At 71.5% G+C, this 57,671-nt stretch carries 31 protein-coding genes and 1 pseudogene (1 of these 32 running past the window's edge); 19 read left to right on the top strand and 13 right to left on the bottom strand.

Annotation, left to right across the window (positions count from 1 at the left end):
* Positions 1-533 carry the 5' portion of a SigB/SigF/SigG family RNA polymerase sigma factor gene (locus ACT2CW_RS45055; protein WP_445519674.1) on the bottom strand. Its footprint begins 304 nt before the window's first position, so only the first 533 of its 837 coding nucleotides appear in the window; its start codon is at positions 531-533; its stop codon lies beyond the left edge, outside the window.
* A 422-nt stretch (positions 534-955) separates the two neighbouring features.
* On the opposite strand from ACT2CW_RS45055, the gene ACT2CW_RS45050 reads away from it, so the two are divergent.
* From ACT2CW_RS45050 to gndA, 4 genes are all read left to right on the top strand, one after another.
* On the top strand, positions 956-1,879 hold the full coding sequence (locus tag ACT2CW_RS45050) for an SDR family oxidoreductase (RefSeq protein WP_445519675.1): 924 nt from the start codon (positions 956-958) through the stop codon (positions 1,877-1,879).
* 140 nt (positions 1,880-2,019) lie between these two features.
* Positions 2,020-3,429 (top strand): amidase, encoded by a 1,410-nt coding sequence (locus ACT2CW_RS45045; protein ID WP_445519676.1) that lies wholly within the window; start codon positions 2,020-2,022, stop codon positions 3,427-3,429.
* 182 nt (positions 3,430-3,611) lie between these two features.
* Positions 3,612-4,163 (top strand): cupin domain-containing protein, encoded by a 552-nt coding sequence (locus ACT2CW_RS45040; RefSeq protein WP_445519677.1) that lies wholly within the window; start codon positions 3,612-3,614, stop codon positions 4,161-4,163.
* A 358-nt stretch (positions 4,164-4,521) separates the two neighbouring features.
* The gene (gndA, locus tag ACT2CW_RS45035; protein WP_445519678.1) at positions 4,522-5,976 is read left to right on the top strand and encodes an NADP-dependent phosphogluconate dehydrogenase; all 1,455 of its coding nucleotides are present in this window, start codon (positions 4,522-4,524) and stop codon (positions 5,974-5,976) included.
* A gap of 84 nt (positions 5,977-6,060) precedes the next feature.
* On the opposite strand, the gene ACT2CW_RS45030 is transcribed toward gndA, so the two are convergent.
* A complete protein-coding gene (locus ACT2CW_RS45030) occupies positions 6,061-7,413 on the bottom strand; it encodes an MFS transporter (protein ID WP_445519679.1) in 1,353 nt (450 codons plus the stop codon).
* 77 nt (positions 7,414-7,490) lie between these two features.
* A complete protein-coding gene (locus ACT2CW_RS45025; RefSeq protein ID WP_445519680.1) occupies positions 7,491-8,642 on the bottom strand; it encodes an XdhC family protein in 1,152 nt (383 codons plus the stop codon).
* A 50-nt stretch (positions 8,643-8,692) separates the two neighbouring features.
* Between ACT2CW_RS45025 and ACT2CW_RS45020 the strand changes: the two genes are divergently transcribed.
* The 5 genes from ACT2CW_RS45020 (at position 8,693) to ACT2CW_RS45000 (ending at position 14,074) form a co-directional block, all read left to right on the top strand.
* The gene (locus ACT2CW_RS45020) at positions 8,693-9,280 is read left to right on the top strand and encodes a (2Fe-2S)-binding protein (RefSeq protein WP_445519681.1); all 588 of its coding nucleotides are present in this window, start codon (positions 8,693-8,695) and stop codon (positions 9,278-9,280) included.
* Positions 9,277-10,278, top strand: coding sequence for an FAD binding domain-containing protein (locus ACT2CW_RS45015; RefSeq protein ID WP_445519682.1), 1,002 nt, complete (start codon positions 9,277-9,279; stop codon positions 10,276-10,278). Before ACT2CW_RS45020 ends, ACT2CW_RS45015 begins: the two co-directional genes overlap by 4 nt.
* Positions 10,275-12,437 (top strand): xanthine dehydrogenase family protein molybdopterin-binding subunit, encoded by a 2,163-nt coding sequence (locus ACT2CW_RS45010; protein ID WP_445519683.1) that lies wholly within the window; start codon positions 10,275-10,277, stop codon positions 12,435-12,437. Before ACT2CW_RS45015 ends, ACT2CW_RS45010 begins: the two co-directional genes overlap by 4 nt.
* A 10-nt stretch (positions 12,438-12,447) precedes the next feature.
* A complete protein-coding gene (locus tag ACT2CW_RS45005) occupies positions 12,448-13,095 on the top strand; it encodes a TetR/AcrR family transcriptional regulator (protein ID WP_164426620.1) in 648 nt (215 codons plus the stop codon).
* 82 nt (positions 13,096-13,177) lie between these two features.
* The gene (locus ACT2CW_RS45000; protein ID WP_164426618.1) at positions 13,178-14,074 is read left to right on the top strand and encodes a lysozyme; all 897 of its coding nucleotides are present in this window, start codon (positions 13,178-13,180) and stop codon (positions 14,072-14,074) included.
* Positions 14,075-14,085: 11 nt separating this feature from the next.
* Here ACT2CW_RS45000 and ACT2CW_RS44995 read toward each other — a convergent pair whose 3' ends face one another.
* The 3 genes from ACT2CW_RS44995 to ACT2CW_RS44985 form a co-directional block, all read right to left on the bottom strand.
* On the bottom strand, positions 14,086-14,694 hold the full coding sequence (locus tag ACT2CW_RS44995; protein ID WP_164426616.1) for an extensin: 609 nt from the start codon (positions 14,692-14,694) through the stop codon (positions 14,086-14,088).
* Between the two features lie 170 nt (positions 14,695-14,864).
* Positions 14,865-16,115, bottom strand: a complete 1,251-nt coding sequence (locus ACT2CW_RS44990) for an acyltransferase family protein (protein WP_445519684.1) — start codon at positions 16,113-16,115, stop codon at positions 14,865-14,867.
* Positions 16,112-18,106 (bottom strand): glycosyltransferase, encoded by a 1,995-nt coding sequence (locus ACT2CW_RS44985; protein ID WP_445519702.1) that lies wholly within the window; start codon positions 18,104-18,106, stop codon positions 16,112-16,114. Before ACT2CW_RS44985 ends, ACT2CW_RS44990 begins: the two co-directional genes overlap by 4 nt.
* A gap of 1,086 nt (positions 18,107-19,192) precedes the next feature.
* Here ACT2CW_RS44985 and ACT2CW_RS44980 point away from each other — a divergent pair.
* Entirely contained in the window at positions 19,193-20,374 is a 1,182-nt protein-coding gene (locus ACT2CW_RS44980) for an FAD-dependent monooxygenase (protein WP_445519685.1), read from the top strand.
* A gap of 77 nt (positions 20,375-20,451) precedes the next feature.
* Here the strand turns inward: ACT2CW_RS44980 and ACT2CW_RS44975 are convergent, their stop codons facing one another.
* Together ACT2CW_RS44975 and ACT2CW_RS44970 are read right to left on the bottom strand one after the other, a co-directional pair.
* Positions 20,452-21,306 carry an ABC transporter permease gene (locus ACT2CW_RS44975; RefSeq protein WP_445519703.1) on the bottom strand — a complete coding sequence of 285 codons (855 nt, stop codon included), beginning with the start codon at positions 21,304-21,306 and terminating at the stop codon, positions 20,452-20,454.
* A 5-nt stretch (positions 21,307-21,311) separates the two neighbouring features.
* The gene (locus ACT2CW_RS44970) at positions 21,312-24,110 is read right to left on the bottom strand and encodes an alpha/beta fold hydrolase (RefSeq protein ID WP_445519686.1); all 2,799 of its coding nucleotides are present in this window, start codon (positions 24,108-24,110) and stop codon (positions 21,312-21,314) included.
* Between the two features lie 167 nt (positions 24,111-24,277).
* On the opposite strand from ACT2CW_RS44970, the gene ACT2CW_RS44965 reads away from it, so the two are divergent.
* Together ACT2CW_RS44965 and ACT2CW_RS44960 are read left to right on the top strand one after the other, a co-directional pair.
* A complete protein-coding gene (locus tag ACT2CW_RS44965) occupies positions 24,278-25,546 on the top strand; it encodes a VWA domain-containing protein (protein ID WP_164426606.1) in 1,269 nt (422 codons plus the stop codon).
* Positions 25,546-26,418: a hypothetical protein gene (locus tag ACT2CW_RS44960; protein ID WP_445519687.1), complete on the top strand. Its 873-nt coding sequence runs from the start codon at positions 25,546-25,548 to the stop codon at positions 26,416-26,418. The genes ACT2CW_RS44965 and ACT2CW_RS44960 overlap by 1 nt, the downstream gene beginning before the upstream one ends.
* Positions 26,419-26,544: 126 nt before the next feature.
* Here ACT2CW_RS44960 and ACT2CW_RS44955 read toward each other — a convergent pair whose 3' ends face one another.
* Positions 26,545-27,126: a TerD family protein gene (locus tag ACT2CW_RS44955; protein WP_277815353.1), complete on the bottom strand. Its 582-nt coding sequence runs from the start codon at positions 27,124-27,126 to the stop codon at positions 26,545-26,547.
* Positions 27,127-27,233: 107 nt separating this feature from the next.
* Between ACT2CW_RS44955 and ACT2CW_RS44950 the strand changes: the two genes are divergently transcribed.
* Positions 27,234-27,602 carry a BlaI/MecI/CopY family transcriptional regulator gene (locus ACT2CW_RS44950; protein ID WP_037956606.1) on the top strand — a complete coding sequence of 123 codons (369 nt, stop codon included), beginning with the start codon at positions 27,234-27,236 and terminating at the stop codon, positions 27,600-27,602.
* A 197-nt stretch (positions 27,603-27,799) separates the two neighbouring features.
* Complete coding sequence (locus ACT2CW_RS44945) at positions 27,800-28,516, top strand: M56 family metallopeptidase (RefSeq protein ID WP_311766739.1); 717 nt, start codon at positions 27,800-27,802, stop codon at positions 28,514-28,516.
* Positions 28,517-28,836: 320 nt separating this feature from the next.
* Here the strand turns inward: ACT2CW_RS44945 and ACT2CW_RS44940 are convergent, their stop codons facing one another.
* Both ACT2CW_RS44940 and ACT2CW_RS44935 read right to left on the bottom strand, forming a co-directional pair.
* Positions 28,837-29,316, bottom strand: coding sequence for a general stress protein (locus tag ACT2CW_RS44940; protein ID WP_138910649.1), 480 nt, complete (start codon positions 29,314-29,316; stop codon positions 28,837-28,839).
* A gap of 286 nt (positions 29,317-29,602) precedes the next feature.
* On the bottom strand, positions 29,603-29,899 hold the full coding sequence (locus ACT2CW_RS44935) for a hypothetical protein (RefSeq protein WP_445519688.1): 297 nt from the start codon (positions 29,897-29,899) through the stop codon (positions 29,603-29,605).
* A gap of 120 nt (positions 29,900-30,019) precedes the next feature.
* On the opposite strand from ACT2CW_RS44935, the gene ACT2CW_RS44930 reads away from it, so the two are divergent.
* A complete protein-coding gene (locus ACT2CW_RS44930) occupies positions 30,020-30,388 on the top strand; it encodes an arsenate reductase family protein (protein ID WP_020866139.1) in 369 nt (122 codons plus the stop codon).
* Between the two features lie 127 nt (positions 30,389-30,515).
* Here ACT2CW_RS44930 and ACT2CW_RS44925 read toward each other — a convergent pair whose 3' ends face one another.
* The gene (locus ACT2CW_RS44925) at positions 30,516-32,150 is read right to left on the bottom strand and encodes an AMP-binding protein (protein ID WP_445519689.1); all 1,635 of its coding nucleotides are present in this window, start codon (positions 32,148-32,150) and stop codon (positions 30,516-30,518) included.
* Positions 32,151-32,520: 370 nt separating this feature from the next.
* On the opposite strand from ACT2CW_RS44925, the gene ACT2CW_RS44920 reads away from it, so the two are divergent.
* Positions 32,521-34,554: a M6 family metalloprotease domain-containing protein gene (locus ACT2CW_RS44920; protein ID WP_445519690.1), complete on the top strand. Its 2,034-nt coding sequence runs from the start codon at positions 32,521-32,523 to the stop codon at positions 34,552-34,554.
* 87 nt (positions 34,555-34,641) lie between these two features.
* Here ACT2CW_RS44920 and ACT2CW_RS44915 read toward each other — a convergent pair whose 3' ends face one another.
* Positions 34,642-36,039: a M28 family peptidase gene (locus ACT2CW_RS44915; protein WP_445519691.1), complete on the bottom strand. Its 1,398-nt coding sequence runs from the start codon at positions 36,037-36,039 to the stop codon at positions 34,642-34,644.
* 249 nt (positions 36,040-36,288) lie between these two features.
* Here ACT2CW_RS44915 and ACT2CW_RS44910 point away from each other — a divergent pair, with 249 nt between their 5' ends.
* The 3 genes and pseudogenes from ACT2CW_RS44910 to ACT2CW_RS44900 all read left to right on the top strand — a co-directional run.
* Positions 36,289-36,936 (top strand): hypothetical protein, encoded by a 648-nt coding sequence (locus ACT2CW_RS44910; protein ID WP_445519692.1) that lies wholly within the window; start codon positions 36,289-36,291, stop codon positions 36,934-36,936.
* Positions 36,918-51,293 (top strand): annotated as a pseudogene (locus ACT2CW_RS44905) (type I polyketide synthase); the annotation flags it as partial. The gene ACT2CW_RS44910 and the pseudogene ACT2CW_RS44905, both read left to right, overlap by 19 nt.
* Positions 51,294-51,340: 47 nt before the next feature.
* The coding region (locus tag ACT2CW_RS44900) for an SDR family NAD(P)-dependent oxidoreductase (RefSeq protein ID WP_445520755.1) at positions 51,341-57,671 on the top strand (6,331 nt) is incomplete at its 3' end.

Here is a 57,671-nt window from a genome sequence, read left to right as displayed (position 1 = left end):
AGGGAAAGGGAGCGGTAACTGCCGAGGGCCTCCATGCCGGTGAGCACGTCCTCCTCGTTCATACCGGCGGCCTCGGCGACCTGCGCCACGGTCGGGGAGCGGCCGGCGCCTTCGGTGGCGGCCATCTCCTGGACGGTGGCGCGGACCTTGTTGCGCAGCTCCTGCACCCGCCGGGGAACGTGCAGGGCCCAACTGTGGTCGCGGAAGTACCGCTTGAGCTCCCCGACGATCGTGGGGATGGCATACGGCTCGAACGCGCCGCCGCGCCGCGCGTCGTAGCGGTCGACGGCCTTGACCAGGCCCATCGCCGCGACCTGTTCCAGGTCCTCCAGGTTCTCTCCGCGGTTGCGGTAGCGGTGGGCGAGGCGGTGGGCCATCGGCAGCCAGGCCGCCACCAGCTCCTCCACCAGCACCTCGCGCTCGGGCCCATCGGAGGCCGCGGCCAGCCGCTCGAAGTCGGCCTGGGTGTCAGGGGCGTCGTCGTGAGAGTGGCGGGCACGTGCGGGTGCGGGTGCGGTGATCATCGGTGTCATCTCTGCTCCCTGCTCGTTGCTGTCCAGCAGCGCGGAAGCCCAGCGCGGCACATCTGGGGTTCACAGCGCGTTACGCGCGGCTCCCGCGGGGTGTGCCTGCTTTCCGAAGCACCTCGGTTGCTGACTCTTCTAGCCCCGCGCACTGATGTCAAACCGTTGTGTTCCAGTGCTTGGCAACTTCACTCGCATCCCGCAGACGCTTCGGAACGAGCTGAGGGGCGAGCTGGATGAGCGGCCGTGCGGCCAGGGTTCCGTGCCGTCTGGGCCGGTTTCGCCGTCCCCGCCTGCTGAGATACCTCCCCCGGCCGTTTCGTACGCGCCGCCCCGGGCACCCGCCCACCCTGCTTCGGCAACACCGCGTGGTCGCGTGGCAGCCCGGCTGCCACGGCCGCCGAAACCGCCCCGTCAGAGGAGGGATGGCCGTGCAAGAACGAGACGCCACGAAGACCGCCGCGTACGAGACCGCGCCTCAGGTCGTGTCGGAGCCCACACCTCGGTTCCGCGCGCTGAAACAGGAGCCCCCCGGCCTCGAGCGGGACATGGACCCCCGCCCTCGCTACCGGGCCGAAAACTACAGGGCATCCGGCAAGCTGACCGGCAAGGTGGCCCTGATCACCGGTGGTGACTCCGGGATCGGCCGCGCCGTCGCCCTGCTCTACGCACGCGAAGGCGCCGACGTCGCCATCGTCTACCTCCCCTACGAACAGCCGGACGCCGAGGAAACGCAACGCGTCGTGGAAGAACAGGGCCGCACATGCCTGCTCCTCCCCGGAGACCTGTGCGACCCCGACTTCTGCCGCGAGGTCGTCGAACAGACGGTGCGGAGGTTCGGCCGCCTGAACATCCTGGTCAACAACGCGGCCTACCTGAACAGCAAGCTGGAGCTGGAACAACTGACCGCGGAGGACTGGGACCGCACCTTCAAGACCAATGTGTACGCCTACTTCCACCTGGTCATGGCGGCCCTGCCGCACCTCGAGCCGGGCGATGCGGTCATCGCCACCGCCACCGAGGAAGCTCTCAAGGGCAGCACCACGATGATCGACTACGCGGCGTCCAAGGCGGCTCTGGTCGCCTTCACCAAATCCATCGCCCCCCACCTGGCCGAGCGGGGAGTCCGCGCCAACATCGTCGCACCGGGGCCCACTTGGACCGCCCTCAACAACTCCGACGATCACATGCCACGCGAAGGCCTCGCCGATCTCGGCAGCGAGGCGCCCCTTGGCCGCCCGGCCCAGCCGGAGGAAATCGCGCCGGCGTACGTCTACCTCGCCTCGGACGCGGATTCGAGCTATACGGTGGGCGAAGTGATCGCCGTGACGGGCGGAATCGTGGACACCCGCTGAGACCCGCCACATGTCCGGATGATCTGGGCGCTGCCGCCCTGCTTGACCGGATGGGAATCGGCGCCCACGGCGGTTACATCTTCGCGCTCGCCGACGTCATAGTGTGGACATCCCGTGCGGCAGACGAAGGGTGGAGGAGTGTGGACGGGCTTCATCACCGGGACGCGACCGAACTGGCTGAGCTGATCCGGACACGGCAGGTGTCGGCGGTCGAGGTGGTGCAGGCGCATCTGGACCGGATGGCCGAGGTCAACCCACGGCTGAACGCGGTGGTGACGGTGCTCGCCGAACAGGCACTCGCCGCGGCGCGGGCCGCCGATGAATCGGTCAAGGCCGGTGCCTCCCTCGGGCCCCTGCACGGTGTGCCCTTCACGGTCAAGGACGCGCTGGACGTCGCGGGCGTCGTGACCACGCGCGGCTCCGTGTTGTTCCGCGATCACCTCGCGGCTGCGGACGCGACCTCGGTAGCGCGGCTTCGGGCAGCCGGTGCCATTCCGCTGGCCAAGACGAACCTGCCCGAGTTCTCCTACTGGACCGAAACCGACAACCTGCTCGTCGGCCGGGCCCGCAACCCCTGGGATGCCGAGCGCACACCCGGCGGTTCCAGCAGCGGAGAGTCGGCCGCGATCGCCGCCGGGATGTCACCGCTCGGGCTCGGCAGCGATGTCGCCATCTCGGTGCGGGGCCCAGCACACGACACGGGGATCGTCGCCCTGAAGGCGACCCGGGGAAGAATCCCGATCACCGGACACTGGCCCGAAGTCCCCCGTCGGTACTGGCACGTCGGCCCGATGGCGCGCAGCGTGCGGGACATCGTGACCGCGTTGCGCATTCTTTCCGGGCCTGACGGCGTGGATGGCGACGTGCGGCACTCACCACCCCACACCGACGCCCCGAAGGAGGTGGCCGGGCTGCGCGTCGGCTGGATGGCCGAGCCCGGATTCGGTCCGGTGGACCGGGAGGTGGCGGCCACGGTGGCGGCCGCTGCCGAGGCGCTGCGCGGCATCGGCTGCACCGTCGAACCCGCTCCCCTGGGAACGTTGGAGACGATCGACGGCACCGCGCTGAGCGCCGTCCTGTATACCGCGGAGACGGTGCCGTACTTCCGGCGGGCCGCCGCCGGCCGCGAGTCCGAGCTGCACACCGTCATCCAACGCACGCTCTCGGATCCGGAGGTGACGTCGGCCGACTACATCGCCGCGCAACAACGAGTCGAGGCGCTCAGTTCGCTGTTCGCCGGATACTTCGAGCGCTACGACGCGCTGCTGTGCCCCGTGTGCCCGGTGCCGGCCCCGCTCCATGCGCAGCCGACGTTGCTCGTCGGGGACCGGACGGTACCGGCGCGCGGCATCATGCGCGCCACCGTGCCGTTCAACCTCACCGGCTTGCCCGCGCTGTCGTTGCCGTTCGGGGCCACCGGCGACAAGCTGCCGATCGGTGTCCAGCTCGTCTCACGCTGGTACGACGAGTCGACCGTCCTGCGTCTGGGCGCGGCACTCGAGTCGGTCAGTCCCGTCCGCCACCGCTCCCCCGACCTCGCCCGCCCCTGACCCCCGGTTCGCGCCGCTCCTCCGGCCGTTCGCCCCGGGTTCGGGCCGACGTCGCTCAGTGGCCGGTCAGCGCCCGCGCGCCGAGTTGGCGGCTGGCTCATGTGTGGAACGATACCCATCCGGTATCGACACCACGGAAGGGGTCTTGGACACTCACGGCCCCCCGGCAGTGGAATGACGGCGTGACCGATGAACCGAAGATCAGTGAGCCGAATGCCGACCCCGCCGTATCGGTGGTCGGCCCGGGCGACGGTGAGACGATCGTCCTGGGCACCACGCGACTGCGCATCCTCGAGGACGGCAGCAACACCGGGCACCGCCTCGGGCTCGCCGAATCCGTCCTCGCACCGCACACGCCCGGACCGCCGCAGCACCGCCACGCCCAGCACGACGAGGGTTTCTACGTCATCTCCGGCACGGTGCGATTCACGGTCGGAGAGCAGGACTACGACGCGACGGCGGGCACGCTCGTGATGGTCCCTCCCGGCGCCCCGCACACCTTCGCCAACGTGACCGACCAACCAGCCGTCATGCTCAGCACATTCACACCGGACCTGTATGTGCAGTACTTCCGGGACCTTCAGGACATGATCACCGGCGGCCAGGCGCTGACCCCGCAGGCGAACCTCCAGGTGATGAGCCGTTACGCCACCGAGCCGGCCACCGACTTCGCCCAGAGGGCGGAAGGGACGACGTGGTCGCCCGCGACTGGTGACTCCGGACGGGAATCATGATCATCACCTATTGGATCGTCGCCGGCCTGCGGCTCGGCCAGGGTGCCGCGCGGGATGCCCGCCCGGTGGCGTCCGAGGGTCCGACGACGAGTGAGCGCCGGGAGCCGGCAGCCCATGGGACTTCGCTCTGGACAACGCCAGAGGGCCCCTTGTGGAGATCTCACAATCCGGGCTCCCGCCTGGGCGAGAGAAAAATGAGACACCTTGGCCGCTTTCCTCGGACACTCGTCCGCCGTCGCGCACATCGTGCAACTATGGCCGGGCGATATCCGGCTGATCGACGGGGAAGATCCTCGCTCCCCTCGGCGTTGCTGCCTCGCATAAGGATTCGATGCGCGTGACAGGAGTGGAACACCGTATGCCCAGCCCTTCCACCGTCCAGCCCACCGCCCAGATCGGCGTCACAGGGCTCGCCGTCATGGGTAGCAACCTCGCCCGCAACTTCGCCCGGCACGGGCACACCGTCGCTCTCCACAACCGCACGTTCGCCAAGACCAAGGCGTTGATGGAGGAGCACGGCCACGAGGGGAACTTCGTGCCGGCGGAGAGCGCCGAGGAGTTCGTCGCCTCGCTCCAGCGGCCCCGGCGGCTGATCATCATGGTCAAGGCGGGTGCGCCCACCGATGCCGTCATCGAGGAGTTCGCACCCCTCCTCGAAGAGGGCGACGTGATCATCGACGGGGGCAACGCCCACTTCGAGGACACCCGGCGCCGGGAGAAGTCCCTGCGCGAGCGCGGGCTGCACTTCGTGGGCACCGGCATCTCCGGCGGCGAGGAGGGCGCGCTCAACGGGCCCAGCATCATGCCCGGCGGATCGGTGGAATCCTACAAGTCCCTCGGTCCGCTGCTGGAGTCCATCTCCGCCAAGGTGGACGGCACGCCGTGCTGCACCCACATCGGCCCGGACGGCGCCGGCCACTTCGTGAAGATGGTGCACAACGGCATCGAGTACGCGGACATGCAGCTCATCGCCGAGTCGTACGACCTGCTGCGGCGGGCGCTCGGCATGTCGCCCGGTGAGATCGCAGAGGTGTTCCGCACCTGGAACGGCGGCCGCCTGGAGTCGTATCTGATCGAGATCACCGCCGAGGTGCTCGGGCACACCGACGCCGCCACCGGCAAGCCGTTCGTGGACGTGGTGCAGGACCAGGCGGAGCAGAAGGGCACCGGCCGCTGGACCGTGCAGACCGCGCTGGACCTGGGCGTGCCGGTGAGTGGGATCGCCGAGGCGGTGTTCGCCCGCTCGCTGTCCGGCCACGCGGAGCTGCGGGACGCCTCGCAGGGGCTGCCGGGGCCGTCCGGCAAGGGGCTCACGGGGGCCGCCGCGGAGCGGTTCGCCGACGATGTCGAGCAGGCGCTGTACGCCTCGAAGATCGTGGCGTACGCGCAGGGCATCCACCAGATCGAGGCGGGCAGCCAGGAGTACGGCTGGGACATCGACCCCGGGGCGGTCGCGCGGATCTGGCGCGGTGGCTGCATCATCCGGGCGCGGTTCCTGAACCGGATCACCGAGGCGTACGCCAAGGACCGCAAGCCCGTCACGCTGCTGACCGACGACCACTTCGCCGAGGCGCTGGGCGCGGCGCAGGACGCCTGGCGGCGGGTGGTGGCCACCTCGGTCGAGTTGGGCGTACCGGCCCCGGGCTTCTCGGCGGCGCTGGCGTACTACGACGCGCTGCGCTCGGAGCGGCTGCCCGCCGCGCTGGTCCAGGGGCAGCGGGACTTCTTCGGTGCGCACACCTACCGGCGGGTGGACCGCGAGGGTTCGTTCCACACGCTGTGGGGCGGCGACCGCGACGAGCGTACGGCCTGAGGGCCGCGACGGCCGTGCCCCCGCCCAGGATTCCGGCGGGGGCACGGCCGTCGTGCGTTCGCCTGCCCGAGCGCGGCCGCGTCGTCAGGGCGTGTAGCGGCGGAACGCGGGCACCGCGACGGCGAGCCCGAGTGTGCTGACGGCCACCAGCAGCCCGCCCGCGGCGACCGCCGCGCGGGTCCCGAGGAGCGAGCCCGCGGTGCCGTGCAGCAGATCGGCGATGCGCGGGCCGCCCGCCACCACCACGGTGAACACACCCTGCATCCGGCCGCGCATGTCGTCGGTGGCTGCGGCCTGGAGGATCGTCCCGCGGAAGACCATCGAGACCATGTCGGCCACGCCCGCGAGGGCGAGGAAGGCCACCGCCCACCACAGGTTGAGGCTGAGCCCGAATCCGGTGATGGCCACGCCCCAGGCCACCACGGCGGCGATGACCATCAAGCCGTGGCGGCGGGCGCGGGAGAAGGTGCCGGAGAGCAGACCGCCGGCCACCGCGCCGAGCGGGATCGCCGCGAAGAGCAGGCCGAGCGCGAACCCCTCGCCCCAGGGCGCGTAGGTGTGCGCGGCGAGTTGGGGGAAGAGCGCGCGGGGCATGCCGAAGACCATGGCGATGATGTCGGCGAGGAACGACATCAGCAGGATGCGGTGGGCGGCGATGTACCGGAAGCCGTCGACCACATCGCGCCATCCGCCCCGCCGCGCGCCGCCCTCGGCGCCCGTGGCGCCCTCGGTGAGGGGCGGCAGCGCGGGCAGCCGCCAGACGGCCCACAGGGTGACGCACAGCGCCACGGCGTCGATGAGGTAGAGCGCGGGCAGGCCGAGGACGGGGATCAGGGCGCCCGCGAGCAGCGGGCCGAGGATCATGCCGGTCTGGGCGACGGTGGACTGGAGGGCGCCCGCGGCGGGCAGTTCGTCGGCGGGGACGAGACGGGCGACGGAGGCGCTGCGGGCCGGGGAGTTCATGCCGAAGAAGCCCTGCTGGACGGCGAGCAGCACCATGAGCAGCGCCACCGAGTCCAGACCGGCGAAGGACTGCGCCCAGAACAGCACCGAGGTGACGGCGATGCCCACGTTGGTGACAAGCATCAGGGTGCGCCGGTCCATCCGGTCGGCCACCACCCCGCCCCACAGCGCGAAGACCACCAGCGGGAGGAGTCCGGCGAAGCTGGCGTAGCCGACCCACGCCGACGAGCCGGTGATGTCGTAGATCTGCTTGGGCACGGCGACGGCGGTGAGCTGGCTGCCGATGGCGGTGACGGTGGTGGAACTCCACAGCCGGCGGAAGGGGCGGTGGCGCAGCGGCCGGATGTCCATCACCCAGCGGCGCCAGCCGGGTCTCGGCGGCGGGGCGGCGTCGGTGTCCCCGGCGCCGAGGGGCGCGTCATCGTCGGCGGCGGTGGGTTCTATGTCGTCGTCGCTGCTTCGAGCGGTCTCCACGGCTGGTTCGATTCCTCCTACATCCATTCGGGCCGGGAACCATTGTGACGATCCCCGGCCCGGGCCGTGGCCCCGTCTCAGCCTCCGGCCGCGGGCCGCATCGGCTCCTGACTGTGGATGCTGCCGCTGAGGGAGGTCAGCCGGGTGCCGCTGCCGCCCCAGCGGTCGGCGATGATCTCGGCCGCGATGCTGACGGCGGTCTCCTCCGGGGTACGGGCGCCGAGGTCCAGGCCGATCGGCGAGGCGAGTTTGGCCACCGCCTCCTCGCCGAGACCGGTGGCGCGCAGCCGGCGGAGCCGGTCGTCGTGGGTGCGGCGGGAGCCCATGGCGCCCACGTAGGCCAGCGGCAGGCGCAGGGCGACGTCCAGCAGCGGCACATCGAACTTGGGGTCGTGGGTGAGCACACAGACCACCGTGCGTTCGTCGATCCGGCCCGCCTCCGCCTCGGTGCGCAGATAGCGGTGCGGCCAGTCGGTCACCACCTCGTGTGCCTCGGGGAAGCGGCGCGGGGTGGCGAAGACGGGCCGGGCGTCGCACACGGTGACGTGGTAGCCGAGGTAGGCGCCGATCCGGGCCATGGCCGCCGCGAAGTCCACGGCGCCGAAGACCAGCATCCGCGGCGGGGTGGCGTGGACCGAGACGAACAGGGTGAGTTCCTCGTCCATGCGGACGCCGTCGTAGCCGAAGCGCAGGGTCTCGGTGCGCCCGCCGGCCAGCAGTCCGCGCGCGTCCTCGGCGACGGCCGCGTCCAGCCGTCCGGAGCCGAGGGATCCGGAGGTGCCGTCGGGCCGTACGACCAGCCGGCGGCCCAGCCGTCCCTCCGGGTCGGGCCCGTCGACGGCCACGCAGATCACCTCGGCCACCGGCTCCCCGGCGGCCACCGCCTCGGCCACCTCGCCCAGTTCGGGGAAGCCCGCGGGGTCGATCCGCTCCACATAGACGTCGATGATCCCGCCGCAGGTCAGCCCGACCGCGAAGGCGTCGTCGTCGCTGACGCCATAGCGCTCCAGCACGGGCCTGCCGCTGTCGGTCACCTCCTGGGCCAGTTCATAGACGGCGCCTTCGACACAGCCGCCGGAGACGCTGCCGATCGCCGCGCCATCGGGGCCGACCAGCATGGACGTCCCGGGCGGCAGCGGAGAGGAATGCCAGGTCGCCACCACCGTGGCCCGGGCGAACGGTTCGCCCTCGCCCCACCATCGGTGCATCTGCGCTACGACGTCCCGCATGGAATTCATATCTCCTCGCCACGGATGTAAGAGGTTGATACATTCAATGTATGAGCCTCTCACATCACTCACCGAGTAGCGACATCACCTTGCGGATCAACGGCACGTCCCACTCCCTGACGATCGACAACCGGACCACCCTGCTCGATGTGCTGCGCGAGCGGATCGGGCTCACCGGCACCAAGAAGGGCTGTGACCACGGTCAGTGCGGGGCCTGCACGGTGCTGGTGGACGGTGAGCGGGTGAACAGCTGCCTGATGTTCGCGGTGACCGCCGAGGAGCGCGAGATCGTCTCCATCGAGGGCGTGGCGGCGCTGTCGGACGGCGGGGAGCTGCACCCGGTGCAGCGTGCCTTCCTCGACCACGACGGGCTCCAGTGCGGCTATTGCACCCCGGGCCAGATCTGCTCCGCCATCGGGGCGCTGGGCGAGGCCGGGCGCGGCTGGCCCAGCCATGTCACCGAGGACACCGCCACCGGGGTGGCCGATGTCTCCGCGCTGGACGCGCGGGAGGTGCGCGAGCGGATGAGCGGCAACCTGTGCCGCTGCGGCGCGTACAACGGGATCGTCGAGGCCGTGCTGGAGGCCGCGGGCGCCCAAGCCGCCCAGGACACGGCCACCGTCGGGGGCGCCCGATGAAGGAGTTCGCCTACGCCCGCGCGGGCGACGCCGCCGAGGCGGCCGCGCTGATCGCCCAGCGCCCCGATGCCACCTATCTCGGCGGCGGCACCAATCTGGTGGACCTGATGAAGCTCGGCGTCACCGACCCGGGTCTGCTCATCGACGTCTCCCGGCTGCCGTACGACCGGATCGAGCACCGCGCGGACGGCTCCGTGCTCATCGGCGCCACCGTGCGCAACGGCGCGCTGGCGGGCGATCCGGGCGTCCGTGAGCGCTTCCCGCTGCTGTCCCAGGCGCTGCTGGCGGGGGCCTCCGGGCAGCTGCGCACGGTCGCCACGGTGGGCGGCAATCTGCTCCAGCGCACCCGCTGCGGGTACTTCCAGGACGTGACCAAGCCGTGCAACAAGCGCGAGCCGGGCACCGGGTGCCCGGCGATCCAGGGCGCGCACCGCGATCTGGCCGTGCTGGGCACCTCCGACCACTGCGTGGCCTCCCACCCCTCCGACATGGCGGTGGCGCTGGTGGCGCTCGACGCGGTGGCGCACGTGCGGTCGGTGGACGGCGGCTCGCGCGCCGTTCCGGTGGCGGAGCTGTATCTGCCGCCCGGCGACACACCGCACCGGGAGACCGTCCTGGACCACGGCGACCTCATCACCGCCGTGGAGCTGCCCCCGCCGCCGCACGGTGCCCGGATGCGCTACCGCAAGGTGCGCGACCGCTGGTCGTACGCCTTCGCGCTGGTGAGCGTCGCCACCTCGGTGTCCGTGGCCGAGGACGGCTCGCTGCGGGACGTGCGGATCGCGCTCGGCGGAGTGGCGCCACGGCCGTGGCGCGCCCGGACCGCCGAGGAGCGGCTGCGCGGCGCCCGGCCGGACGAGGAGACGCTGCGCGAGGCGGCGCAAGCCGAGCTGGCCGAGGCGCGGCCACTGCCCGACAACGCCTTCAAGGTCGACCTGGCCACTGATCTGATCGTCGCGGGCGTCCGCGACCTCGTCGCGAGGAGGGATCGCGCATGACCACCGTCGAACAGAGCGTCGGCGCCCCGGTGACCCGGGTCGACGGCCTGGACAAGGTGACCGGCGCGGCGCGCTACGCCTATGAGTTCCCCACCCGGGACGTCAGTTACGTATGGCCGGTGCAGGCCACCATCGCCCGCGGCCGGGTGACGGAGGTGGACCCCGCCCCGGCGCTGGCCCTGCCCGGTGTGCTGGCGGTGCTCGACCACACAAGCGCCCCGCGGCTGAACGCCGAGGCGCAGGCGAGCGCGGACCTCTTCGTGCTTCAGTCCCCTCAGGTGGCGTACCACGGCCAGATCGTGGCCGCCGTGGTGGCCACCTCGCTGGAGGCGGCGCGCGAGGGCGCGGCGGCGGTCCGGGTGGGCTATGAGCGGGAGCCGCACGATGTGGTGCTGCGCGCCGACGACGAGCGGCTGGAGATCGCCGAGACGGTGACCGACGGCAGCCCGGGCCTGGTGGAGCGCGGTGACGCCGATGGCGCCTGGGCCACCGCCCCGGTGCGGGTGGACGCCACGTACACCACTCCGGTGGAGCATCCGAGTCCGATGGAGCCGCATGCCACCATCGCGGTGTGGGACGAGGACCGGCTGACGCTGTTCAACTCCGACCAGGGTCCCTATATGAGCGCGCAGCTGATGTCCGCGCTGTTCGGGATCGAGCTGAGCGCGGTGGAGATCGTGGCCGAGTACATCGGCGGGGGCTTCGGCTCCAAGGGCATTCCGCGCTCGCCGACGGTGCTGGCGGCGCTCGCCGCGCGGGCCGTCGAACGGCCGGTGAAGATCGCCCTGACCCGGCAGCAGATGTTCCAGCTGATCCCCTACCGCTCCCCCACGATCCAGCGGGTGCGGCTGGGCGCCGAGCGCGACGGCCGGCTGACGGTGATCCAGCACGAGTCGGTACAGCAGCGCTCGGCCCAGGTGCCGTTCGCCGATCAGACGGTGTCCTCGACACGGATGATGTACGCGGCGCCCCACGTCCGTACGACGGTGAAGGTGGCGCCGCTCGATGTGATGACGCCCGCCTGGTTCCGCGCCCCCGGCCACACCCCGGGGATGTTCGCGCTGGAGTCGGCCGTCGACGAGCTGGCCGGGGCGCTGGGCATGGACCCGGTCGAGCTGCGCATCCGCAATGAGCCGGAGACCGACCCGGAGAGCGGCAAGCCGTTCAGCAGCCGCAACCTGGTGGCCTGTCTGCGCGAGGGCGCGGCGCGGTTCGGCTGGGAGCGCCGTGATCCGGCCCCGGGGATCCGGCGTGAGGGGCGCTGGCTGCTGGGCACCGGTGTGGCCGCCTCGCACCACCCGGACTACACCTTCCCCTCCTCCGCGGTGGCGCGCGCCGAGGAGGACGGGACGTACCGGGTGCGCATCGGCGCGGCCGACCTGGGCACGGGCGCCCGTACCGCCCTCACCCAGGTGGCGGCGGACGCGCTCGGCATTCCGCTGTCGCGGCTGCGGCTGGAGATCGGGCGTGCCTCGCTGGGCATGGCGCCGTTCGCGGGCGGTTCGCTCGGCACCGCATCGTGGGGCTGGGCGGTGGACAAGGCGTGCCGTGCGCTGCTCAAGGAGCTGGACACCTACGGGGGTGTGGTCCCGGACGGCGGTCTGGAGGTGGTGGCGAACACCGTCGAGGATCTGGAGCGGCGGGCGGATCTGTCGCGGCACACCTTCGGGGCGCAGTTCGCCCAGGTGCGGGTGGACGGCGACACCGGTGAGATCCGGGTGGACCGGATGCTGGGCGTGTTCGCCGCCGGGCGGATCGTCAATCCGCACACCGCGCGCTCCCAGTTCCTCGGGGCCATGACGATGGGTCTGTCGATGGCGCTGCTGGAGATCGGCGAGGTCGATCCGGTCTTCGGCGACTTCGCCAACCATGACTTCGCGGGCTATCACATCGCCGCCCACGCCGATGTTCCGCGACTGGACGTGGTGCTGCTGGAGGAGGACGACAACACCACCAACCCGGTGGGCGCCAAGGGCATCGGCGAACTGGGCATCGTGGGCGCGGCGGCGGCCATCGGCAACGCCTTCCACCATGCCACCGGAGAGCGGGTGCGGGATCTGCCGATCCGCGTCGAGCGCTCGCGGGACGCCCTGCGGGCCGCCCGGGCCGCCGAAAGGCGCAGGCCAGGGGCGGGTGAGCCGGAATCGCGGGTCGGGTAGGGTCACCCGAATGGCACCCACCCCGAAGGGACGCGCCACCTACCACCACGGCGACCTGGCCGCCGCGCTGGTGCAGACGACCCTGGAGATCATCGACGAGGTCGGAGTGCGCGGCTTCTCCGTGGCGGAGGCCGCGCGCCGCACCTGTGTGAGCCCGGGCGCGCCGTACCGCCACTTCGCCGACCGTGACGCGCTGCTCGCGGCCGCCGCCCTGGAGGTCTCGCGGCGGCTGCGGGCCATCTACCTGGAAACGGTGGCCGACGTCGGGTCCGCCCAGGAGCGGCTGGCGACGGTGGCGGGCACCTTCGTGCGCACGGCGGCCCGCTACCGCGGCGGTCTTGACATCCTCTTCGCTACGGGGCTGCGGGCCACCCATCCGGAGCTACGGGACAGCAGCAGGGAGTTCGTGGACCTGCTGCTGCCCAGCGCCTTCGAGGTGGTCGCCCCGGGCGATGCCGCAGTGACGGCGGTGGCGTTGCTCGACGCCCTGCACGCGCTCGCCCGCGGCTATGTCGCCCAATTGCTGGAAGGGAAGTTCGGCGATCCGGATGACGTGGTCGAGGAGGTCGCCATCCGGGCGACCCGGGCCGCGAGGGCGCTGGTGGCGGGCTACGGCCTGCCGTCCGGGCCGTTCGGCGAGGAGGGCCGGGACCGCTGACGGAGGGACAGAATTTCCCGTTCCGCTTCACGTTCTTCGTTCGGCGCGCATACCGTCGATGCGGAACGGATCGGAGGAACAGATGTCCCTGAAATCCGGTAAGGGCGCCCACCGGCGCCCCTCGCGTCTGCGCTCGCCCTACGCCATCGGCGGACTGGGAGTGGCGATCACCGCCGCCGTCCTCGCCACCCTCGTACCGGCCACGGCCTCGACGACCGACCCCGACCACGACGCCGGCAACGGCCCGGCCCCCGCGGCGTCCGTCCCGCACCCCGAGCGGGACTGGATGGGCTCGACCATCGCCCGTCACGAGAAGACCGACCCCGGCGCCACGCCCCGGGCCGCCAGAGCGGCCTCGGTGGAGGGCGTGGACGTCAGCGACCACCAGGGTTCGGTCGACTGGGCGGCCCTGTGGGACGACGACGTCCGATTCGCCTATGTGAAGGCCACCGAGAGCACGACCTACAAGAACCCCTCGTTCGCCGCGCAGTACAACGGCTCCTTCCAGCAGGGCATGATCCGCGGCGCCTACCACTTCGCCCTGCCGGACCGTTCCAGCGGCACCCGTCAGGCGGACTTCTTCGTCGCCAATGGCGGCGACTGGTCGGACGACGGCAGGACACTGCCGCCCGTCCTGGACCTCGAGTACAACCCGTACGGAGCAACCTGCTACGGCCTGACCGACGCCCAGATCGTGAACTGGATCGGCGACTTCACCGCGCGGGTCAAGGAGCGCACCGGACGCCGGCCGGTGATCTACACGACCACCGGCTGGTGGCGGACGTGCACCGGCGACAGCGCCGCCTTCGCCGAGCGGAACCGGCTGTGGCTGGCGCGGTACGCCGCCACCCCCGGTCCGCTGCCGGCCGGCTGGAAGGCCCACACCCTGTGGCAGTACACCTCCAGCGGGCCGCTGGTGGGCGACCACAACCGGTTCAACGGAAGCCTGGCGGACCTCAAGGCGCTGGCCACGGGGTGAGGCGGCGGCGCTCAGCCGCCGAGCACCCCGCCGACCCCGCCGAGCACCCCGTCCAGGGTGTCGCCGACACCGTCCACCAGTCCGCCCACCACACCCTTGCCGTGGTGGCCGCCCTGACCGGGGGTCTGCGACGGCTGGCCGGGCTGCTGCGACGGAGTGGTCGGGTCGGCGCTCGGGGTCGTCTCGCTCGGCGCGGAGGGCGACGAGGGCACCTGGTCGTTCCGCTGCGCGGGGGCGGTGGGCGCCATGGTGGGCGCGGCCTTGGAGGGGGCCGCGTCCGGGGTGCCCGGGGCTGCGTGCCGCGGGGTGCCGGCGCTCCGGTCCGAACCGCCGCCACCGGGGGTGGCGGCGTCGGTGTGGTCGGAGATCAGCTTCGGCTTCGAGGACTCGCTGGGCGAGACATGGCTCTGCGAGGGCGAGTGATCCGCGGTGGGCTCGACCTCGTCCGGCGTCTGCGCCTGCTGTGCGTTCACATCGGAGCGGGCCTCGACGGACTTGTCACCGCCGACCGTCGAGTGGAGGCCGAAGGCTATGGTTCCGGCCACTCCGAGGGCGGTGGCCGCCTTGAGCGTCGTGGTACGCGCCTGCTGTGCGGCGGTCGGTCGGCTGTGTCGACCCATTTCGCTGGTCTCCCCGTTATGGCATGGGTTGGGTGGGGTGCCCCGGAAGCCCGATTCCCAGCGGAACAGATGTCCGACGCACACGTGTTAGACAGTAAAGAACCAGCCAGATGATAACCACCGTCCCCCGGTGTACGGCCACCCGTGCACCGGGGAACGTGTGTTCCTGGCTAGCGCGCGGCCTCCGGATAAAAGTCGCGCGAACGGCCCTTGCCGTCCTTGAGCTTCCCGAGCAGGCTCGCCGGGTACTCGATGGCCCAGTAGCTCACCGCGGCGGCGGGCACGGCCACCACCAGCACGATGACCACGGCCAGCGGGAAGCCCTCCTGGCCGTCGGGCGGCAGCAGCCCCGCGTTGTACAGGCCCAGCATGATCGGCTCATGCCAGACGAAGAGGCTGTAGCTGGCGAGGCCGACACCGGTGAGCCAGCGGGCCGTGAGCCATGCGTGCCACCGCCCCTGCCGCCGCACATGGATGGTGCTGTACAGCAGCAGCATCCACAGCAGGGCGGACAGCGGATGGTAGAAGGTGGTCGGGAAGTCCTCCGCCTCCGTACCGCAGTAGGACAGCAGGTACAGCCCTACGAGGGCGGCCGCCCGCAGCGGGATCGCCACCTTCGCGTCCAGCCGGCCGCGGTCGCCGAGGGCGACCATCGCCACGGCGAGGCCCATGCCCGCCGCGAACCCCCCGAAGCGGGCCTGCGGTCCGAAGTACACCGGCCATTCGGTGTGCGGGATCTCCAGCCCGTAGCGTGCGACCGCGATCCAGATGAACGGCCCGATGTACAGCAGGGCACAGCCCACGGCGCACACCGCCACCCGGGAGGCCCTCCGGCGCAGCGGACGGCAGGCGCGGACGGCCAGCGGGCCGAGCCCCACCAACGCCACATAGAACATGATTTCCAGCGACAACGACCAGGTCGGGCCGATGGTGTAGAAGATCTGCTCCTGGTCGAAGACCTGGGTGAAGGTGAGATGGTGCAGCAGATCGGACCACTCGCCGGGCAGGGTGGGATTGCGGGTGGCCCAGATGAACGTCACCGCCAGGAAGTACAGCGGGACGATCCGGATGGCCCGCCGGAAGAGGAACACCCGGCCGGGCCGGGTCGAGCCCCCCTCGATCGCCGCCCGTGCGTAGGACAGCGTCAGCAGATACGCGGACAGCACGAAGAAGAGGTCGATGACCTCCAGCGACACCAGCGCGTTCGCGTACCGGTTGGGCACCGGTGAGTGGGCTCCGTCCCGGTCGTAGACGAAGTACTGCTGCCAGACGTGGAAGACGACGGTGAGCAGCGCCGCCATTCCCCGCAGGCCCTGGATCTCCTGGCTCATCCGGTTCCGCGAGGGCGCGCCCTTGGCGGGTGTGCCGTTGACCGCCCGGGGGGCGGTGGTGGACGCGATGGCCGTGGACAGCGTGCTCATGTCCGCTTCACCGCCTTGTCACCGGGGCGCGGGGTGACCCGCCACTGGCGGTCCCGCAGCACCTCCTTGAGGAGCGACTGCCGGGCCACGATGTTCTTGAAGTGGCTGTAGAAGACGGTGGACACCAGCAGATACCGCCAGAACCACGCCCTGCGGCGGCGCAGTTCCGGCACCGCGAGCCGCCACGCGAACAGCGCCTGCACCAGCCCGGCGGACAGTGTGAACAAGGTGGCCAGCAGGCAGACCGGCACCGCCCAGTCGAGATGGTCCACTCCCCCGGCCCGCCACGCCGAGTACAGCAGTACGGGCAGGATCTGGAGGGTCAGCCACGGCTGGATCTCCCGCCACCCCAGCAGCACCAGCAGCCCCGCCTTCTGGCGGGCGGTGAAGGCCGGGGAACGCAAGCCGCGCCACAGGTACTTCAGCGACACCTGGAGCCAGCCCTGGGCCCAGCGCGACCGCTGGTTCCACAGCGCCTTGAGGGTGGTGGGCGCCAGTTCGCGCGAGATGAGCGTGCGGTCGGTGGCGATCCGGGCGCCCTCGTGCAGGGCGCGCATCGTGGAGTCGATGTCCTCGGTGAGCATCGTGCCGTGCATCCGGGTCCTGGCGAGCAGATCGGTGCGCCAGAAACCGTTGGAGCCGCCGAAGACACCGAAGGTGTAGAGCCGGGTGCGGCCGGGGTGGCTGACCGCGTAGATGGCCTCGAACTCCACGCCCACCAGCTTGGCGACCCAGGAGCTCTCGCCGTTGCGGATCACGCAGTGGCCCTGGACCACGTCGTAGCCGGCTGACAGCCAGTGCCAGGCGTGCTGGAAGGCGTCGGGCACCGGGTGGTGGTCCGCGTCGAAGATGCCGACGAACTCACCGCGCACCCGGGTGACCGCGGCGTTGACGTTCTGCGCCTTGGAGGTGCTGCCCGCCACCGGCATCAGCACCAGCCGCGGGTCGCGGCGGGCCATCTCGCGCAGGGTCTCCTCCACGGGCATGGGGTGCGGCGTGTTGTACGCGAGCACGATCTCCAGCTCGTTGGGGTAGTCCAGGCGCAGGAAGGACTCGATGGTGTCGACGATGGTCGCGGCCTCATTGGGCAGATACGCGGCGATGACGGCGCTGGCCGGTGGGTACGGCTGCGCGGGCCGTTCCGGCCGGGGCTTGGCGTCCAGCGAGAAGAGGCACTCCAGCACGATCAGCGCGGCCGAGAGCACCAGGCCGGACACCACGACCCAGTACGCGGCCGAGCCCACGTCCCAGCCCAGCTCGTACATCTGCTGGTAGAAGACGAACGGGATGCCCACCCCGAAGAGGAGCACCAGGACGGGCGAGAGCGCCGACAGCAGGGTGCGGAGCGCGGTGGCGAGGGTACGGCGGCTGCGCCGGTGGGTGCCGCGCATCCACGCCGCGTACTTGACCGGCCGCAGATCCCGGTGGCGGACCGACTCCTCGACCGCGTTCCGGGCGTTGGCGACGGCCTGGGCGCGGTCCGCGCAGTCGGCCAGCGGGGTCCAGCCGATCGCCGGGGTCAGCCGCACGTTCTCGTCGGCCACCACGAAACGGGTCCCGGCCACGGCGTTGGCGAAGTTCTGGAGTTCGCGGCGCGCGGCCTCCTCGTCCACACCGGGCATCAGCATCAGCAGATGGCCTTCGTCGTCCCAGCCGAGCCGGTCGCAGACGCCGCCCAGCTTCTCGGCCACGCCCGCGAGACGTTCGGCCACCTCCCGGCGCACCCGCGGCCCCAGCCGGGCCTCGAGCGCGGCGATCTCGGCCACGCCCACCATGGCGACGACGCCACCGGTGCGGCTGTCGTCGACCCGCTTGAGCTCCCGGTCGAGCTCGCCCAGGAAGTGGGGCTGGGAGTACAGGCCGGTGCGCGGGTCGAGCAGCAGGTTCTCGACGGGGACCGGGACCCGGCGCAGCTTGGCCTCGATCCGGGCGGAGAGCTCGACCGGGTCGGAGGTCTCCGCCACGCAGTCGTCGGCGCCGCCGCGCAGCATGTCGGCGACGCCGGTGGGGCCGGGGTCGGAGGTGACCATCAGCAGGGGGAGCGCCCGTCCCGCGGGGACGGCGCGGACCTCGCGTATCAGGTCCAGTCCGTCGTCGGCGTCGTCCAGGGCGACGATCGCGTCCGGCGGGGAGTGCCGCATCTGTCGGCTGACGTCGCCGGGCTCCGCATGGGTCACCTCATGCCCGGTGGAGACGAGTGTCCGGGTCAGCCGGTCGAGCCTGGGGCCCGGTTCGCCAACCGCCAGCACATGCCCGCTCTGTCCCGCCACGTCGCCGCGAGCGGCGGGCACGGGTTGCTGGGGTTCGCGTGATCGTGGGTGGTGCGAAGTAAGCACCTGAGGGGTTCCTTTCGTGGGGGGTTGCGTCACCGAACGGGCCGTGGGCACGCGGACGTTCCGGCCGGGTCGTGGCAGACCGCGTGGTCATGACGGACCACCGCGGTCAGGGCAGACCACCGCGGTCATGGCAGACCGCCGGGGTCATGGCAGACCACGTGGCCCGCGGGCGGGTGCACGGGGGCACGCGCCTACGGGCAGGCCGGAGGACGGCGTCGCCGGGAAGGCCGGGGCGATCCGCCGTTCGGTGAGTGGTGAGAGGCGGCTACGCCGCTACCGTGGCCGATCCGCGCGGGGAGAGGTGAGATCTCCGGCGGGCTCTCGGACAGACGGGCACGACGGCGGCGGGGATCACGCGGGCGTGCTCCAGTGAATTGCGCATTAGGTCCCATCCTGTTCGGATCGTGGGGGGCGGACCGAACATCACCAGTGCGGGGCGACCGATCTTTTGGGCCGACCGGTCGGATTCCCCAGTCTCATCGATCACTACGGAACCACACAACACATCGAGGTAACACTCTCATTAACCGATGAGAGAGTTCCGTTCGCCCGCCGATCGACCCCGGCCATCCCCAACTGCCCTGCGACACCCGCGTGTCGGCGCCCTGTCGGCGCCGCGTCGGCGGGTCGTCGGCGCGTCATCGACCCGGCGTCGGCGCCGCGTCGGTGGCATGTCGGCGGCTCCGGCCAGTCTTTATCGAGGCACCACATTCGGTGGTTGAATTCGGAAGGGACAACGCCATGCGGAATGCACGGGTTCTGATTTCCGGGGCCAGTATCGCCGGCCCCGCGCTCGCCTACTGGCTGGATCGTTATGGTTTCCAGGTCACCGTCGTGGAGCGCGCCGCGCGCCCGCGCCCGGGTGGACAGGCGATCGACGTACGGGGCCCGGCGCTCGAGGTGTGCGAGCGGATGGGCGTGCTGGAGGAGGTCCGGGCGCGCCGCACCGGGCTGCGCGGCATGTCGATGGTCGACGACGACGGCAAGGAGCTGTTCAGCACCACCGAGCGGACCGCGAGTGGCGGAGATCTCAACAGCTCCGACATCGAGATCCTGCGGGACGATCTGTCCTCGGTGCTGATGGCCGCGGGTGGCGACGGGATCGAGTACCTCTTCAACGATTCGATCGCCTCGCTCGTCCAGGGCCCCGACGAGGTGGCGGTCACCTTCCACCGGGGCGGTGCGCGCGCCTTCGACATCGTGGTGGCGGCCGACGGGGTGCACTCCTCCACCCGGGCGCTGGTCTTCGGCCCGGAGGAGGACTTCCTCCGCCATCTGGGCGGCTATCTGGGCGTGTGGACGGTGCCGAACTATCTGGGCCTCGACCGCTGGGAGGTCATCTACCAGATGGCCGGGGACGTCTGGGGCGGCATGATGATGAGCGTCCGCGACAACACCGAGGCGCGGGTCTACATCGGCATCGACTCCGAGGAACCGCCCGCCACGTTCCTCGGCTCCCGGTCGGTCTCGGAGCAGAAGCGGCTGGTGGCCGAGCGGTACAAGGACGCGCGCTGGGAGATGCCGCGGCTGCTGGAGTACATGTGGGGGGCGCCGGACTTCCACTTCGACGCGGCGGCCCAGATCCACGTGGACTCCTGGTCCCGTGGCCGGGTGGCCCTGGTCGGCGACGCCGGATACTGCGGCTCGCCGGCGTCCGGGCAGAGCACCAGCGTGGCCGTGGTCGGCGCCTATGTGCTGGCGGGCGAGCTCAGGGCCGCGGGCGGCGACCACACCGCGGCCTTCGCCGCCTACGAGCGCGAGCTGCGGGGCTATGTGGCGGCCAACCAGCAGCTCGCGCTGGACAACATGGCCCGGAAGCAGGCGCAGGACGCATCGGCCGGGCAGGGGCCCGACACCAACCCGACCAATATCGACGACAGCTTCTACGAGGTGGTCAACTCCTACACCGTCAAGGACTACTGACCCGGCCCGGCGGCCGTGGCCGGGTCAGCATCCGTGCCGGAGCAGCGGCCGTGGCCGGGTCAGCGGCCGTGGCCCGGCTAGGACACCACGTCCTTGCGGCCGAAGCCGCGGAAGGCGAACGCGACGAGCACCAGGGCGTACGCGACGGACACCGAGACGCCCTTCACCATCCCGCCCCACTCCATATGGGGCTGGAGCGCGTCCGCCCACGCGAACTGCCAGTGCGCGGGCAGGAAGTCGCGCCACGAGCCGAGCGCGGTGACCGCGTCCAGCACATTGCCCACGATGGTGAGCCCGACCGCGCCGCCCACCGCGCCCAGCGGCGCGTCCGTGACGGTCGAGAGCCAGAACGCCAGGGCGGCCGTGACCAGCTGGGACAGGAAGATGTACAGCACCACCAGGGCCAGCCGGACCAGGGCGTCCCCGACCGGCAGCTCACCGCCCGTGGGCATCCGCAGCGGCCCCCAGCCGTACGCCACGGTGCCCACCGCGAGCGCGACCAGCGGCAGCAGCACCATGGCGGCCGCGCTGAACACCAGGGCCACCACCAGCTTGCTCACCAGCAGCCGGGCCCGGGGCACGGGCGCGGCCAGCAGATAGCGCAGCGAGGACCAGCTGGCCTCGGAGGCCACGGTGTCGCCGCAGAACAGCGCGACCGGTACCACCAGCAGGAAGGCGGCCGAGACGAACAGCGCGGTGGCGGCGAGGTTGGCGCCGGAGGCGGTGGCCGTGGTCATCAGGGTGACCCGGTCCTCCCGCCCCTCGGGGGTGCCGCCGACGGCGAACGCGATCACGAGGACGAACGGCAGCAAGGCCAGCACCAGGCCCATCACCAGGGTCCGGCGACGGCGCAGCTGCCGTACGGCCTCGACCCGCAGCGGCAGGGTGTGGCGGGCCCGGTAGCCGGGCGCGACCTCGGTGACCTGGGACAGGGAGCTCACGCGGGTCCTCCTCCGATCAGCGTCAAGAAGGCGTCTTCCAGGCGCCGGTTGGGCCCGAAGCTGGTCACCGGGACCTCCAGCCGCACCAGTTCGGCGAGCAGCCGCGCGGGGGTGGTCCCGTCGAGCTGGACGAGCAGTCCGTCGGCGGTGCGGCCGGCGGAGACGACCCCGGGCAGCGCGCCCACCTTGCCCACCAGGGCCTCGCTCAACTCGCCGTCGTGGCCCACCAGCACACTGCCGCCGTTACCGGTGATCTCGCCGACCGCGCCCGCCTGGACCAGCCGGCCGCGGTCCATCACGACCAGATGGGTGCAGGACTGCTCGACCTCCGCCAGGAGATGGCTGGAAACGATCACCGTGCGCCCCGCGGCGGCGTACCGGATCATCACCTCGCGCATCTCGCGGATCTGCGGCGGGTCGAGGCCGTTGGTCGGTTCATCGAGGATCAGCAGATCGGGCAGGCCCAGCATGGCCTGGGCGATGGCCAGCCGCTGCCGCATGCCCTGGGAGTAGGTGCGTACGGCACGCTCCAGCGCGCTGCCCAGGCCCGCGATCTCCAGGGCCTCCTCGATATGGGCGTCGGCGGCGGGGCGGCCGGTGGCCCGCCAGTACAGCTCGAGGTTGGCGCTGCCGGTCAGATGCGGCAGGAAGCCCGCCCCCTCGACGAAGGCGCCGACGCGGGAGAGCACGGGCGCGCCGGGCCTGATGGCCTGGCCGAAGACCCGGATCTCGCCGTCGTCGGGGGCGATGAGCCCCATCAGCATCCGCAGGGTGGTGGTCTTGCCCGCGCCGTTGGGCCCGAGGAGCCCGAGCACCTGTCCCTTCTCGACGCGGAAGGACAGATCGCGCACCGCGTAGCGGTCGGCGGACTTGGCGTAGCGCTTGCTCAGACCGGTGATCTGAAGGGGTACGTCGGCCAGTTCGGGGTCGGGTGGCGGAGTGGCCGTACGCCGCCTGCCGGTCAGCAGCAGCGCGAGCGCCACCACGGCCGCGCCGAGCGGCAGCCCCCACACCCATGCGGGCAGCGGGGCGGGCTGGGTGTGCACCCCGGGCGCGGTGGGCACCGTCAGACCGCCGTCCGCGAGCCCGACCGTGTACGTGGCGGGCTCGTTCGGGGAGGCGTAGCCGAGGTCGGTGGAGGCGAGCACGAGCCGCAGCCGGTGGCCCGCGATGAGCTCGTGGTCCACGGCGGGCAGCCGGACGGTGACGGTACGGCCCTGCTTCGCGCCGTCGACGCGCACCGGCGCGACCAGTTGCTCGGGCAGCACCTGCTGTCCGTCCGGCCCCACGTCGTAGACCTTGGCGAAGAGCACGGCGTCGTCCGTGTCGGCCTTGACCCGCACCTTCACCTCGGGCGATCCGGTGATCCGCAGGGGCCGGTCCAGCGGCGCCGAGTCGAACCGGGCGAACTGCCCGGGGATGTCGAGGGAGAGACCGACGCCGAGCGAGGACGCCTGGGACAGTCCGGCGATGCCCGGCACGGTGGAGATGGACGGCGGTCCCGCCCCGGGCGGGTTGGCGAACGACTGCTCGCGTCCGCGCAGCGCCACCTTCCGGTCGCCGTCGCCGAGGCCGGCGTAGCGGTCGCCGGTGGCGCCGCGCAGTTGGACCGCGCCGTTGGTGGTGTCGATGCCACCGGTGCGGCTGATCCGGAAGGCGGGTCCGGTGTCGGTGCCCTTGTCGCCCTTGAGGTAGCGGTCGAACCAGGCGCCGGTGCGGGCCGCCACCCGCGAGGTCTCGCGGTCGCCGCCGTCGTGCCCGCCGGCCGTCCAGTCGACGGCGACCGGCGCGCCGTTGGCCCGGATCGCCTTCGCCATGGCGTCGGCGTGGCCGAGCGGGAAGAGGGAGTCGGCCTGCCCCTGGAGGATCAGCGTGGGGACCTTGATCCGGTCGGCGACGGCGGACGGGCTGCGGGCCTCGAGCAGTCGGCGGGCGGCGGCGTCGGGCTTTCCGGCGACCGCGACCCGCTCGTACATCTCGCACAGCTGCTTCTCGAAGCGGCCGCAGCCCTGGCTCTGGTCCGTCCTGGCCTCTCCCCCGCCGTTCGGGCCGCCCGGGTCCGACTGGACTCCTTGGCCCGTCCCGCCGCCTCCGCCTCCCTGGCCGCCCTGACCTCCCGGGCCCATCCCCCCGCCGCCCGCGCCGCCGGCGTCCTCCTGGTCGCCCTGGGCACCGCCGAGGTCGGCCGAGCCGGTGGTGAAGAACAGCCCGGCCCAGAGCTTCTTGTAGACGCCGTTCGGGAAGAGCGCGTCGGCGAGGTTCCAGTAGGTGATCTCGGGCGCGATGGCGTCCACCCGGCGGTCGTATCCGGCGGCGAGCAGGGAGATCGCCCCGCCGTAGGAGGCGCCTGCGACGCCCACCCGGGGGTCGCCCTGGCGGTCGAGCCGCACCTCGGGACGTTTCGCCAGCCAGTCGATCAGCCGCCGGACATCGGCCACCTCGTGGTCCGGGTCATTGAGCCCGATCTTGCCCGTGGATCTGCCGAAGCCACGCGCCGACCAGGTCAGCACGGCGTATCCGTCGCGGGCGAGTTCCTCGGCGTGGTCGCGTACGTCGTCCTTGCTGCCGCCGAAGCCGTGGCCGAGCAGGACCGCGGGCCTGCGGCCGGTGCCCGCGGTGAAGTACGAGGTGTCGATGTGCGCGCCCGGCATGTCCAGCACGCGGTCCTGGCGGTGCACGGCCGGCCGGTCGCCGGAGGCGGCCACCGCCCAGGTGCCCGCGCCCGCGAGGAGGACCGCGGCGGCGACGGCGGCGACCAGGCGCCGGCCCCTCGGCCGGGTCTTTCGGAGATCCATAGGTGAAACCCTAAGAGGAGGAGGCAAACGCCGCGGCTGACACCAGACGGATTCTCGTCCACTCCCCGGGGAGTACCCGGACACCGTCCGTACACCCGGCGCGGTATGCCCCGACCGTGGTGGCCGGGCTTTTGGATCAGCCGGATGATGCTCCATAAGATGCGCCGGTGATCATAAAGAAACGTCTGGCGACAGGCGCGTTGGGGCTGCTCGCGGCCCTCGCCTGCGGCCTGATATCCCCTCCGGCCGCGATGGCCGGCGAACCGGCTCCCGATTCCCCCAAGGTCGAACTGGTGCTCGACGTCAGCGGCTCCATGCGGGCCCGCGACGTCGACGGCGACACCCGGATGGCGGCGGCGAAGCAGGCGTTCAACGAGGTGCTGGACGCCACACCCGAAGAGGTGCGGCTGGGCATCCGCACCCTCGGCGCCAATTACCCCGGCAAGGACCGTAAGGCCGGCTGCCAGGACAGCGAGCGGCTCTACCCGGTGGGCCAGGTGGACCGCACCGAGGCCAAGGCGGCCGTCGCCACGCTGCGCCCGACCGGCTGGACGCCCATCGGGCTCGCGCTGCGCGGCGCGTCCAAGGACCTCTCCGGCGGCGAGGGGACCCGCCGGATCGTGCTGATCACGGACGGCGAGGACTCCTGCGGTCTGCCGGACCCGTGTGATGTGGCCCGGGAACTGGCCGCCCAGGGAACCCACCTGGTCGTCGACACGCTCGGGCTGACGCTGGACCGCAAGGTCCGCGAGCAGCTCAGCTGTATCGCCGAGGCCACCGGTGGCACGTATACCGCGATCCAGCACCGGGACCAGCTCTCCAGCCGCATCAAGCAGCTGGTCCGGCGCTCCGCCGACACACCCGTGGAGACGCCCACGCCGGTACGGGGCGCCGCGCAGTGCGCGAAGGCCCCGTACCTGGGCTCCGGCCTCTACAGCGACCGGGAGAGCTTCGGGGAACACCGCTGGTACCGGATGCGGGTGGCGCCCGGTCAGGAACTGCGGGCCTCGGCGAGCGTGGCCGTGGACCGCGCCGTGGACCCGGACTACGGCGTGCTGGTGCGGGCCGTGACCCCGGGCGGCCGGGAGCTGGTGCGCGGCAGCGAGGCGGGCAGCGGCCGTACGGACGTCATCTCCAGCGGACTGCGCTATCCGGTCGCGGACGTGGACGACGACGAGGACGAGACGGCGCGGACGGTGTGCGTGGAGCTGAGCCAGTCCTTCTCCGCGCCCGCCTCGGTCAAGCGCGCTCCGGGCCTTCCGGTGGAGCTCGCCGTCGACGTGGTGGACAACGACGATCCGCCCGCCGATGTGGCCGCCTTCGGCCTGGGCCGCGGCTGGGTGCTGCTGGGCGTGCTCACCGTGGGCGGGCTGCTCGTGGGGTTGCTGTGGGGCTGGCTGGCCCGCTGGCGTGTCACCGTCTGGAGGTCCAACTGATGCGAGCCTTGCGTACTCTCGGCGCGGCGCTCACCCTGTGCGCCGCCGCCTGGCTGACCGCCGCCGCACCGGCCGCCGCGGACGGCACGGACGGCACGGACGGCAAGAGCGGCACGGAGGCGCCCACCGAGGCGGGGACGGGCTTCCGTACCGCCACCGAGATCAAGCCCGGTCAGCGGGCCACCGCGGCGGCCTCCACCGGCGACTATCTGTACTGGGTGTTCCCGGCCGCCGCCGGGCAGGTCCCCGAGGTCGAGGCGGAGCTCAAGCTGCCCGACGCCTCGAGCCGGCACGGCAGCGCCACCTGGCAGCTGGATGTCTACGACGGTCTGCGCCGCCACCAGCCGTGCGCCTCGGGCACCCCGGCGCGCCGGGCGGCCCAGCAGGACCGGACGGTCACCGTGAGCTGCACCCTGCGCCAGGTGCGGTCCTGGTCCGAGCGCTGGGCCAACGACCCGCTACAGGGCGCCTATTACGTGCGGCTGACCGTCGTCGATCTGCCCGCCCAGGACCTCGGGCTGCCGATCGACGCCGAGGTCGAGGCGTCCGTACGGGACGCGGGCGGGGCGCACGCCGACGGCGGGGACATGACGCCGCTCAATCCGGTGCTGCGAGCCGGAACGGCCCCGGGGACGGACTCCGAGCCGCCGGACGACGACACGGCCTCGGATTCCGCGGATTCCGCGGACGACAAGGGCGGGGAGGTCCCGCACGCGGTCGCCGAGCCGGAGGACGGCTGGGGCTCCGGCTGGTGGTCGGACCGCTGGGTGTGGACCGTGATCGGCGCGGCGCTGGCGGCGCTCGCCGGGGTGGGCGGCTACACCCTCACCCGGGGGCCGCGCGCTCCGGGCCGTCCGCCGGTCGGGCCCTGATCCGATATCTGACCTGATGTCCGGAATCGGCGAGGGACCCGCACGGCGATCGTGCGGGCCCCGCGCCGCATCGGCTCCGGCGGCCCGGCCTTCAGGGAAGCTCCCGGGAAGTCGCCGCCCGGGCGCTCAGGAATAGTCCTTGCCCATGAGCTGTCCAAAGCCCTCGGGATCCGCGTCGAATCCACGAATAGCGCTCTGAATTCCCCATTCCCCCGCGTCGTCCCGGGTGAATACCGCGACCGTGGCGGAAGTGGCTTCTGAGACACCGGTGAAGTCACTCGTCATGAGTTCGGTGTATCCATTGAGAATCCGGACACTGGTGTTCGGGACATCCCCGAACGTCTTACGTCCCGAACCCTGCTGGATGGTTATCCCGACGACCACCCGCGCGTATTCGGACGACAGCCGTTCGAGCTCGAGGGTCATGGACTCGTCGGTGCCAAGGCCCTGACCGGTGCGGCTGTCCCTGTTGAGGTTGATGGTGCCGTCCGGTGAGCGGCTGTCGAAGTGGACCAGGTACGCGGGCGCACCGTACGGATCGGCGGCGCGGTACGTCCCGGCCACGATGTCGAGATCATGGGGCGGCTCACCGAGGGGACTCGGATCCCACTTGAGCGCCACCTCGATTTTCTGAAGCCCCTTGTTGAGACCAGTCACCCGGACTTCCCTTCCCTCGAACCGTGCGGATTTGAATGCGCGTGGCGTCAAGCCTATCGCGGGCAGGGCGAGTTGAGGATTTTTCCACAGCCGGGTGCGACGCCCCGCCGAGGGGTCTCTACTATGGGCCTCCGTACTAACGGCGGAAGGAAGCGTCCATGCGACGGTTGGGGGAGCTCGAGGCGGAGATCATGGACCGCCTCTGGGCTTGGCAGCGTCCCACGACGGTGCGGGAGATCGTGGACGACATCAACGAGCACCGTCCGGTCGCCTATACCACGGTGATGACCGTCGCTTCCATCCTCTACAACAAGGGCTGGCTGCTGCGCGCCAAGGAGGGCCGGGCGTGGGTGTACTCACCGGTCCGCAGCCGCGAGGAGTACACCGCGGCACTGATGGAGGACGCCCTCGGCACCAGCGAGGACCGCTCCGCCGCGCTCACCCACTTCGTCGAGCAGATGGGCCCCGAGGAGGTCAGCGCGCTGCGCAAGGCCCTGCGGACCGCGGGGCGGCGGACCAAGGCGTGACGGCCGCCCTCGCCCTGGCCTGCTACGCCGCCGTCGCCGGCTCAGTGGCCCCGAAGGCGCTGGCGCGCAGCGCCTGGCCGCATCGCGCCCCCGCCTTGGCGGTTGCCGTTTGGCATGGGTTAGTCCTGTCGTTCACCATCGCGCTGGCTCTGACCACTTATCACCTCGTCACCCCAACTTGGCATCTTCATAATGGAATGTCCGGCTTGCTCCGGTTCTGCGGATTGACGCCGGACGCCCGGATCCCGGGCACGGGCCCGGTCGGCGTTCCGGCCATTGCCGCACCGGCCTCGGTGGCGCTGATCGCGCTCGCCTTCTTCGGCCATGAGGTGCTGCGGGCCCGGCGCGTCCGCGCCCGCCACCGGAGCGTGCTGGACATGGTCGGCCGACGCTCGGCGCGGCTGCGCGCCACCGTGCTGGACCATGACACGCCCGCGGCCTACTGCCTGCCCGGCCGCAGGCCGCGGATCGTGGTGAGCGCGGGCGCGCTGCGGCTGCTCTCCCCCGCGCAGCTGGAGTCCGTACTGGAGCATGAGCGTGCGCATATCGCGGGCCGCCACCATCTGGCGCTGGCGGCCACGGAGGCGTTCGCCCGGGCGTTCCGGTGGCTGCCGCTGGCGCGCGAGGCCAGGGCGCAGACGGCGCTTCTGCTGGAGATGGCCGCGGACGACCGCGCGCTGCGCCGCCACCCACGCCAGGCGCTCGTCTCCGCCCTCTGCACGATGGCGGCGGGCCAAGGCGCCCATGCCCCCGGCGGCGCCTTCACCGTCGGCGGACCGGGCGCCGTGGTCCGGCTGCGGCGGATGCTGGACGCCCGGCGGCGTCCGCATCCGGCACTGTGCGGCGTGCTGGCGGCGGTCGCGGTGGGCTTACCGCTGCTGCCGCCTCTCCTGGGCTGCGCTCCTGGGATGTAGCGCTCCGAGCGCACCCCAGGGCCCGCCCCGGGCCGTACAGAGGGACCGCGGGACCCAGGGCGGGGTGTGGCGCGGCTCAGAGCCGTGACGGGGCTCAGAGCCGGTCGAGCAGGGTCCGCAAGGTGGCGACCTCGGTGGACTGGCTCTTCGCAACACCATCAGCGAGCTTCTTGGCCTTGGCGTTACGACGCTTTTGCCAAGTGTTGACTGTTCCGTGGGACGTACCGGCGCTTTACACACGGTTCGGCCTATATCCGCAGAACAATGGGTCGGGGTGGCCCAGGGTGTGCGCGCAGACCCCGAAAGCCCCCAGGAACCGCTCACCCCTCCCGCATCGCCAGCCTGGCCAGCATGTTCTTCGCGTCATCGGCGACCTGGGCGTCCGCGACCACCTCATAGCGCGCGGCCACGATCTGGCTGCGGGACGCGAAATCGCGCTGCCCTCCGGTCATGGCATGCCCGACGAAACCGAAGATCGCGCCGAACACCGCGCCGTAGACCAGACCGCTCACCAGCAGCACGATCACGTTGTGGGCGCCCGCCGCGAACACGGACAGCAGCAGCCCGATCAGCAGTCCGAACCAGGCCCCCGTACCGGCACCCGCGAGCGCCGCCCGCCCCCTGGTCAGCCGCCCGAGCACGGTCTCGACCATCCGGAGGTCCGAGCCGATGATCGCCGTATGCTCCACCGGGAATTTGTTGTCGGCCAGGAAATCCACCGCGCGCTGGGCGCCGGCGTAGGTCGGGTACGAGCCGACGACCGGGCGGTCGACCACCTCCGACGGCGGTTGCTGGGTCATCGCTGACTCCCTCCGTCAAGGAGAGCGTGCGCCCGCGCCTGCCTCCTCGCAACGGGAGCGGGACGGAGAGGGACGGGGAGAGGCGGAGAGGGGTGCAGAGAAACCCGCCGAGGGTCCGCGCGGCCCGGATATCCGGGAACGGCCACCGCGGCTCTCCGCGGCACATTTCCCCGCCACTCCTCGTCCCTCAATTCCCGTCCGGGCCGACACCGCGCGATTCCCGGAAGCCTCCGGTTCCTTTCCGCCGAGCGGAAAGGAGCCGGAGGCGTGGCGGACCTTACGGGTATCAGCCGCGGGCGGCGCGGTCGGTGTGGTCCGTGCGGATGAGGGAGCGCACCATCCGGCAGGTGGTGTTGGACGGCGGATGCACCCCGATCCGGGCGGCCGTGGACCGTATCTTGCGGTTGGACGCCTGCTCGGGGCGGTAGACACCGGAGTTGAGCAGCGCGATGGCCAGGCGCATCGCCTTCAGACGGCGGTTGTGGGACTCGTACCACTCACGCGGGCGCCCGGCCGGCATCCGCTTCTTCGGCAGGGTCGGAAAGGTCGGAAGATCCTGAAGAGGGGGTCCGGCAACGGCCATCGGCAACCTCCTGAGTTGGTCGGGAAACCTTCCCTTCAACTCCCTCCATTCTACGGCCCGGTACTGACAAAGGCCCCTGGTCAGACCGTTCCAAGGCGCTTTCGCGGTACCGTGTGCCACATGGAGATCTGGATCAATCCGGCATGCTCGAAGTGCCGTAGCGCGCTCACCCTGCTCGATGCGGAGGGCGCCGGTTACACCGTGCGCCGCTATCTCGAGGACGTACCCAGCCAGGACGAGATCCGCGCGGCGCTCGACCGGCTCGGGCTGGAGCCGTGGGACATCACCCGGACCCAGGAGGCGGCCGCGAAGGAGCTGGGGCTGAAGGACTGGCCGCGTGAGGAGGGCGCCCGGGACCGCTGGATCGCGGCGCTCGCGGAGCACCCCAAGCTCATCCAGCGGCCCATCATCACGGCGGACGACGGTTCGGCGGTGGTGGGGCGCACCGAGGAGGCGGTACGGGAGGCGCTGTCCCGGTCCCGCGGCTGACCTCGCGGCCAGGTCACGGGGCAGGTCGCGGGGCCACACCTCAAAACCGCGGAAACGCCCCGGCGCCCCGTGTACGTACACGGGGCGCCGGGGCGTACGTGGTGCCCGGTACCTCAGCCGGGCCGGCTCAGCGGCTCCGCGGTGCGGCCTGCTGCGGGCGCAGCAGGAACCGCTGCGTCTTACCGCTGGAGGTCTTCGGCAGCTCGGACACGAAGTGCACCTGCCGCGGATAGGCGTGCTTGGCGTACCGCTCCCTGACCAGCTGCTGGAGCTCGGCCGCGAGCGCGTCGCCCGCCTCGATCCCCGGGCGCGGCACGACGAACGCCTCGACGACCTCGCCGTACTCCTCGTCCGGTACGCCGACCACGGCGACCTCCGCCACCGCGGCGTGCTCCAGCAGCACGGTCTCCACCTCGAAGGGGCCGATGCGGTAACCGGCCATCAGGATGATGTCGTCGCCGCGCCCGGAGAAGAACAGATGGCCCTCCTCGTCGCGGGCCGCGGTGTCACCGGTGTAGAACCAGCGCCCGTCGGGGCTGAACTTCTCGGCGGTCTGCTCGGGGGCGTCGCGGTAGCCCTTGAACCACATCAGCGGGCTGTTGGCGATGTCCACCACGACCCGGCCGGGGATGTCCACGCGGGCCTGCGCGGAGTTGGTGTCCTCGCGCAGGATCTTCATTTCCCAACCGGGCAGCGGACGGCCCATGGAGCCGGGCTTGATCTCCTCGCGCAGGGCCGGGTGCCAGGCGTGTGCGATGACCATGCCCAGCTCGGTCAGGCCGTAGTGGTCGCGTACGGGCACGCCGAGCGCCTCGAGCGCCCAGTCGACGACGTCCGGGGGCAGCGGTTCGCCTGCCGCGGAGCAGCAGCGCAGCCGCAGATCGGCGGGGGCGGGGATGCCGGAGGCACGCAGCTTGCGGTAGACGGTGGGCCCGGCGGCGAAGTTGGTGACCCCGAAGCGGGAGAGCACCTCCCAGGTGGACTCCGCGGAGAACAGCCCGTTCAGCAGCAGTCCGCGCTGGCCGAGGGCCAGGGGCCCGATGAGCGCGTAGTACAGGCCGTACGCCCAGCCCGGGTCGGCGGCGTTCCAGAAGACGTCGGTGGGCCGGTGGTCCAGGCCGAACTGCTGGTACATGGCGAAGCCCGCGACCGCCCGCAGCGGGATCGGGACGGCCTTCGGCGTGCCCGCGGTGCCCGAGGTGAACAGCTCCACGATGAGCCCGTCGCCGCCCACGGCCGCCGGCTCGGACAGCGGGTCGTGCCCCTCGGCCAGCTCCGCGAAGGACAGATCGGCCCCGGTGACCGGCCCGGTGGTGACGATCCGCCAGGGGCGTTCGCCGGGGAAGCCCGACTCCGGGTCCAGCTTGGGACGTTGATCGGCGTCGGTGATCACGACCTTGGTGTCATTACCCGTGATCCGCAGCGCGATGGCCGGTGGGGCGAACGCGGTGAACAGCGGCACCTGGACGGCCCCGAGCCGCCAGATCGCAAGGCTCGCGACCAGCAGTTCGGCGGATTTGCCCATCAAGGTGGCGACGCGGTCGCCCACTCCGACTCCCTGGGCGGCCAGGGCACCGGCCATGCGTGAGGAACGGTCCCGAAGCTCCCCGTACGTCATGTCATGGCCGGTCATGTCCTTGCCCACCACCGTGAACGCGACGGCGTCGTCCGGGTGCCTGTCGCACAGCAGGTACGCGGTGTTCGCCGCAGGCTCACCGAAGGTCTTGAGCAGGTCAGCCATGCGCTCTTCTGGGCTGGTCAAGAGGGCTCCTAGTGCTGGTATCCACGAGTCGCGCCGGACGGGAGGGAGGGCCGGTGCCCGGCTTCGGGCGAGCGCGGACGCACCTCGGGGCGCGAGCGCACCTCGCCTTCCGGGGTGGGCTGTTCCCGGGTTGTGCTGACGAAGTCCCAGGCGGCGGCAGCTCCCGTTGGCCGGTACACGCTATCGCGCTTTCCGACCGGCGTCCCGACGCACTCCGGTCCCGTCGCACTACGGCAGTCCCGAGGCACTCCGGCGCCCCGAGGCACTCTGGCGTCCCCCCTTTCCCCGTCCTACCTTTGGGCAGCGGTAGGCATACCGCTCGCACGGCTTGTCATGTCTGAGCTCCGAGACGCCCGACACGAGGTGAGCCTTGATCCTCCCCCGAAGACCCGTCGGCCGGTTGACCGTCGTCGCCACCGTCCTCGCCACCGCGGCGGCCATCGCCGCCGGACCCGCGCGGGCCACCCCCGACGGCACACCGTCGGCCGGCCCCGCCCGGCCGTCGCTGGTGCGGCCGATCGATCCGCAGCAGTGGCGCAACCCCGACGACATGACCTGGGCCGACTACCGCGCGGTCCCCGGTACCCACTGGGCGGACCCCGCCGTCGAGCCCACCCGGCGCACCTTCAAGGGCGCGCTGGTGCTCCTGGACTATCCGGACGAGGAGTTCACGGTCAGCCGGCCGGCCGGGTCCACCCTGTTCGGCAATCCGCAGCCGAGCGCCTCCGACGTTCCGCGCGACCGCCTTCCGCGCTTCTACCAGGACTTCCTCAACACACCTGGGCCGCTGAACAACGGGCACACCATCAACGAGTACTGGATGGAGGACTCCGGCGGCCGCATCGGCGTCGATCTGACCGCCTTCGGTGTGTACCGCATGCCCGGCAAGTCCTATCAGTACGGCGTCGAGGACTCGATGAACCCGGGCGCCTGCCCGGCCGGGGACACCTGCGGCAAGGACATCCGGGAGGACGGCAAGGCCGCCTGGGTGGCCGATGTCGGCGCCGACAAGGCGGATTCGTTCGACTTCGTCTTCTATCTCACGGCCGGACAGGACGAGTCGTCCACCTGGCAGGAGTTCGGCCCGATGAAGTTCCCGGGCGCACCGGACGTACCCGCCGCCTGGGGGCCACCGGCCGCCGCGGGCGACAACTCCGCCCGGACCCGCTATGTGCCGTGGACGTCCTGGCAGGCCGCCGCCCGTATCTGGCCCAACGCCGCCGACGGGTCGTCGGTGCAGGCCGAGAGCTCCGGCATGGCCGTGTACGCCCATGAGCTCAGCCACATCCTGGGCATCGGGGACAACTACAACAACCCGTATGGCACCCCCCTCAGCCGTTCGTACACCGGTATCTGGAGCATGCTCTCCCGCGGCTCCTTCAACGGCCCCGGCGGGCCGCACACCCGCTGGCGGATCCCCGCCACGGCCGGGGGCTCGATGGGCTCCCAGCATGTGCTGCGCGACAAGCTGAAGCTCGGCATCGTGGACGAGAAGAACGTGCTGCGCCTGGACCGCGACGCGCTGAAGGGCTCCGGCCTCGTCGTCGCCCGGGTCACCGCACGCTCGGCGCCACCGGGCGAGAAGGGGCTCTCCGGGGTCAACATCACCATGGGCAGTGATCTGTCGGAGCCGTGCGACAACGGCACCGACCCGCTGTGTGACGGCGGCGGCTACGACAACTACACCGTCGAGGTCGTCGACCGGATGGGGATGGACTCGTTCACCCCGGATCACGGGGTGCTGCTGGCCAAGACCAAGAACAAGGACCGGGCACCGTTCGCCTGGGTGGTGGACGCCCACCCCGAGGACATCGACCTGGTGGACTTCCGGCGGCCCGACGGCACCGACCAGAAGATCACCATGGGCGACTACCGGCAGCTCAGCGACGCCCTCTTCCACGCCGGAGCCGACTCCGGCAGCCAGTACGAGTACCTCGACCGGGCCAACCGGCTGCACTTCTATGTGCTCGACCTCAAGCGCGACAGGTCCGGAGTGCTCTCGTACACCATCGCCGTGAAATCCCTCGACGGCGCCGGACCGCAGCGCCGCGGCGTGGCCCTGCACCGCGGCGAGGCCAAGGGGGATCCCTCCCGCTCCCGGGCCGTGTGCACCTTCGACCTGGACAACACCGGACGCACCACCGGGGACCGGGCGACGGCTCCGGCCACGTCGGTGGACTCGGATGTCTACCGGCTGTCGGCGAGGGCCTTCGGCCGCGGCTGGTCCGCCTGGCTGCCCAACCGTCTCGCCACCGCCAGGGCCGGTGGCTCGGTGGCTGTGGAGGTGGCCGTGACCGCGAAGAAGGGTGCCGAGCGGCGGGGCGCGGTCGTCCTCACCGCCCGCTCCGAGAGCGATCCGCACCGAACCGCCAAGGCGCTGTGCCGGCTGTCGGGTCGCCGGTAGGGCGACGGGTGACGGCCCGCCGGAACCCGGCGGGCCGTCCCCGTTCGGCGGTGCCACTCCGTCGGCGGTCCTACTCCGCCGGCGGTCCTACTCCGTCCCGTCGGCCGCGGTCTGGATCGGCACCCGGAGGGTGTCGGGCTCACAGCCCGCCGTACCGGCGATGATCCGCGCCGCGCCCTTGGTGAGCGGCACCAGGCTCTGCTCGTCCACCTTGTCCGGGGTGTCCCGCGGATCGAAGATGTACATGGGCGTGGTGATCAGCTGCACCAGCGGCACACCCGTGTAGTAGAAGTAGGCGCCGTCGGTGGCCGGGTTCGGCGCGAAGGCGGTCGGCGACAGGATCCACGAGCGGCGCAGGTCCTCCGCCGCGAGCGACTCGGCCACCAGCTGCTCCAGCCGGGGCGCCTGGGTGGTGAACCACCAGCGCACCTCGGGGTCGTCGGTGGGCACGACCTCCCCGTCGACCACCTCGGCCTGGCGTGCGGCGTGTTCCAGATGCATTTCGAGGACGACCTGGGGGAACAGCTCGGGGTGCGCCGCGATGAACGCCTGGGTGCCCGCCGCGCCCGCCATGTGGCCCGACGTCAGCACGAACAGCATGTTGTGCGGCCGCATTTCCCGCGGCACCGACGCCCAGAACTTGGCCTGCGCCAGGACGAGCGCCACCCCGGAGGCGTCCTCCACGGCCGACGCCCAGGGACCGTCGTGGTGTGAGCCGACGATCACCCAGTGGTCGGAGGCGCCGGGCAGGGTGCCCACCACATTGTGGGTGGTCTCCTCCGTGATGGTGGCATCGGAGACGATCCGGCCCTCGCACTCCCCCGACGCCATCAGCTCGCGGACCCGCTGCCCGTCCTTGCCACTCAGCCAGATGCCCGGGATGGAGCGCCGCTCGGCGTCATAGGGCCAGTAGAAGTCGCTGGTCTCCCAGGGCAGTCCGGTGAGCAGGCCGACATAGGCCGTGGCGCCGTCCTTGATGGCGATGTCGAAGTCCAGCACATGGGGAAGGTCGAAGGGCACGGTCTGGACGAGGTCGGGGAACACGCCCTCGGGGTCGTAGGAGCCGGTGGCGCGGGCCTGCACCTCGGTCTGCGGCAGCCGGGTGAAGCCGATCTCCTGCACCGCGATGGAGCCCCGCACCTCCCCGTCCTCCATCCGCACCAGCCGGCCCTCGGTGCCCTCGGTCGGGGTGGTGTACGGCAGGGCGAGTCCCTCGAAGCGGATGACCTCATCGGGCCGGTCGGTGGGCCAGATCTCGAAGGCGGCGGACCGCGGCCGCCAGATGGGCGTGTCCAACGGCTCCAGCCGTACGTCCGCCAGGCCCGTCTCCCGGAATTGTTCGGCGGCCCACTCCTCGGTCCAGCCGTCCGCCGGATAGCCCGCCCGGCGAATGCCCTGGCTGACGATCAGTTCGATCCAGGCCATCATCTCCTTCGAGGTGGGCGCCCGATCGATGTACTTCTCCAGCTCCGGCCAGCCGCTCATCGTCATCCTCCTCGTCGCCATGGTCGGCATTCATGGTCGGTGGGCGGGCTAAAGCTGGGCTAATGCGATGGCCAATGCGTGGGCTCATGCGTTGGCTCATGCGATGCCACGTCTCGTCCGGGAGGAGACCAAGCCGGGCGTTAGACCCACTTTGGTGGCGGCACAAATGATGGTCGCCGTATCCGGACAGGCCGCAGAGGAGGCGGCTCAGCCGCAGGTCAGCGCCCGATTGACGGTTGGGAGTCGAGTGTGCGTACCGAAAGCTCGGAGGAACGGGAACCGCGGGGCACGGCGCGGCGGAGGAGGTGGACCCGGCAGGTCCCGGCCGGTGTCGTGGGCGTGGCCGCGGTGAGCCTGATCGCGCTCACCGTCTCCCCGGTGAACGCCGAGCCCGATACCAGAGCCAAACCGCCGCGCGGCAGGAATCCGCTCCCCGCTCCCCCGCAGATCCGCGACCTGGACTTTCTGCTCGGCTCCTACACCTGCGACTACACCCCACCGCCGGGCGGAAAGCCGGCGGTGCTGAAGCTGAACACCAAGCGGGCCCTGGGCGGGCATTACCTCTACACGGACGCCACGCTCGAACCCGGAAGCGTGGTCGGCCGTTCGTCCTTCGGCTGGAATCCCGTGGACGGGACATTCATCACCCAGTACCACGACAACTGGGGTTCCTCCGGAAACTACACCTCGTCCGGCTGGAAGGACGGCCACCTGATATTCAAGGGGCCCCTCACCCAGGTGATCACACCGAATGCCTCCGGGCAGACGACGGGCGTGAAGCTGGACCTCAAGGATGACTACCAGGTGCTCGGACCAGGGCATTTCAAGGACACCACGAGCTTCACCTTCCCCGACGGAAGTACTTTGCAAGGCAGTTACGACTGCCGCCGCCAATAGCGTTCAGCATTCCGGACCGAGGGAAGTGGGGGTGGCCGACCATGGCGAGCAATGAAGAGAAGCTGCTCGACTATCTGAAGCGGGTGACGGCGGATCTCCGGCAGACGCAGCGCCGTCTGAAGGATGTCGAGTCCGCGGGGCATGAGCCGGTCGCCATCGTGGGAATGTCCTGCCGCTTCCCCGGCGGCGTACGGTCCCCCGAAGAACTGTGGGAACTGGTCGCGACGGAGCGGGACGCCATTTCGGAACTCCCCACCGACCGCAACTGGGATCTGGAGAACCTCTTCCACCCCGACCCGGACCATCCGGGGACGAGTTATACGCGCGAGGGCGGCTTCATCGACGACCCCGCGGGATTCGACGCCACGTTCTTCGGCATCAGCCCCCGCGAGGCCCTTGGGATGGCGCCGCAGCAGCGGCTGGCCCTGGAGGCGTCCTGGGAGGCCATCGAGCACGCCGGGGTCGACCCGGAGTCGCTGCGGGGCAGCCGGACCGGCACCTTCATCGGCTGCGATCACCTCGACTACTGCTCCGACGCCTCCCAGGTGCCCGAGGGCTCGGCCGGCTACTTCACCATCGGCAATTCCGCCAGCGTGGTGTCCGGCCGGGTGGCGTACACCCTCGGTCTCGAAGGGGCCGCGGTGACGGTGGACACCGCGTGCTCCTCCTCCCTGGTGGCCATGCATCTGGCCTGCCAGGCGATCCGGCAGGGCGAATGCGATATGGCGCTCGCCGGGGGCGTGGCCGTGATGTCCTCGACCGCACCGTTCATCGGCTTCAGCGAGCTGCGGGGGCTCGCGCCGGACGGCAGGTCCAAGGCGTTCTCGGCCAACAGCGACGGCATGACCCTGGCCGAGGGCGTGGGCGTCCTGCTGCTGGAACGGCTGTCGGACGCGCGGCGCAACGGCCACGAGGTCCTGGCCGTGATCCGGGGCACGGCGGTCAACCAGGACGGCTCCAGCAACGGGCTGACCGCGCCGAACGGGCCCTCGCAGCAGCGGGTGATCCGGCAGGCGCTCGCCAACGCCCGGCTTTCGGCGTCCGAGGTGGACGCGGTGGAGGCACACGGTACGGGTACGTCGCTGGGCGATCCGATCGAGGCCCAGGCGCTGCTGGCCACGTACGGGCAGGAGCGGCCCGAGGGACGTCCGCTGTGGCTGGGGTCCATCAAGTCCAACATCGGGCATGCGCAGATGGCCGCGGGTGCGGCCGGGGTCATCAAGATGGTGATGGCGATGCGCCACGAGGTACTGCCGGCCTCACTGCACATCGACGAACCGACGCCCCATGTGGACTGGAGCGCGGGCGATGTCCATCTGCTGACCGAGGCGCGGGAGTGGCCGCGTGGCGAGCATCCGCGGCGGGCGGGGGTCTCGTCGTTCGGCATCTCCGGGACGAACGCCCATCTGATCCTGGAGCAGGCCCCGGAGGGGGTCGCCGAGGCGGAGCCGGTGGAGTCGCCGAAGCCGGTGGGTGGGCCGGTGCCGTGGGTGGTGTCGGCGCGCGGTACGGAGGCGTTACGGGGCCAGGCGCGGGCGCTGGTGGCACGGGTGAACGCCGACCCGGGGGTGAGTGCCGCTGAGGTGGGCTGGTCCCTGCTGCGCTCCAGGACGCTCTTCGACCACCGCGCCGTGGTCATCGGCCAGGACCGCGAAGAGCTGGTGGCCGGGCTGGAGGCACTGGCCGCCGGAGAGCCGCATCCGGGCCTGGTGCACCCCGGCGGGGCCGCCGAGGTGGTCGGGCAGACGGTGTTCCTGTTCAGCGGACAGGGGAGCCAGCGCCCCGGTATGGGTGCCGAACTCTACGACCGCTTCCCCGTCTTCGCCGAAGCCTTCGACGAGGTGTGCGGTCTGCTCGATCCGCATCTGGAACACCCGCTACGGGAACTGGTCTTCAGCCGCGACCCCGAACAGGCGGCGCTACTGGACCACACCACCTACGCCCAGGCCGGGCTGTTCGCACTGCACATCGCCCTGGCGCGGCTCCTCGAATCCGTCGGCGTACGACCCGACGCCGTCATCGGGCACTCGATCGGGGAGATCGCCGCCGCCCATATCGCCGGAGTCTTCGACCTCCCCGACGCCTGCCACCTCGTCGCCGCCCGCGCCACCCTCATGGGAGGACTCCCCACCGGCGGAGGCATGGCCACCATCGCCGCCACCCCCGACGAACTCACCCACGACCTCACCGCGCACAACGGCCAGGTCAGCATCGCCGCCCTCAACACCCCCGGCAACACCGTCATCTCCGGACCCGCCGACCTCATCGCCGACATCAGCGCCACCTGGGCGGCCAAGCGCCGCAAGACCAGGACACTGACCGTCAGCCACGCCTTCCACTCCCCCTTGATGGACCCGATCCTGGCGCCGTTCAAGGAAGCCATCAGCGGGCTGACCTACCACCCGCCCACCATTCCCCTCATCAGCAACCTCACCGGGCAATCAGCCGACGAGCAGATCGCGACGCCTGAGTACTGGGCTCAACACATCCGCCAACCCGTCCACTTCCACCCCGCCATCACCCACACCACACCCCACACCGCCGTCTACCTCGAACTCGGCCCCGACCCCACCCTCGCCACCGCCACCCACCACACCCTCCACCACCACACCACCGAAACCGACCGACCGACGCCGCTGATCGCGTCCACCCTCACCCGTAAGCAGCCCGACGCGCAGGCCCTCACCCACACGCTCGCCCGGCTGCACACCGTCGGTGTCAATGTCGACTGGACCAGTTGGTTCCCGGCCGACCCGGCCCCCCGGGTCGTCGGGTTGCCGACGTATGCCTTCCAGCACCAGCGCTTCTGGCTGGCCCCGCCCGCCGCCCGTACGAGCTTCGAGGGGGCTGCCGGGGACCCGGCCGAGGCGCAGCTCTGGCATGCCATCGAGGAGCTCGACGTCGACGCCCTCACCAGCACACTCCAGCTGGACAAGGACAGCCCCGGCATCGACGCCCTGTTGCCCGCACTCCCCGTACTGTCCGCCTGGCGGCGTCAGCACCGTGAACGCTCCACCGTGGACTCCTGGCGCTACCGGGCCACGTGGCAGCAGCTCCCCGACCCGGCCGCCCCGGCCCTGACCGGCACCTGGCTGGTGGTCGTCCCTGCCGGGCAGGAGGAGCACACCACAGTCCAGGTCACCCTCCAGGCGCTGCGGGCGCACGGCGCCACGGCGCTCCCGTACGCGGTCGAAGCTCATCACGTCGATCGCGCCACGTTCCGCGAACGTCTCGACCAGCTGACCGAGGAGTCCCAGCCCGCCGGGGTCATCAGCCTGCTCGCCCTCGACACGGAACCGCTCGCCGGCCACTCCGCGGTGTCCGCCGGGCTCAGTGCCACCACCGCCCTCCTCCAGGCCCTCGATGACGCAGGAATCGACGCGGGATTCAGCGCGCCCCTGTGGTGTGTCACGCAGGGCGCCGTCGCCACCAGCCGCAGCGACCTCCTCCCCCACCCCGAGCAGTCGCCGATCTGGGGTTTCGGCCGCGTGGCCGCGCTGGAGCATCCGCAGCGCTGGGGCGGTCTCATCGATCTGCCCGTCACCATGACCCACCACACCGCGGGTCGGCTGGCGGCCCTGCTCGCCCCCGGGCAGGCCGAGGACCAGGTCGCCATTCGCACCACCGGTACGTACGCACGCCGCCTCACGCGTGTGCCCGCCGCCGACACCGTCCCCGCCCCCGCTCCCTGGGAGCCGTCGGGCACCACGCTCATCACCGGTGGCACCGGAGGTCTCGGCGCTCAGGTCGCCCGCTGGCTGGCCGACCGGGGCGCACCCCGTCTCCACCTCGTCAGCCGTTCCGGGCCCGACGCGCCCGGCGCGGCCGAGCTCAGCGAGGAGCTCACCGCGCTGGGGACAGACGTCACCATCACCGCCTGCGATGTCTCCGACCGCGCCGCGCTCCGGCGGCTCATCGACGCCGTCCCCGCCGAACACCCCCTCACCACGGTCATCCACACCGCCGGCACGATGGAACTGGGGCAGATCGGCGAGCTGGACCCCGGGCGGTTGCAGCCCGTTCTGCGGTCCAAGGCGCTGGCCGCCGCGCATCTGCACGACCTCACCCAGGACCTCGATCTCACGGCCTTCGTACTCTTCTCGTCGAACGCCGCGACGTGGGGCAGTGGGCAACAGGCCGCCTACGCCGCCGCGAACACCTACCTGGACGCGCTCGCCGAGCACCGCCGCGCCCGGGGTCTGCCCGCCACCAGCCTCGCCTGGGGGCCGTGGGGCGAGGCGGGCATGGCCGCCGACCAGCACACGCTCTCCCACCTCGAGCGGCGGGGGCTCTCCCCGCTCCCGACCGGCCTCGCCATCGCGTCGCTGCAACACGCGCTGACACACGACGACACCGCCGTCACGATCGCGGATGTCGACTGGGAGAGGTTCGGCCGTACGTTCACCGCGCAGCGCCCGAGCCCGTTCCTCACCCGGCTGATGCCGTCGAGCGCGGAGCCCGCCACGTCCACGGCCATCGCGGCCGACGACAATCCGCTGCGGCAACAGCTCAGCGCGGCGCCCGCCGCGCAGCGCCATCAGCTCCTGGTCCGCCATATCCAGACCCTGGCCGCGACGATCCTCGGCCACTCCGGCCTGGACGCGATCCCCCCGGGGCAGCCCTTCCAGGAGCTGGGCTTCGACTCCCTCACCGCGGTCGAGCTGCGCAATCAGCTCGCCGCCACGACCGGCCTCGCTCTCGCTCCGGCGCTGGTCTTCGACCATCCGACGCCGAACGCGCTCGCCACATATCTGAGCGCCGAACTCACGGGGGAGAAGGCCGCCGTCACCACCCACACGTCGTCCGCGGCCGCCGACGACGAGCCGATCGCGATCGTCGGCATGGCCTGCCGCTACCCGGGCGGCGTGCGCTCTCCGGAGGAGCTGTGGGAACTGGTCGTCGCGGGCCGGGACGCCATCAGGGAGATGCCCGCCGACCGCGGCTGGGACCTGGACACGCTCTTCGATCCCGACCCCGAGCGTCTGGGCACCAGCTATGCGCGCGAGGGCGGTTTCCTCCACGACGCGGCCGGGTTCGACGCGGCGTTCTTCGGCATCAGCCCGCGTGAGGCGCTCGCCATGGACCCGCAGCAGCGGCTGCTCCTGGAAACCGCGTGGGAGACCTTCGAGAGCGCGGGCCTGGACCGGGACACGCTCGCCGGGAGCGCCACCGGCGTCTTCGCGGGCGGCACCTATCAGGGCTACGGCGCCTCCGGCAACTCCTCGGCGCGGGAGGTCGAGGGGTATCTGCTCGCGGGCGGTACGCCGAGTGTCATGTCGGGCCGGGTGGCGTATGCGTTCGGCCTCGAGGGCCCCGCGGTGACGGTGGATACGGCGTGCTCGTCCTCGCTGGTGGCCATGCATCTGGCCGCCCAGGCGCTGCGACAGGGCGAGTGCACGATGGCGCTGGCGGGTGGCGTGACGGTGATGGCCACGCCGACCACCTTCATCGAGTTCTCCCGGCAACGCGGTCTGGCGGCCGACGGCCGGTGCAAGCCGTTCGCGTCGGCGGCCGACGGCACCGGCTGGGGCGAAGGCGCCGGGCTGCTGCTGCTGGAACGGCTGTCGGACGCGCGGCGCAACGGCCACCGGGTGCTGGCCGTGATCCGTGGCTCCGCGGTCAACCAGGACGGCACCAGCAACGGGCTGACCGCGCCGAACGGGCCCTCGCAGCAGCGAGTGATCGGCCAGGCGCTCGCCAACGCCCGGCTGTCGCCGGCAGAGGTCGATGTGGTGGAGGGACACGGCACCGGAACCACGCTCGGCGATCCGATCGAGGCGCAGGCGCTGCTGGCCACGTACGGGCAGGAGCGGCCCGAGGGGCGTCCGCTGTGGCTGGGGTCCATCAAGTCCAACATCGGCCACACCCAGGCCGCCGCCGGAGTGGCCGGGGTCATCAAGATGGTGATGGCGATGCGCCACGGGGTGCTGCCCGCCTCACTGCACATCGACGAACCGACCCCGAATGTCGACTGGAACGCGGGCGATGTCCGTCTGCTGGCCGAGGCACGGGAGTGGCCGCGGGGCGAGCATCCGCGCCGAGCGGGGGTCTCGTCCTTCGGCATCAGCGGGACCAATGCGCATGTCATCGTGGAGCAGGCGCCCGAGGCGGCCGAAGCCGTCGAGGCGTACTCGGCGGAGCCGATGGGCGGGCCGGTGCCGTGGGTGGTGTCGGCGCGCGGTACGGAGGCGTTACGAGGCCAGGCGCGGGCGCTGGCCGAACGGGTGAACGCCGACCCCGAGGTGAGTGCTGCCGAGGTGGGCTGGTCCCTGCTGCGCTCCAGGACGCTCTTCGACCACCGCGCCGTGGTCATCGGCCAGGACCGCGAAGAGCTGGTGGCCGGGATGGAGGCGCTGGCCGCCGGAGAGCCGCATCCGGGCCTGGTGGAGCCCGGGGAGAAGGCCGAGCCCACCGGTCAGACCGTTTTCCTGTTCAGCGGACAGGGCAGCCAACGCCCCGGCATGGGCGCCGAACTCTACGACCGATTCCCCATCTTCGCCGAAGCCTTCGACGAGGTGTGCGGTCTGCTCGATCCGCATCTGGAACACCCGCTACGGCAGGTGGTCTTCGACAGCGATCCGGAGCGTACCGGGCTGCTGGATCACACCACCTACGCCCAGGCCGGGCTGTTCGCACTGCATATCGCCCTGGCACGACTCCTCGACTCCGTCGGCGTACGACCCGACGCCGTCATCGGGCATTCGATCGGGGAGATCGCTGCCGCCCATATCGCCGGGGTCTTCGACCTCCCCGACGCCTGCCACCTCGTCGCGGCCCGCGCCACTCTCATGGGAGGGCTTCCCGAGGGCGGAGGCATGGCCACCATCGCCGCCACCCCCGACGAACTCACCCACGACCTCACCACACACAACGGCCAGGTCAGCATCGCCGCCCTCAACACCCCCGGCAACACCGTCATCTCCGGACCCGTAGACCTCATCGCCGAGATCAGCACAACCTGGGCGGCCAAGGGCCGCAAAACCAGGACACTGACCGTCAGCCACGCCTTCCACTCCCCCCTGATGGACCCAATCCTGGCGCCATTCAAGGAAGCCATCAGCGGACTGACCTACCACCCGCCCACCATCCCCCTCATCAGCAACCTCACCGGACAACCAGCCGACGAACACATCACCACCCCCGACTACTGGACCCAACACATCCGCCAACCCGTCCACTTCCACCCCGCCATCACCCACACCACACCCCACACCGCCGTCTACCTCGAACTCGGCCCCGACCCCATCCTCGCCACCGCCACCCACCACACCCTCCACCACCACACCACCGAAACCAACCGACCCACGCCACTGATCGCGTCCACCCTCACCCACAAACAACCCGACACCCACGCCCTCACCCACACCCTCGCCCAACTCCACACCCACGGCACCACCATCGACTGGACCAGCTGGTACCCCGCCACCCCCACCCCCCGCACCATCGGCCTCCCCACCTACGCCTTCCACCACCAGCACTACTGGCTGTCGTCCGCCACCCCCTCCGGACCGGAGCCCATCGAGACAGCGGCTCTGGTCGACAGGGAGTTCTGGGAGGCGGTGGAGCGCGAGGATCTGGAAGCTCTGGCGGCGACCATCGACTCACCGGCGGATCAGCAGCCCATGCTGGGCGCTGTTCTCCCGACGCTGTCCGCCTGGCGGCGACAGCACCGGGAGCGGTCGGTCATCAATTCATGTCGATATCGGACCACTTGGAAGCGCCTTCCCACTCCTTCCACGCGTCCGGACCTCACCGGCACCTGGCTGCTGATCATCCCCGCGGGCCAGGCCGACCACCCTGCCGTGGCAACCGCCGCACAGACCCTGACCAGCCACGGCGCCACTCCGCTCCGCCATGTGCTCGATGCCCGTACCGTTGATCGCGACGCCCTGGCGGACCACCTCACGCGTCTGGCCACGGAGGGCGAACCCGTCGGAGTGCTGAGCCTGCTCGCCCTCGACGACGAGCCGCACCCCCTGTACGCCGCCGTGCCCTCCGGGCTGGCCGCGACCACCGTGCTCGTCCAGGCCCTCGGCGACGCCGAGATCCCGGCGCCCCTGTGGTGCCTCACTCAAGGCGCCGTCGCCGCCGGTCCCGGCGATCCGCTCCCCAGCCCGCGGCAGGCGCAGACCTGGGGACTTGGCCGCGCCGCGGCCCTGGAGCACCCTCGCCGCTGGGGTGGCCTGATCGACCTCCCGACCGTCATCGACCACCACACCGCGGACCGCCTGGCCGCCCTGCTCGCCCCCGGTGGGCCGGAGGACCAGACCGCCATCCGTGCCACCGGCAGCTACGCCCGGCGCCTCCGTAGGGCCGGTACGCCCACCACTGCCCCCAGGACCTGGCAGCCCACGGGCACCACTCTCATCACCGGCGGCACCGGCGGTCTGGGCGCCCATGTCGCCCGCTGGCTCGCCCGCCACGGCGCGCCCCATCTCCACCTCATCAGCCGCTCCGGCCCCGACGCACCCGGCGCCACCCAACTCGCCCAAGAACTCACCGACCTGGGCACGACCGTCACCATCACCGCCTGCGACGCCTCCGACCGGGCCGCTCTCCAGCGCCTCCTCGACACGATCCCCGCCGAACACCCCCTCACCACCGTCATCCACGCCGCCGGAACGTCGGACACCGAGCTCATCGCCGATCTGGGGCCGGAGCGACTACAGCATGTGCTCGGGCCCAAGGCCCTGGCCGCCGCCCATCTGCATGAGCTGACGCAGGGGCTCGACCTCAGCGCCTTCGTGCTCTTCTCGTCCGGCGCTGCCGCGTGGGGCGGCAGTCGGCAAGGAGCCTACGCCGCCGCGAACACCTATCTCGACGCGCTCGCCGAACACCGCCGCGCCCGGGGACTCCCCGCCACCAGCCTCGCCTGGGGCCCCTGGGGCGACGCGGGCATGGCCGCCGACGAGACCGCGCTCGCGTTCTACGGACGGCGCGGGCTGTCCCCGCTGAGCCCCGAACTGGCCGTGGCATCGCTCCAGCACGCCCTGGACCACCGTGACACCACGGTCACCGTGGCGGACATCGACTGGGAGAGGTTCCCGACGGCGTTCACCGCGCAGCGCCCCAGCCCCCTTCTCGACGAGCTGGTCACGGCCGCCGAGGACCCCACCGGGCGAACCACGGGTACGTCCACGGACACGTCCGTCGGCACCTCGCTCCAGCAGCGGCTCGCTGCCGCCACACCCGAGCAGCAGCACCAGCTCCTCCTCGAGCGGATCCAGTCCCTCGCGGCCTCGGTCCTGGGGCATTCCGGACCGGACGCCGTCCCGCCCGGCCAGCCGTTCCAGGAGCTCGGGTTCGACTCCCTGACGGCCGTGGAGCTGCGCAACCAGCTCGCCACCGCCACCGGAATCGACCTCGCGCCCGCGCTCGTCTTCGACCACCCCACGCCCAACGCCCTCGCCACGTATCTGCGCGCCGAACTCACTGGTCAGCAGATGGCCGTCACCGCTCACACCCCGACCACCGCAGCCGCCCAGGACGAGCCGATCGCGATCGTCGGCATGGCCTGCCGCTACCCCGGCGACGCACACTCCCCGAAGGAGCTGTGGGACCTGGTCATGGCCCATCGCGACGCCATCGCGGAGATGCCCACCGACCGCAACTGGGATCTGGACGCGCTCTACGACCCCGATCCCGACCGCTCGGGTACGAGCTATGTCCGCGAGGGCGGATTCCTCTACCAGGCGGCCGAGTTCGATCCCGCGTTCTTCGGCATCAGCCCGCGCGAGGCGGTCGCCATGGACCCGCAGCAGCGACTGCTCCTGGAAACCGCGTGGGAGACCTTCGAGAGCGCGGGCCTGGACCGGGACACACTCGCGGGCAGCGACACGGGCGTGTTCGCGGGGGTGACGTCCCAGGACTACATCTCCCTCACCGGCGATACGGCGAGCGACGTCGAAGGCTATGTCGCCACGGGCAATATCGGCAGTGTGGTGTCCGGCCGGGTGGCCTACTCCTTCGGCCTCGAAGGGCCAGCGGTCACGGTGGACACCGCCTGTTCGTCCTCGCTCGTGGCCATGCATCTGGCATCCCAGGCCCTACGGCAGGGCGAATGCACGATGGCCCTGGCCGGCGGGGTGACGGTGATGGCCACCCCGGGCGCGTTCATCGAGTTCTCCCGCCAGCGCGGTCTGGCGCCCGACGCACGGTGCAAACCGTTCGCGGCCGCGGCGGACGGCATGGTGTGGGGCGAGGGCGTTGGTCTCGTCCTGCTGGAACGGCTGTCGGACGCGCGGCGCAACGGCCACCGGGTGCTGGCCGTCGTCCGTGGCTCCGCCGTCAACCAGGACGGCACCAGCAACGGCCTGACCGCGCCGAACGGGCCCTCGCAGCAGCGGGTGATCCGGCAGGCGCTCGCCAACGCCCGGCTGTCACCGTCCGACGTGGACGCCGTCGAGGCACATGGCACCGGGACCACCCTCGGCGATCCGATCGAGGCGCAGGCACTGCTGGCCACGTACGGCCAGGAACGGCCGGAGAGCCAGCCGCTGTGGCTCGGCTCCATCAAGTCCAACATCGGCCACACCCAGGCCGCCGCCGGAGTGGCCGGGGTCATCAAGATGGTGATGGCGATGCGCCACGGCGTGCTGCCCGCCTCACTGCACATCGACGAACCGACCCCGAATGTCGACTGGAGCGCGGGCGACCTGCGCCTGCTCACCGAATCCATCCCATGGCCGCACGGCGAGCGGCCCCGCCGGGCGGGGATCTCCTCCTTCGGCATCTCCGGTACGAACGCCCATCTCATCCTGGAGCAGGCCCCCGAGCCGATGGAGCCCGCTCCCGTATCGGACGCCGCTGGTGTGGTGCCCTGGGTGATCTCCGCACAGAGCGCCGTGGCGCTACGAGGCCAGGCGCGGGCGCTGACCGGGCACATCATCGGCGAGCCCGAGGTAAGCGCCTCGGAGGTGGGCTGGTCCCTGCTGCGATCCAGGACGCTCTTCGACCACCGCGCCGTGGTCATCGGGCAGGACCGCGAAGAGCTGGTGGCCGGGCTGGAGGCACTGGCCACCGGAGAACCGCACCCGGGTCTCGTACACCCCGGGGAGACGGCCGAGTCCACCGGTCAGACCGTGTTCCTGTTCAGCGGACAGGGCAGCCAACGCCCCGGCATGGGCGCCGAACTCTACGACCGCTTCCCCGTCTTCGCCGAAGCCTTCGACGAGGTGTGCGGTCTGCTCGACCCGCATCTGGAACACCCGCTACGGGAACTGGTCTTCAGCCGCGACCCCGAACAGGCGGCGCTACTGGACCACACGACGTACGCCCAGGCCGGACTGTTCGCACTGCACATCGCCCTGGCACGACTCCTCGACTCCGTCGGCGTACGACCCGACGCCGTCATCGGACACTCGATCGGAGAAATCGCCGCCGCCCACATCGCCGGGGTCTTCGACCTCCCCGACGCCTGCCACCTCGTCGCCGCCCGCGCCACCCTCATGGGAGGGCTTCCCGAGGGCGGAGGCATGGCCACCATCGCCGCCACCCCCGACGAACTCACCCACGACCTCACCGCGCACAACGGCCAGGTCAGCATCGCCGCCCTCAACACCCCCGGCAACACCGTCATCTCCGGACCCGCCGACCTCATCGCCGACATCAGCGCCACCTGGGCGGCCAAGGGCCGCAAAACCAGGACACTGACCGTCAGCCACGCCTTCCACTCCCCCCTGATGGACCCCATCCTCGAACCCTTCAAGGAAGCCATCAGCGGGCTGACCTACCACCCGCCCACCATTCCCCTCATCAGCAACCTCACCGGAGAACCCGCGGGCGAGCAGATCGCGACGCCTGAGTACTGGGCCCAACACATCCGCCAACCCGTCCACTTCCACCCCGCCATCACCCACACCACACCCCACACCGCCGTCTACCTCGAACTCGGCCCCGACCCCACCCTCGCCACCGCCACCCACCACACCCTCCACCACCACACCACCGAAAACCCCACCGACCGACCCACACCCCTCATCACCTCCACCCTCACCCACAAACAACCCGACACCCACGCCCTCACCCACACCCTCGCCCAACTCCACACCCACGGCACCACCATCGACTGGACCAGCTGGTACCCCGCCACCCCCACCCCCCGCACCATCGACCTCCCCACCTACGCCTTCCACCACCAGCACTACTGGCTCGCCCCGCCCGCCCCGCGCGCCGACGGCCGTCTCAACGGCCACCACCCGGCCGAGGCCAGGCTCTGGGACGCCATCGAGGAGCTCGACGTCGATGCCCTCACCAGCACACTCCAGCTGGACAAGGACGGCCCCGGCGTCGACGCGCTGCTGCCCGCGCTCCCCGTACTGTCGACCTGGCGGCGTCGGCACCGCGAACGGTCCACCATCGACTCCTGGCGCTATCGCATCGCGTGGAAGCAGCTGCCGGACCCCGCCGCCGCGCCGGCGCTCAGCGGAACCTGGCTGCTGCTCGTGCCCTGCGGGCTGGAGGAGCACCCGGCCGTCCACGCCACCGTCCAGGCGCTGGACGCCCATGGCGCGGCCCATGAAGTCCTGTCGCTCGATGGCGCGGAGGCCCGACGTGACGCCCTCGCCCCACTGCTCTCACATCTCCCCGACGGCAGCACACCCGAGGGCATTCTGAGTCTGCTCGCGCTCGACCAGACGCCGCACCCCGATCACCCGTCCGTCCCCGCCGGGCTGGCCGCCACGGCCGCCGTTGTCCAGGCCCTCGGCAAGACGCCGCCGATCGCGCCCCTGTGGTGCGTCACCCAGGGTGCGGTGGCCGCCACCGCCACCGATCCGCTCCCCCACCCGCACCAGGCTCAGATCTGGGGTATGGGCCGGGTCGCGGCGCTGGAGCACCCCCACCTCTGGGGCGGTCTCATCGACCTCCCGGCCGACGTGGACGCCCGTACCCCCGCCCGTATCGCCGCCGTACTGGCGCCCGGTCAGCCCGAGGACCAGGTGGCGATCCGCGCCACCGCCCTGGCCCGCCGGCTGGAGCGCGCCGCCTGCCCGGACACCGCGCCCACCGCGTGGCGCCCCGCCGGTACGACTCTGATCACCGGCGGCACCGGCGGTCTTGGCGCCCATGTGGCCCGCTGGCTCGCCCGCCAAGGCGCACCCCGCATCCACCTCGTCAGCCGCTCCGGCCCCGACGCCCCCGGCGCCACCCAACTCGCCCAAGAACTCACCGTGTTGGGCACGGACGTCACCATCACGGCCTGCGACGTGGCCGACCGCACCGCACTCCGGCATCTCCTCGGCACCATCCCCGCCGAACACCCCCTTACCGCCGTCGTCCACGCCGCCGGGCTCGCGGAGAACACCCCGCTCGCCGAGCTGGACCTTCCGGGGATCGCGGCGGTGCTGCGGCCCAAGGCGCTCGCGGCCGCCCATCTCCATGAGCTCACCCGAGACCTCGACCTCAGCGCCTTTGTGCTCTTCTCGTCCGGCGCGGCCGCGTGGGGCGGTAGCCGACAGCCCTCGTACGCCGCCGCCAACGCCTATCTGGACGCCCTCGCCGAGCACCGCCGCGCCCGTGGCCTGCCCGCCACCAGCCTCGCCTGGGCGCCGTGGAGCGATGCGGGCATGGCCGCCGACGAGGCCGTCATCGACTACTACCGCCGGCGCGGGATGCGTCCCCTGGACACCGATCTCGCCATCGCCTCGCTCCAGCACGCCCTGGACCACGCCGACACCACGATCACCATCGCGGACATCGACTGGGAGAGGTTCCCGGCCGGTTTCACCGCGCAGCGGCCCAGCCCGCTGCTGTCCGACCTGGCCGCCACCGCGTCGCCGGGCGCCGATGCCACCCCGGACGCCGACGTGACGTTGAGCGGCTCGCTTCAGCGGCAGCTGACCACCGGCTCCCCCGCCCAGCAGCATCAGCTTCTGCTCCATCACATCCAGACGCACGCCGCCGCGATCCTCGGCCATCCGAGCATCGACGCGGTCCCACCCGCCCAGCCGTTCCAGGAGCTGGGGTTCGACTCCCTCACGGCCGTCGAATTCGGGCACCGGCTCTCCGCCGCCACCGGGCTCGACCTTCCGCCCACCCTCGTCTTCGACCACCCCACCCCCAAGGAGCTGGCCGACTATCTGCGCGAGCGGCTCGTCGAGGGGCAGCTGACCTCCGAGGGACATCTGCTCTCGGAGCTCGACCGGTGGGACTCGGTCTCGGAGCCATCGGCGGTGGACGAGGCGGCCCGTCGCCGGATCACCGGGCGGCTGCGGCTGCTGCTGGCCAAGTGGAGCGACACGGAACGGGAAACGGAGCGTTCCGCGGCCCACAGCGATCTCGAGACGGCGACGGCAGAAGACATCTTCGACCTCATCTCCGACGAGTTCGGGAAGTCCGACGAGCTCGGAAAGTCGTGAGCCCGATGACCCCCATCCTCCGCGACGCGCCAAGGAGCCTCCGCTAGATGTCGAACGAAGAGAAGCTGCTCGACCACCTCAAGTGGGTCACGGCCGAGTTGCGCCAGACCCGTGAGCGTCTGCGGGAGGCCGAGTCCGCCGAGCCGGAGCCCATCGCGATCGTGGGCATGGCCTGCCGCTATCCGGGCGGGGTGCGGTCGCCGGAGGAGCTGTGGCGGCTGGTGCGGGACGGCGAGGACGCCGTCTCCGGCTTTCCCGCGGACCGGGGTTGGGGCGTTGAGGAGCTGTTCGACCCGGATCCCGAAAGCTATGGGAAGTCGTATGTGGACCAGGGCGGATTCTGTTACGACGCGACCGAGTTCGACGCGGCCTTCTTCGACATCAGCCCCCGTGAGGCCCAGGCCATGGACCCCCAGCAGCGGCTGCTGCTGGAGACCGCGTGGGAGGCGTTCGAACGCGCTGGGCTCAATCGGGCGGCGCTGGGCGGCAGCAACACCGGGGTGTTCGCCGGGGTGGGTTCGCATGATTATCTGTCGGTCATCGGTGACATCACCAGCGAGGTGGAGGGCTATGTCGGCCCCGGGAACCTCGGCAGTGTGGTGTCCGGGCGGGTGGCGTACTCGCTCGGCCTGGAGGGGCCCGCGGTCACGGTGGACACCGCGTGTTCCTCGTCGCTGGTCGCCATCCACCTGGCGTGTCAGGCGCTGCGCCACGGCGAATGCGATCTGGCGCTGGCCGGTGGGGTGGCCGTGATGGCGACGCCCGGCGCGTTCATCGAGTTCTCCCGTCAGCGCGGCATGGCACCGGACGGCCGCTGCAAGCCGTTCGCGGCGGCCGCCGATGGCACGGGGTGGGGCGAGGGCGCCGGGTTGGTCGTCCTGGAGCGTCTGTGTGAGGCGCAGCGCCGCAACCGCCGTGTCCTCGGGGTGATCCGGGGTTCCGCGATCAACCAGGACGGGGCCAGCAACGGTCTTACGGCTCCGAACGGGCCGTCGCAGCAGCGGGTGATCCGGCAGGCCCTGGCCAACGCGCAGCTGTCCACCGCCGAGGTGGACGCCGTCGACGGACACGGCACCGGGACCACCCTCGGCGATCCGATCGAGGCCCAGGCGCTGCTGGCCACGTACGGCCAGGGCAGGCCGGAGGACCGGCCGCTGTGGCTGGGCTCGATCAAGTCCAACCTGGGGCACACGCAGGCAGCCGCCGGTGCGGCCAGTGTGATCAAGATGGTGATGGCGATGCGGCATGAGCTGCTGCCCGCCTCGCTGCACATCGACGAGCCGACGCCGCACGCCGACTGGGCGTCGGGTGCGGTGCGGCTGCTGACCGAGCCGGTCGCGTGGCCGCGCGGGGAGCGTCCGCGCCGGGCCGGTGTGTCCGCGTTCGGGATCTCCGGTACGAACGCCCATCTGATCCTGGAGCAGGCACCCGCCCCCGCCGGGGCGCCATCCGTCGCGACGGTGCCGACCGACGGCGACGGCGACGGTGTTTCGGCGGGTGGTGTGGTGCCGTGGGTGGTGTCCGGCCGTGGCGCCGAGGCGCTGCGTGGTCAGGCACGCGCACTGGCCGAACGAGTGGCCACCGACCCCGAGGTATCGCCGGCGGAAGTCGGCTGGTCACTGATCGCCACCCGGTCCGTCTTCGACCACCGCGCCGTCATCGTCGGCGAACACCGCGACGAACTCCTCACCGGACTCAACGCCCTGGCCACCGGCACCACCCACCCCACCATCATCGAACCCAACACCACCACCAGCGGCGGCATCGGACCCGTCCTCGTCTTCCCCGGCCAGGGCTCCCAATGGCTCGGCATGGGCGCGGGGCTGCTGGATGCCTCACCCGTCTTCGCCGCCCGCGTCGCCGAATGCGAACAAGCCCTCACCCCCCACGTCGACTGGTCCCTGACCGAAGTCCTGCGCGGCGGAATCAACGCCGCCGACCTCGCCCGCGTCGACGTCGTCCAGCCGGTTCTGTGGGCCGTCATGGTCTCCCTGGCCGCCGTATGGGACCACCACGGCATCACCCCCACCGCCGTCGTCGGCCACAGCCAAGGCGAAATCGCCGCCGCCTGCGTCGCCGGAGCCCTCTCCCTCGACGAAGGCGCCCGCATCGTCGCCCTCCGCGCCCACGCCCTCCGCCGCCTCGCCGGCCACGGCGCCATGGCCTCCCTCACCCTCAGCCAACACCAAACCCAAGAACTCCTCACCAGCCTCGGCGAACCAGCCCGCGACGTCGGCATCGCCGCCGTCAACGGACCCGGCTCCGTCGTCGTCTCCGGACCCCCGAACCAGGTCGCCCACACCGTCACCGCATGCGAACAAACAGGCCACCGCGCCCGACTCATCGACGTGGACTACGCCTCCCACAGCGCCCAAGTCGACGAAATCGCAGACGAGTTGAGGGAGTTGCTGTCGGGGATCGAGCCCGTCCAGGCCGAGGTGGCGTTCTACTCGACCGTCACCGGCACCCGCATGGACACCAGCAAGCTCGACACCACGTACTGGATCAAGAACCTCCGCGAACGCGTCCGCTTCGCCGACGCCGTACGAGCACTCCTCGACGACGGCCACCGCGTATTCATCGAAGCCAGCACCCACCCCGTCCTCACCATCGGCATGCAGGAGACCTTCGAGGAAGCCGGTGTGCCCGCGGCCGCGGTGCCGACCCTGCGCCGGGACCACGGCGACCACGCCCAGTTGCTGCGGTCGGTGGCGCAGGCGTTCACCGCCGGGGTCGAGGTCGACTGGACCCGCTGGTTCCCCGCCGACCCCGCACCCCGCACCATCGACCTGCCCACCTACGCCTTCCAGCGGCGGCGGTACTGGCTGGACGGGCGGGGTGGCCACAGTGGCGACCCGGGCGACCTCGGGCTGGGGTCCGCCGAGCATCCGCTGCTCGGCGCCGCCGTGGAACTCGCGGAGGGCGGCACCCATCTGCTGACCGGCCGGCTGTCGCCGCGGACTCATCCATGGCTGAACGACCACCGGGTGCTGGACACCGTCCTGCTACCGGGCACCGCCTTCGCCGAGCTCGCCCTGCACGCGGCCGCGCGGACCGGCTGTGACCATGTGGCGGAGCTGACTCTGCACGCACCACTGGTGATTCCGCAGGGCGAGGCGGTCGATGTGCAGATCGCCGTGGCCGCTCCCGACCACACCGGTGAGCGTCCGATCACGGTGCATTCACGGCCGGCGGGCGACGCCGGCGACGCGGCCTGGACCCGGCATGCCACCGGGGCGCTCGCCACCTCCGCCGCGTCCAACTCCACGGCTATGGAGGGGGCTTGGCCGCCTCCCGGGGCGACACCGCTGCCCGTCGAGGACTTCTACCGGCAGCTCGCCGACCACGGCTACCACTACGGACCGTCCTTCCAGGGCCTCACCGCCGCGTGGCGGCTGGACGGCGATGTCTACGCCGAGGTGGCCCTGCCCGAAGGGGAGCGCGAGGGCGCGGCCGCGTACGGCATCCATCCCGCCCTGTTCGACGCCGCGCTGCACGCCCGTGCTCTGGACGTCGCCCCCGGCTCCGAGGACGCGCACCGGATCCTGCTCCCGTTCACCTGGAGTGGTCTGCGGCTGCGCGCCACCGGCGCGGACACCCTGCGGATCCGCATCACCCCGACGGCATCGGACCGGCTCACCCTGCTCGCGGCCGATCCGACCGGCGCGGCCGTGGCCGTTGTGGACGACCTGATCCTGCGCCCGGTGCCGGACGAGCAGTTGGGCCGGGCGCGTGCGGCGGGCAGGAACTCGCTGTTCCAGCCTGTCTGGACGCGGGTGACACCGGCCGAGGGCGGCTCCGCGGGCCGTTGTGCCGTGATCGGCCCGGAGGGCGGTCCCCTGGCCGACGCGCTGCCCGACGCCTCCCACCTCCCGGATCTCGCGGCGGTGCGCGCGGCCATGGCGGACGGGTCCCCGGCCCCCGATGTGGTGTTCGCCTTCTTCGGCTCTTCCGCCGACGGCCGGGACGATCCGGCGGAGCGCGCCCATGACCTGGGCAGGGCGGCCCTCGGGGTACTGCGGGAGTTCCTCGCCGCGCCCGAATTCGCCGACACCCGGCTGGCGGTGGTCACTCGTAGGGCGGTCGCCCCGCAGAGCCATGACGATGTCCACGATCTGCCCGCCTCCGCCGTGTGGGGTCTGGTGCGCAGCGCTCAGTCGGAGAACCCCGGCCGGGTCCTGCTGCTCGACCTCGACGGACTCGATCCCGACGGACTCGACCTCGACGGACTCGACCCCGACACACGGGACGACTCGCGGCGGGCCCTGGCCGGCGCCGTGGCCTCGGGCGAGCCCCAGCTGGCGCTGCGCGACGGGGTGGCGTACGTACCGCGGCTGGTCCACGACGACGCGGCCAAGCGGCTCGCCCCGCCGGAGGGGTCGGCCACGTGGCGTCTGGGGCTGACCGGCCACGGCAGCCTGGACCAGCTGGCGCTGGTCGACTGTCCGGACAACACCCGCCCGCTGGGCCGGGGCGAGGTCCGGGTGGCGCTTCGGGCGGGCGGGGTGAACTTCCATGACGTCGTCGTGGCCCTGGGCATGGTGGAGGACCCCAGGCCACTGGGCGGCGACGGCGCGGGCGTGGTCGTCGAAGTGGGGCCCGGCACCGAAGAGTTCGCGGTGGGCGACCGGGTCATGGGCCTGTTCAACGGCACCGGACCGCTGGTCGTCACCGACGTCCGGATGATCACCCGGATCCCCGCGGGGTGGTCCTATGCACAGGCGGCCACCACACCGTCCGCCTTCCTCACCGCCTACTACGGTCTCGCCGATCTCGCGGGGCTGCGGGCCGGGGAGAAGCTGCTGCTGCACGCGGCCACCGGCGGGGTGGGGCTGGCGGCCGTGCAGCTGGCTCGCCACTGGCAAGCCGAGGTGTTCGCCACGGCGGGACCCGCGAAGTGGCACGCCCTGCGGGAGCGCGGTTTCGACGACCGTCATATCGCCTCCTCGCGCACCCTCGACTTCGAGGAGGTCTTCCGCACCGCCGCCGGATCCGTCGATGTGGTGCTCAATTCCCTGGCCGGTGACTTCATGGACGCGTCGTTACGGCTGCTGGCCCCCGGCGGTCGCTTCATCGACATGGGCCGGACCGACGTCCGCGACCCCGAGGAGGTCGGCGCTCGCCATCCGGGGGTCGTCTACCGCGCGTTCGACCTGGTCGGCGGGGCGGGTCCGGACCGTATCCAGCAGATGCTGGCCGAGTTGTCGACGCTGTTCGAGAACGGGACGCTACAACCGCTCCCGACCACGTTGTGGGACATCCGCAGGGCTCCGGAGGCATTCCGCTACTTCAGCCAGGCCCGCCACATCGGCAAGATCGTGCTGACGCTCCCCACCGCCCTCGATCCGGAGGGCACGGTCCTCATCACCGGTGGCACGGGCACCCTCGGCGCCGCCACCGCCCGCCATCTGGTGGCCCACCACGGCGTACGGCGGCTGCTGCTCATCAGCCGTCGGGGCCCCGACGCCCCGGGGGCCGCGGAACTGGCGGCCGAACTGACCGAACTCGGCGCACATGTCTCCATCGCGGCGTGTGACGCGGCCGACCGGGCCGCCCTGGCCAAGCTGCTGGAGACCGTTCCGGACCGCCATCCGCTCACCGCCGTCGTCCACGCCGCCGGGCTGCTGCGCGATGCCACGGTGGAGGCGCTCACGCCCGACCAGCTCGATGAGGTGTTGCGGGCGAAGGCCGACGCGGCGTGGAATCTGCATGAGCTCACCCGCGACACCGGGCTGTCGGCGTTCGTGTTGTTCTCCGCGGCCGCCGGGCTGCTGGGCGCCGCGGGCCAGGGCAACTACGCGGCGGCCAACGCCTTCCTGGACGCGCTCGCCGTGCACCGTCATGCCCAGGGCCTGCCCGCCACCTCCCTGGCCTGGGGATATTGGGCCCAAGCCACCGGGATGACCGGGGGGATGACGGACGCCGACCGGGCGCGGCTGGCACGAGCCGGGATGGTGGGGCTGGAGACCGAACAGGGTCTCGCACTGCTCGACATCGCGCTCGACAGCGGCCTGCCAACCCTGGCGCCCATCCGGCTCGACCTGGCCACCATGCGGCGTGAGGCCCACGCCGACGATCTGCCGCCCCTCTTCAGGAGCCTGGTGCGCGGCGCCGCCCCGCAGGCGGCCACCGGGGCCATCGCCTCGGGCGGGGCGGCACCGGCGGAGGCGTTCGCCGCCATGTCCGGGGAGGACCGGCAGCAGACGCTCCTGAAGCTGGTGCGCAACGCCACGGCGACGGTGCTGGGCCATGACACGGCGGATGCCGTCCACCCCACCCAGAACTTCCGGGAACTGGGCTTCGACTCGCTGACCGCCGTGGAGTTGCGGAACCGGCTGAGCGCCGCCACCGGTCTGCGGCTGCCCGCCACGCTGGTCT

The organism is Streptomyces sp. NEAU-174 (genome assembly GCF_052665095.1).
The sequence above is the reverse complement of the archived record's forward strand: the minus strand, read 5'-3'. Positions and strand labels throughout refer to the sequence as shown.

Coding starts and splice junctions, on each gene's coding strand:
- gndA (WP_445519678.1), top strand. CDS start 4,522: ATGCCCAGCCCTTCCACCGTCCAGCCCACCGCCCAGATCGGCGTCACA.
- ACT2CW_RS45025 (WP_445519680.1), bottom strand. CDS start 8,642: ATGCGGGACGTCGTAGCGCAGATGCACCGATGGTGGGGCGAGGGCGAA.
- ACT2CW_RS45020 (WP_445519681.1), top strand. CDS start 8,693: ATGAGCCTCTCACATCACTCACCGAGTAGCGACATCACCTTGCGGATC.
- ACT2CW_RS45015 (WP_445519682.1), top strand. CDS start 9,277: ATGAAGGAGTTCGCCTACGCCCGCGCGGGCGACGCCGCCGAGGCGGCC.
- ACT2CW_RS45010 (WP_445519683.1), top strand. CDS start 10,275: ATGACCACCGTCGAACAGAGCGTCGGCGCCCCGGTGACCCGGGTCGAC.
- ACT2CW_RS45005 (WP_164426620.1), top strand. CDS start 12,448: ATGGCACCCACCCCGAAGGGACGCGCCACCTACCACCACGGCGACCTG.
- ACT2CW_RS45000 (WP_164426618.1), top strand. CDS start 13,178: ATGTCCCTGAAATCCGGTAAGGGCGCCCACCGGCGCCCCTCGCGTCTG.
- ACT2CW_RS44995 (WP_164426616.1), bottom strand. CDS start 14,694: ATGGGTCGACACAGCCGACCGACCGCCGCACAGCAGGCGCGTACCACG.
- ACT2CW_RS44990 (WP_445519684.1), bottom strand. CDS start 16,115: ATGAGCACGCTGTCCACGGCCATCGCGTCCACCACCGCCCCCCGGGCG.
- ACT2CW_RS44985 (WP_445519702.1), bottom strand. CDS start 18,106: ATGCTGCGCGGCGGCGCCGACGACTGCGTGGCGGAGACCTCCGACCCG.
- ACT2CW_RS44980 (WP_445519685.1), top strand. CDS start 19,193: ATGCGGAATGCACGGGTTCTGATTTCCGGGGCCAGTATCGCCGGCCCC.
- ACT2CW_RS44970 (WP_445519686.1), bottom strand. CDS start 24,110: ATGGATCTCCGAAAGACCCGGCCGAGGGGCCGGCGCCTGGTCGCCGCC.
- ACT2CW_RS44960 (WP_445519687.1), top strand. CDS start 25,546: ATGCGAGCCTTGCGTACTCTCGGCGCGGCGCTCACCCTGTGCGCCGCC.
- ACT2CW_RS44950 (WP_037956606.1), top strand. CDS start 27,234: ATGCGACGGTTGGGGGAGCTCGAGGCGGAGATCATGGACCGCCTCTGG.
- ACT2CW_RS44945 (WP_311766739.1), top strand. CDS start 27,800: ATGTCCGGCTTGCTCCGGTTCTGCGGATTGACGCCGGACGCCCGGATC.
- ACT2CW_RS44940 (WP_138910649.1), bottom strand. CDS start 29,316: ATGACCCAGCAACCGCCGTCGGAGGTGGTCGACCGCCCGGTCGTCGGC.
- ACT2CW_RS44935 (WP_445519688.1), bottom strand. CDS start 29,899: ATGGCCGTTGCCGGACCCCCTCTTCAGGATCTTCCGACCTTTCCGACC.
- ACT2CW_RS44930 (WP_020866139.1), top strand. CDS start 30,020: ATGGAGATCTGGATCAATCCGGCATGCTCGAAGTGCCGTAGCGCGCTC.
- ACT2CW_RS44915 (WP_445519691.1), bottom strand. CDS start 36,039: ATGAGCGGCTGGCCGGAGCTGGAGAAGTACATCGATCGGGCGCCCACC.